Consider the following 56604-nt stretch of genomic DNA (forward strand, 5'->3'; position numbering starts at 1 on the left):
AGCCATCCTTCCGGGACTGGGTCTCTGTATGGCGGTCACCGCCGCAGCGGTCGGCTTCGAGGCCGTCGAGGCGCATCTGTTCGGTCGCGCCTGGCTCGAAGCCCTGGTGCTGGCGATCCTGCTCGGGAGCGCGATCCGCACCGCCTGGACCCCGTCGCAACGTTTCTTTCCCGGCATCGCCTTCGGGGCCAAGACCGTACTGGAGATCGCGGTCGTTCTACTCGGGGCCTCGCTCAGCCTCACGACGATCCTCGCCGCCGGTCCGGGTCTGCTTTTCGGCATCGCGGGCGTCGTCGTGGTCGCGATCCTGTCGAGTTACGGCATCGGCCGAGCGCTCGGGCTGCATCCGCGCATGGCGATCCTCGTGGCCTGCGGGAACTCGATCTGCGGCAACTCGGCGATCGCCGCCACGGCACCGGTGATCGGCGCAGACGGCGAGGACGTCGCCGCCTCCATTGCCTTCACTGCGGTGCTAGGCGTGCTGGTGGTGCTCGGCCTGCCGCTGCTGGTGCCGCTGCTCGGCCTGTCGCCGATGCAGTACGGCGTGCTCGCCGGCCTTACCGTCTACGCCGTGCCGCAGGTGCTCGCCGCCACCGCGCCGGTCGCGGCGCTCAGCGTCCAGGTCGGAACCCTGGTGAAGCTCGTCCGGGTGCTGATGCTAGGCCCGATCGTCCTGGTGCTCTCGCTCGGCGCGAGCCGGCTGCGCGAGGAGACCGACGAGGCCGCCCCCGGCGTCACCGCGGGCGACCGCCCAGCCCGCGGCGGCCTCGCGATCCACCGCCTGGTGCCGTGGTTCATCCTCGCCTTCCTTGCGCTCGCGGGCCTTCGCTCGACGGGCCTGATCCCGCCGTTTGCGTTCGCGCCGATGTCGGAGACCGCCAACGTGCTGACCGTGGTCTCGATGGCGGCGCTCGGCCTCGGGGTCGACGTGCGCAGCGTCGCCAAGGCCGGGGCGCGGGTGACCCTCGCGGTGGTCGCCTCGCTCCTCGCCCTCGGCGCCGTCAGCCTCGGCCTGATCCGCGTGCTCGGCCTCGTCTGATCCGCGCTATGGCATCGATCCAACTCCTTGATGAAAGAACTGCCGTGACACGTTCGTCCCAATCTTCGTCCGAGGCGGTCGCGCAGGGGACGGGATGGTTGATGGGGCCGGGTCGCGAAGCGGCGGACGCGGCAGCCCTTCTCGACGGGTTCAGTGCGTGCCTCTCGGGGCTTGGCCTGCCACTGGCCCGCGCCACCACCCACGCGCCGACCCTGCATCCGTCGTTCCGCTGGGTAATGCGCGTCTGGCATCCAGGAGCGTCGAGCCTAGCCTTGCGTCGCCGCCACGGCATCGAGAGTACGCCGACGTTCCACGGCAACACCGTCGAGCGCGTAGTCGAGACCCGTACCCCGTTCCGATGCCGTCTCGACGGGGATGGGCCGCTGCCGTTTCCCGTGCTCGGCGAGCTTCGCACCGAGGGTCTAACCGACTACCTCATCGTGCCGCTGCGCGCCGCGCGTGGACGCATGGGCGCCGCCTCCTGGGCCACGGCGAGACCGGGCGGCTTCACGCCGATCGAGATCTGCACGTTGCTGGCGCTGGTCGAGCCGTTCTCGCTGCTGTTCGAGATCAAGGCGCTCGACGACATGCTAGGCGCGGTGCTGAGCGCCTATGTCGGACGCGACCCGGCGCGGCAAATCCTGACCGGCACGGTGCGGCGCGGCGACGTACGCTTGATGCGGGCCGCGATGATGCTGACCGACCTGCGCGGGTTCGGCGAACTGTCCGACCGGCAAAGCCCCGACCGTGTCGTGGCCGCCCTCAACCGGATGTTCGATGCCATCGTGCCGGCCGTCGAGGCGGAAGGCGGCGAGGTGCTGAAGTACATCGGCGACGGGCTACTGGCCGTGTTCGATGCCGATCGCGACGAGGCCGAGGCGCGCAGTGCCGCCTTGCGTGCCGCCGAGGCCGCGCTTGATGCGCTTGCGACCCTGCGCAACGGTGACAGGGCTGCCTTCGAGGTCGGCGTCGCACTTCATGTCGGGGAGGTCGCCTACGGCAATATCGGCGGCGGCGACCGGGTCGATTTCACGGCGATCGGCCGCGATCTCAACGTGCTCGCCCGCGTCGAGCGCCTGTGCAAGACCTACAACACGCCGCTGATCGCCACCGACACCTTCATCGACGGGTTGGCACATGCCCTTGAACCGCTCGGCACCGTCGCCTTGCGCGGTTTTTCCGAGCGTCACGCCCTGTTCGGGTGTCGCAGGACCGCGCCCGTCGGCGCGCCGGCGGCGTGACGCCGAGACGGCGTCCTTGATCGTCCCATTGGAGATCGAAACTTCTCAAATCATCGCGTTTGGAGATCATTCGTATCGCGAAAGACCGTTGGTGGGAATAAATCGTATCCCGTAGCATCTCCCTGGTCGCGAGGAATCGCCACGGGTCCGATGCCTTCGAACGCATCGACGCCGACATCCTTCAAGGGGAGAGACCATGCACGGACTGGACAGACCGATGAACCGCCGCCTCGTCCTGGGTGGCCTAGGGCTCGGAAGCCTCGGCGCCGCCATACCGGCCTGGGCGGCGGGCTCGGTGAAGCTTCCGCTGCCCGGCGGCCCGGACGAGCGGGCGCTGACCACGGCCTTTCCGGGCAAGGCCGAGATGATCCTCCAGCGCACTCATCCGCCGCTACTGGAGACGCCGTTCTCGGTGTTCGACGAGGGTGTATTCACCCCCAACGACCGCTTCTACGTCCGCTGGCACTGGGCCTCGATCCCGACCGAAGTCGATGCCGGCACCTTCCGGCTCAAGGTCCACGGCCATGTCGAGAAGGAGCTCTCGCTCTCGCTCGACGCCATCGCCGGCCTGCCGCGCTTCGAGATCGCCGCAGTGAACCAGTGCTCGGGCAATTCGCGCGGGTTGTTCGAGCCGCGGGTGACCGGCGCGCAATGGGCAAACGGTTCGATGGGCAACGCCCGCTGGACCGGCGTGCGCCTCAGGGACGTGCTCGAAAAGGCCGGGGTGAAGGCCGGTGCCGTGCAGGTGCGCTTCAACGGCCTCGACGAGCCGGTGGTCGACGACGCGCCCGACTTCAAGAAGTCGCTCGATCTCAAGCACGCCAACAATGGTGAGGTGATGATCGCCTACGCGATGAACGGCGAGCAATTGCCGCTGCTCAATGGTTTCCCGCTCCGGCTCGTGGTGCCGGGCTGGTACTCGACCTACTGGGTCAAGATGCTGTCCGACATCGAAGTGCTGGACAAGCCCGACGACGGGTACTGGATGAAGACCGCTTACCGCATTCCTGACGTGCCGGGCGCTAACATCAAGCCCGGTCAGACCGGCTTCAAGACGGTGCCGATCAACAGGATGGTGCCGCGCTCGTTCGTCACCAACCTGACCGATGGCGCCAAGGTGGCGGCCGGAACGCCGGTGGCGTTGCGCGGCATCGCCTTCGGCGGCGATTGCGGGGTGAAGGCGGTGGACTTCTCAGGCGACGGCGGCGCGACGTGGTTCCCGGCGCAGCTCGGCGCGGACGAAGGCCCCTACAGCTTCCGCCGCTTCGACGGCAGCTTGCCGGCATTGGCTGCCGGCAGCCACACGGTCAGGGTCCGCTGCACCAACACCAACGGCGTCGCGCAGCCCCTGGACCGGGTCTGGAACGGGGCCGGCTTCATGCAGAACGGCATCGAGGCCGTGTCCTTCCAGGCCGCTTGAGGAGAACAGCCATGAACCCGATCCGCCCTGCGGCCCTCATCGCCGCCCTCATACTGTCTCCCCTGGTGGCGTTCGCCGCTTCGGCTCCCGAGCCGATGCGCTTCACCTCGCAATCGATCGAATTCCCGACTTCCGACCGGATCTTCCCGGACGGGCCGGGGGCCGAGGCGGTCAACAACAACTGCCTCGCCTGCCACTCGGCCGGGATGGTGCTGACCCAGCCCAAGCTCACGAAGGCGCAGTGGACCGAGACCGTGAACAAGATGGTTCACGTCTACAAGGCGCCGGTCGATCCGGCCGACGTGCAGACCATCGTCGACTACCTCACGGCGTTGAAGCCGACGCCCTGAACCCCCGAATCCCGAGGCCGCCGCGTTTTTTTCGCCGGCCTCGGGGAATAGACCGCGCCCTCCGGCATCTCCCCAGGGCGATGCACGGCCAAACCGGTCTCGCATCACGCAATCCGAATTAGAACCAGCCCTCACGGCAGGCCCCGGCCGCCGAACGAGCGCGCATGCCAGAGAGACACGCTTCATGACCCACGTCCGCACCAGCCTCCGCGCCCTCCTCGCCGGAGCCGCCTTGCTCCTCGCCCAGGGCCAGCCCGGGTCCGCCGCTGGCTTCGACGGCGCGATCAAGAACAACGCCCTGGCGCTGAACGCCGCTGGGACCGTCGCCGCTGTGTCGAACAGCGAGGAGAGCGCCGTCATCGTCTACGACGTCGCCAAGGGCACGGTGCTGCGCCGCCTCGACGGCTTCGTCACGCCGCGCAACATCGTTTTCGCGCCGGACGGCGCCCGCTTCTACGTCTCCGACAGTGGCACCGGCCGGATCACGGTCTATGAGACCGCCACCGGCAAGGAAGCCGGCGTTCTCGCCGCCGGCCCCGGCGCGTTCGGCACGGTGCTCTCGGCCGACGGGGCCAAGCTCTACGTCAACAACGAGGCCGCGAGCACGCTGACCGTGTTCGACACCAGGACCATGCTCGCCGAGGCCGTGATCCCCGGCTTCGCGCAGCCGCGCCAGGGCGTGAAGCTGTCGCCTGACGGCAAGACCGTGTTCGTCACGAACTTCCTTGGCGACAAGATCACGTTGGTCGATACCGCCACCAACAAGATCACCGGTGAGATCGCCGGGTTCGACAAGCTGCGCGCCATCTCGATCACCAAGGACGGCAAGACGCTTTTTGCCGCCAACAGCGGCCGTAATACCATCGGCGTGGTCGATGTCGCCGCCCATAAGGTCACCTCCGAAGTGGAAGTGGGCAAGGACCCCTACGGCGCCGCACTGACCCCGGACGGGCGCTTCGTCTATTCGGGCAACCTGAAGGACAACTCGCTCTCGGTGATCGACACCGGCACCCTCAAGGTCGTCGCCACGGTGACCGGCCTGAACGAGCCGCGCCAGGCGATCGCGTTCTCGGCCGACAACGCCCATGCCTACGTCCTCAACCGCGACCTCAGCGTCGCCGTAGTGGACCGGGCGAAGAACGCGGTGGTCTCGACGATGAAGCCCTGAGGCGACGCGCGCCGGGGGCCTTATCGCCCCCGGCGCGTTCTCGTCGTCGATACGTCACGAACGCAGGACAAAAACCCCATGCTCGGCCTGTTCCAGCGCAAGGACCGCCTCATCGTGCACGGCGAGGCGCCCTACAATGCCGAGCCGCCGCTCGATCGCCTGCGGGCGGCCTTCCTCACCGACCAGGCCGACTTCTACGTCCGCAGCCACGGCGACATCCCGGACCTCGACGCCGACGGCTACCGCCTGACTGTCGACGGGATGATCGCGACGCCCCTCGAATTGTCCGTCGCCGATCTGAAGGCACGCTTCGCGCACGTCACCGTCACGGCGGTGATGCAATGCGCCGGCAACCGCCGGGCCGACATGCTGGCGGTGGCCCCGGTCGCCGGCGACCCGTGGGCGGCCGGCGCCATCGGCAACGCGGAATGGACTGGGGTGCGGCTCGCCGACGTCCTGCACGCCGCCGGGATCGATGCGGGCAGTCCGCGCCACGTCGCCTTCGAGAGCCACGACCGTATCGCGGGGTCGGACATACGCTTCGGCGCCTCGATCCCGCTCGCCAAGGCGCTGGCGCCCGAGACGCTGCTCGCCTTCGCGATGAACGGCGAGCCTCTCGCCCCCGAGCACGGCTATCCGTTGCGCGTGGTGGTGCCGGGATTTGCCGGCATCCGCAGCCCGAAATGGCTCGCCCGCATCACGGTGCAGGACCACCCCTCCGACAACCCGATGCAGGCCGACGACTACAAGCTGTTTCCGCCCGACGTGACCGCCGAGACCGCGGACCCCGCCCACGGCATCACCATCGAGGCGATGCCGCTCAACAGCGCGATCTGCGAGCCCGCCCGCGGCGCAGCGTTGAAGCCCGGCCGGCACGCGATCCGCGGCTACGCCATCGCCAGCGATCGCGCGGTCGCCCGCGTCGACGTCTCGACGGATGGCGGCCGCAGCTGGGCGCAGGCCCGGATCGACCGCGATGCCGACGCGCCCTACGCCTGGACGTTCTGGGAGATCGACCGCGAGCTGACCGCGGGCGAGCACGAACTCGCGGTGCGGGCCTGGGACTCCGCCGGCCAGACCCAGCCGGCCGCGCCCGACGACACCTGGAACTACAAGGGCTACCTCAGCGCCGCCTGGCACCGGGTACGGGTCACTGTGGCCTGACCGTCACGCCCAGAGCAGGGCGGTGGCCGCAAGGCCCGAGATCGCGATCAGCAAGGCCACGATCCCGACGGTGAGGATGCGCGGCATCATCGGGATCTCGGCATCGGCGAGACGCGCCCGGATCGCCCGGTCCCGCCATGCGGCGCCGGCGAACGAGGCAAGCGCGCAGGCGATCAACGTGAGCGACAGCACCTTCAGCGGCCAGACCGCCAGCACCTCCCGCAGGAAGCGCTGCGCGGCCAGGCCGACGCCGAGGAAGGCGAGCCCGGTGCGAAGCCACGCCACGAACGTACGCTCGGCTGCCAGAACCGTCCGGTCCTCGGCGAGCCTCACCCGGGGATCGTCGGGGTGCACGGGTTTCGCAGGATCGCTCATCCGGCATCCGCCGTCGCGATCAGGTCGAGCAACGCGTCGGCGGCCCGGCTGCGGTAGCGCTCCTTGTGGCGCAGCACCCGGAACGGCCGGCTCGGCAGGGCGAACGCCGCCCGCACCAGGGTTCCGGTCCGAAGCGCGGCGGCGACCACGGTCTCGGACAGGACGGCGGCCCCGCCCCCGGCCTCGACGGCGGCGCGCACCGCCTCGTTAGAGGGCAGTTCGAGCGTGACCCGAAGCTGGGCGGCTGCGAGGCCGGCCGCACCCAGGGCCGCCTCGAAGGCCGAGCGGGTTCCCGATCCCGCCTCGCGCAGCACCCAGTCGGCCCCGGCGAGATTTTCGGGTTCGAGGTCGGTCGCCCCGGCGAAGGCATGGCCAGGGGCGACCACGAGGACCAGTTGGTCCTGCGCGATGGTGGTGCTCGCAAGCGTCGGGTCGTCGAGCGCCCCCTCGACGAAGCCGAGTTCGGCCTGCCCGGCGCGCACCGCGTCGGCGGCGTCGGTGGTGTTGCCCACCGCCAACCGGATAGCGATCTCAGGGTAGGCCCGGCGGAAGGCGACGAGGTGGCGAGGCAGCCAGTCGCTGGCGATGGTCTGGCTGGCGTAGAGCGCCAGCGTCCCGCGCCGCAGGCCGCTGAGGTCGGCGAGCACCAGTTCGGCGGCCTCGGCCCGGGCGAGCACGGCGCGGGCCTCGACGAGAAATATGCGCCCCGCCTCAGTCAGCTCGATCCCGCGGCCGACCCGGTGAAAGAGCTTGGTGGCGTGTCGCCCCTCGATGTTGGCGATCGCCGTGCTGACCGCCGACTGGACGAGGTTCAGCGCTTCGGCGGCCCGCGTCACGTGCTGTCGCTCGGCCACCGCCACAAAGATGCGGAGTTGGTCGAGGGTCATGGTTGCCGCTGCGGAACCGGCAGTCCACGGACTTGCGCGTCGACCGACTGCGCGACGATCAACAGCCGCGCCTCGTCGGTGCGACCCGTGACGACGTAGGACATGCCGCCATCGACCCAGGAGAAGGCGGCGATGTCGCCCTCGCGGGCGAAGCGGAACACCGTGCGGCCATCCGCATCGCCTACGCGGCTGTAGAGTGTCAGCCGGGTGCCGTGGTCGTCATCGTACATCAGCATCGCGGCGGATTCGGAACCCGCCGGCAGCAGCCGGCCGCCCATCAGGCGGAAGCCGTACGCCGTAAGGTCGGGGGTGGTCACCGCCCGGCCGAGGCGCTTCGAGAGCCACGTAACAAGGTGCGGCTTCTCGTCGGCGCGCACCTCCACCGGATGCACCGCCTCGACCACGTAGGTGCGGAAGGCCGCCACCGCGTCGTCGGTCGCTGGCTCGGTTCGCGCGAGCGTGACCGTGGGTACCTGCCGCGCGGCATGGCCGAACCAGCCGGCGGCGCCGCCGACCGCGAGGCAGAGCACGGCCGCAGCCGCGACCGGAAGCCAGCGGTAGGTTATCGGGCGATGTCGCGAGCGGATGTTGGCCACCCGGAGCCGCGCCGGAATCGCCTCCTCGGCGATCGGCGCGAGGCGGGCACGCAAGCGCTCGCGTAGGGCGCGATCCGCCGAGACCTCCGCCGCCCGCGCGGGGTTTCCCCTGAGCCATGCCTCGACCAGCGCCTGCCGCTCCGGTTCGAGACGACCGTCGATCAGGCCGTGGAGGTCGTCCTCGCCGACCGGGCGCGGATCCCCGCTCATTTCACCCTCCTCAAGAGTCCGGTCCGGCCAGTTTCCAGAAAACCGCGCATCCGCGTCCGGGCCCGGCTCAACCGCGACATCACCGTGCCGAGCGGTACCCCGAGCACCTGGGCCGCCTCGGCATAAGACAGATCCTCGACCGCGACGAGGAGCAGCACCGAGCGCTGCTCCTCGGGCAGGGTGTCGAGCCCGGTGAGCACGTCGCGTGCCCCCATAGCGGCCTCGGGGTCGGCACCCGGATCGGGCACCTGCTCCAAAGCCTCAGCGCCGACATCGATGCCGCGCCGGCCCCGGCGTCGAACAGTGCCAAGGAACAGGTTGCGCTCGATCGTGAACAGCCAGGCTCGCAGGTCGCCGTCGCGGCGACGTCCGGACCAGGCGGACAACGCCCGCTCCAAAGTGTCCTGGACGAGGTCGTCCGCCGCTTCGCGGTCCCGCAACAGTGCGACTGCGTAGCGCCGCAACGCTGGGATCTGCGGTTCGATGAGGGCGGCGATCTCGTCCACGAGGCTTTACCGATTAGGGCTTGGCGATGTGCCATGCACCGTTGAGGAATCCGTCGCCGGTGATGTCGCCGGGCTTCGTATCCTTGGCGAAGGTGTAGAGCGGCTTGCCCTTGTGGGCCCACTGCATCGTGCCGTCGTCCCGCGTCACCATCGTCCAGTCGCCACTAGCAGCCGAGCCGGAGGCGGCCATCAGTGCCGGCCAGTTGGCGGCGCAGGGGCCGTTGCACATCGACTTGCCGCCCATGTCCTTGTCGAAGGTGTAGAGGGTCATGCTCTTGGAATCGACGAGCGCCGGCCCCTTGGCAGTCTCGGCCGTTATCGCAGGCGCAGCGGCCTGGGCGGCGACGGCGGAGAAGGCGAAGGCCGCAAAGGCGGCGCGGATCAGCATGGTGCGCATGAGTGAGGTCTCCGGCGGTCTACCATGACCGCATCGGGAGAGATGCCGAACGGGCGCGTCTATTCCACTGACATTTGGAAAAGATCGATCACATCGGCAGGGCCACCAATTCGTCCCCGGCCAGGGAATAAAGCCGTTTCTCCGGCATCTCTCCCATCGACAACGAACGAGGAGGACGGCCCATGCGCGGAGCACTGGGATTTGCGCTCACGGCCGCCGTGATGGCCGGCGGCCTCGTCGGCGGCCGGATGATGATGCCCCCGACGCTGGCCGCCGCCGAGCCGCCGGCCATCGTCTCCGCGTCCTTCGACGCGATGATGGCGCAGTCGATGACGCGGATGCATGCCGACATGATGGTCCCGCCCTCGGGCGATCCGGACCGCGACTTCGCTGCGATGATGATCCCGCACCACGCGGGCGCGATCGCGATGGCCCAGGCAGAGCTGCTCTACGGCAAGGATCCGGTCCTGCGCCGCCTCGCGCAGGGGATCATCGTCGAACAGGGCCAGGAGATCGCGGTGATGCGCCGGGCGCTCGCCGATCTCCCTCCCGCGCCGGATTCGTCTGCCGCAGCCACCCACCTTCACCACCATGGCACGGCCCCTGCCGCCGAGATGCCTTCGGAGATCTGCCGATGAAGACCGCCCTCACCCTCCTCGCGCTCGCGATGCTCTCCGGCTCGGCTCTCGCCGGGCAGGCCCCGGGTGCAGCCTTTGCACCGGACGTGCCGGTCAGCGGCAGGGACCGGTTCTATACGTCGGACCAGTTCTCCAACACGGTCTCGGTGGTCGATCCCGCCGCCAACGTCCTGCTCGGCGTGATCCGGCTCGGCGACCCGACGCCGATGAACCTGAGCCCGCTCTATCGCGGCCAGCTCCTCGTCCACGGCATGGGCTTCTCGCCCGACCACAGGACGCTGCTCGCGGTCTCGATCGGCTCGAACTCCGTGAGCTTCATCGACACGGCGACCAACACGGTCCGCCACACCGCCTATGTCGGCCGCGCGCCGCACGAGGCCTTCTTCACGCCGGACGGCCGAGAGGTCTGGGTGAGCGTGCGCGGCGAGGACTACATCGCCGTGCTCGATGCCGCGACCGCCAAGGAGACGCGCCGAATCACCGTGCCGAACGGGCCCGGCATGACGATCTTCTCGCCGGACGGCGCCTACGGCTATGTCTGCTCCAGCTTCAGCCCCGAGACGGTGGTGATCGACACGAAGACCCACTCCATCGTCGGGCGCGTGAAGCAGGAGAGCCCGTTCTGCCCCGACATCGCCGCAACACCGGACGGCAAGCAGGTGTGGTTCACCCTCAAGGATGTCGGCCGGACCCAGGTGTTCTCTGCGACGCCGCCATTCGCGCCGCTGAAGACGATCGAGACCGGGCCGATCACCAACCACGTCAACATCGTCTCGACCAAGGCCGGCCAGTTCGCCTACGTGACGATCGGCGGCCTGAACCAGGTCAAGGTGTTTCGCACCGACGACTTCACCCAGGTCGCCACCATTCCGACCGGCGCCCTACCGCACGGGCTCTGGCCCTCGGGCGACGGCAGCCGCGTCTATGTCGGCCTGGAGAACGCCGACAAGGCGGCGGTGATCGACACCGCGTCGAACACGGTGATCGCCGAGGTGCCGATCGGGCAGGGTCCGCAGGGCGTCGCCTACGTCCCGAACGCCGTGCCGGAGGGCGACGGAATGCAAAACCTCCAAGCGCTGGGCGCAGCCGGCAAGACCAGCGCGCTGACGCTCGCGGGTACCGATGGCAAGCCGGCGACGCAGGTCACCCTGTTCGACCAGGGCGTGTTGCAGACGCTGCAGGCCGCGGTAACGGGACTGCCCTCGAAGATGCCGTTCGTGCTGGCGCTGGCCGCCGATCCGAAGGGGGCCGCAGGCCTGGAGCCGCTCGCCGCCTTCATGACCAACCCGGCCGGCGCGGCCATCGTCAACGCGATCGGCCCGATCCGCCAGATCACCCGCACGGATGCCGGCGCGAGCCGGCGCTACCTCGTGGTGGTCTCGGGCAAGCCCGGTGAACTCGGCGGCGTCGTCCAGATGCAGACTGTGGATTGAACGGGCGGCCTCACGAGCGCGGGAAGTGGGAATCCGAGAGCATGCGTTCGCAGCGCGCGTCCAGCTGCAACGTCTGCTTTCAAGGCCTCCATTGGCTTGCTTCTATGACCGAGTAGGGTCGGATGCGGAACGTCCGCTTACGGACGCAAGGCCGCAGTTCGCTTGCCACCCTCAGCCGAAGTTGCCGGACGGCCGACGAATGGCCGCTTTCAGGAAGAACGCCGGGCAATCCATGCGGCTGGGTTGGGTCGGGTGCAGTCGGTACCGAGCGTTAAATCCTAACCGCTACTCGACAACTTGGGGCAACTTAGCGCGACCAAAGGCACGTGCTCGCGCTGCTGCGGGCGGTCTTGGCTTCGATGGAACGGTATCACAGGACGGATACGGCATTCTTCGCCAGTGCTATCATGCGGCATGTTCGAGCACGCCCATCGTCACGCGCACCTCTGGCCCGGAGTGCCGTTGGCACTGGCATCCGCCGTCCTGTTCGGCGCATCGGCCCCCTTCGCCAAGCTGCTGTTGGGATCGGTCGACCCGCAGGCGCTGGCTGGCCTCCTGTATCTCGGTGCGGGCGTCGGCCTCGCCGCCGTCCACGGCAGCCGGTCCGCCCTCCGGATCGAGGCGCCGGAGGCCCCCCTACGCAGGTCGGACGCACCGTGGCTGCTCGCGGTGGTGCTGTTCGGGGGCGTGGCGGGTCCCCTGTTGCTGATGCTGGGGCTGGCACGGACGTCAGCGGCCTCGGGCTCGCTCCTGCTCAACCTCGAAGGGCTGGCGACCATGGGCATCGCCTGGGTGGTGTTCCGCGAGAACGTGGACCGCCGCCTCCTGCTCGGCGCGGCGGCCATCCTCGCCGGCGCCGTCGCGCTGTCGTGGCAAGGCCAGGGCGTCCATTTCGACGCGGGCGGTGGCCTGATCGCGCTGGCCTGCCTCGCCTGGGGCGTCGACAACAACCTGACCCGCAAGCTGTCCTCCGCCGATCCGGTCGTGATCGCGTTGACCAAGGGGCTCGTCGCCGGGGGCGCCAACCTCGCCATTGCCCTCGCACGCGGTGCCAGCCTGCCGCCGCCCGGCATGATCGGCTTCGCGGCCGTCGTCGGGTTCCTCGGGGTCGGCGTCAGCCTGGTGCTGTTCGTGTTCGCGCTGCGCCATCTCGGCAGCGCGCGGACGGGGGCCTATTTCTCGCTCGCACCGTTCATCGGGGCCGTCGTCGCCTTGGTCCTGTTGCCGGAACCCGTGACCCCGCAACTCGTCGTCGCCGCGCTCCTGATGGGGGTCGGCCTCTGGCTGCACCTCGCGGAACGGCACGACCACGAGCATTCGCACGAGGCGATGGGCCATGAGCATGGGCACGTGCACGATGAACATCACCACCACGACCACGATGGTCCCGTGACCGAGCCCCACTCCCACTGGCATCGCCACCAGCCGATGCGGCACAAGCACGTGCACTACCCCGACCTTCACCATCGCCACGGACATGGTTGAGCCGGCGCGGGGGCAATCGGCGCCGCATTCGAGACTTGTCACCGCGGGACGTAGAACCAGCAGTACAGCGCGCACACGACGGCGATGGCCATCGCCGACATCAGGAATGACCGTCGCGCCGCCCTCAGGACATGCGGCCTGACCTTGCGTCGGCGCCTGCTTCCGCCGCCGAATTCCCCGATCTGCCGGGCGAGCTTCTTGCCGGTCATCGCCCCCTGATCCCCCGCCGATGGGTTCCATGGGTCGAGGAGGGGCGCTGCAGGCCGTGACGGATCGGCACGATCACGGGACCATCCCGCCGATCAGGTCCGACATGTGGGCACCGGCAGGGTGGCCCGTGGCGGTGCGGTGGCTCTCCGAGCAGGCCGCGTAATCCGGGCCGGACACGGACATCACCAACCCGCGGGTGCCGTCCGGCAACGTGCGCGTCGCCAGGACAGCCCGGCCCGAGAGCCATGCCAGCGACCCCGAGGCGAGGCCCGGGCGCGGTTCGCCGTAGCGGCGCACCCCCTCGCGCCGGATGGCCTCGCGTGCGGTGACATGAGCCGGTCCGTCGAGCGGCCGACCGACCCAGACGACCTGCTGGAGGCCCTGCTCCCTGCACACCACCAGGACCACCTCGACGGTGTCGGGTCCTGAGGCGAGCGGACGGTCGTGGAAATAGTACAGCCCGGTCAGGTTCGCCTCGCGGTCGACCATTGAGGGTGCATCGACACGGTCCACGGGACCCCAAGCCAATCCGAACGGCGCCTCGCCCGCCGTCGGTTCCGCCGCCATGGCCGCGCCTGTCCACGCCACCATCGCCAGTGCGAGCGCGGGGCGGCGAGACATCGTCCTACTCCGCGGCCTGGGGCAGGACGGGGCGTGCATGGGGACCCTCCTTCTCGACGGTAGCCTTCCTCGGGGCGACGGCACCGGCGAAGCGCGCGTAGAGCGCCGGCAGGACGACGAGGGTCAGCAGGGTCGCCGAGATGAGCCCGCCGATGACCACGGTCGCCAACGGACGCTGGACCTCGGCCCCCGTCTCGGTCGCCAGGGCCATCGGCACGAACCCCAGGGACGCCACGAGCGCCGTCATCGCCACCGGGCGCAGGCGGGTCATCGCGCCTTCGAGGATCGCCTCTCGACGGGGCTTTCCCTCCGCGATGAGCTGCTTGATGTAGCTCAGCATCACCAGGCCGTTGAGCACCGCCACCCCGGACAGGGCGATGAACCCGACCGCCGCCGGGACCGAGAACGGCATGCCCCGCAGCCACAGGGCCGCGATACCGCCGGTCAGTGCCAGCGGGACCGCGCTGAACACCAGGAGGGCGTCCCGCGCCGAGTTCAGGGCCGAGAACAGCAGCAGGAAGATCAGGAAGAAGCACACCGGCACCACGACCATGAGGCGCTGGCGGGCGGAGGCTAGGTTCTCGAACTGCCCGCCCCAGGTCACGTAGTAGCCAGACGGCAGCTGCACACCGGACGCGACCTTGGCCTGGGCCTCAGCCACCAGCGAGCCGATGTCGCGGCCGCGCACGTTGGCGGTGACCACGACCCGGCGGCGGCCGTTCTCGCGCGAGATCTGGTTCGGTCCCTCGGTGACTGAGAAGCTCGCGACCTGCTTCAGGAGCACCGAGGAGGCCCGCCCGTTGACGCCCGGGGGCAGCGGCACCGGGATGTTCTCCAGGGCCTCGCGGTCCTCGCGCACCTTGTCGTTCAGGCGCACGACGATGGGGAAGCGACGGTCGCCCTCGAACACCATGCCGGCCTCCCGTCCGCCGATGGCCGCCCCGATGACGTCCTGGATCGAGGACGTGCTCAGGCCGAGGCGGGCCGCCTCAGTCTTGTTGATCTTGATCTCCAGGAACGGCAGGCCCGCCGTCTGCTCGACCTTGACGTCGTCGGCGCCCTCGGTCCCGCGCAGGATCGCGGCGACCTGGTTGGCGGCCTTCAGCATCGGCTCGAACTCCTCGCCGAACACCTTCACGGCGAGGTCGCCGCGGGTGCCGGCCAGGAGCTCGTTGAAGCGGAGCTGGATCGGCTGGGAGAACTCGTAGACGTTGCCCGCGAGCGTCCCGACAGCCTTCTCGACCTGCTCCTGCAACTCGGCCTTGGACAGGTCCGGATCGGGCCATTCCTCCTGCGGCTTCAGGATGACGAAGGTGTCGGACGAGCTCGGCGGCATCGGGTCGGAGGCGACCTCCGCGGTACCGGTCTTCGAAAAGACGTAGGCCACCTGGGGGAAGCGGCTGATCGCCTGCTCGACCTTCAGCTGCATCGCCTGCGACTGCGTGAGGGAGGTCGAGGGGATGCGCTGGGCGTTCAGCGCGATGCTCTTCTCGTCGAGCTGCGGGATGAACTCCTGGCCCAGCCCCCTGAACAGGAAGCCGGCGCCGACGAGCAGCACCAGGGCGACCGCGACGAACGTCATCGGGACCCGCAGGGCGGCGCCGAGGACAGGTCGGTAGGCCGCCTTGATCCCGCGGATGATGACGTTGTCCTTCTCCGTGACCTTGCCGGTGATGACGATGGCGATCATCGCCGGCACGAAGGTCAGCGACAGCACGAACGCCGAGACCAGGGCGATGATGACGGTGAGCGCCATCGGTTCGAACATCTTGCCCTCGACCCCGGTGAAGGTGAGGAGCGGGACGTAGACGAGGATGATGATCGCCTGCCCGTAGAGGGACGGCTTGATCATCTCCTCGGCCGAGGCGCGCACGGTGACGAGGCGCTCCTCCAGGTCGAGCTTGCGCCCGAGTTCCCCCTGTCTCTCGGCGAGGTGGCGTAGGGCGTTCTCGGTGATGATGACGGCGCCGTCGACGATGAGGCCGAAGTCGAGGGCCCCGAGGCTCATCAGGTTGGCGCTGATGCGGCCCTGGACCATGCCGGTCATGGTCATCAGCATCGCCACCGGGATGACCAGCGCCGTGACGATGGCCGCGCGGATATTGCCGAGCAGCAGGAACAGGATGACGATGACGAGGGCGGCGCCCTCGGCCAAGTTCTTGGCGACCGTCCGGATCGTGGCCTCGACCAGCAGGGTCCGGTTCAGGACGGTCTGGACCTCGACACCGGGCGGGAGCGTGCGTCGGATCACCGTCATCCTCGCGTCGACGGCGGCCGAGACCGTCCGGCTGTTCTCGCCGATCAGCATCAGGGCTGTGCCGATGACGACCTCGCGTCCGTCCTCGCTGCCCGACCCGGTGCGCAGGTCGCGCCCGATCCGGACCTCGGCGATGTCCGAGATGCGGACCGGCACGCCGCCGCGCGTGGTCACGACCACGGAGCCGATGTCCTCCATGGTCTCCAGGCGGCCGGCGGCGCGCACGACGTAGCCCTCGCCGTTGTCCTCCAGGTAGCGGGCGCCCTGATTGGCGTTGTTGGCCTCCAGCGCCCGGCCGATGTCGGCGAAGGACAGGTCGAGGGCGGTGAGCTTCATCGGGTCCGGCTGGACGTGGTACTGCTTGTCGAAGCCGCCGATGCTGTCGACCCCGGCGACCCCCGGCACGGTCTTCACCTGGGGGCGGATGATCCAGTCCTGGACCGTGCGCAGGTAGGCCGTGCGTTCGAGCTCCGTCGCGAGCCGCTGGCCCTCGGGGGTCAGGTAGCTGCCATCCGATTGCCAGCCGGGCTTGCCGTCGGGCGAGACCTTACGATCCCCGGCCTTCGCGTAGTGGATCGACCACATGTAGATCTCGCCCAGGCCCGTGGAGATCGGGCCCATGTGGGGCTCGGCCCCCGGCGGCAGGGTCGACTTCGCCTCGCCGATGCGCTCGGCGACCTGCTGCCGTGCGAAGTAGATGTCGAGCTTCTCGGAGAAGACGGCGGTGACCTGCGAGAACCCGTTCCGCGAGAGCGAGCGGGTGTATTCGAGGCCCTTGATCCCGGCGAGCGCGGTCTCGACCGGGTAGGTCACCTGCTTCTCGATATCGACCGGGGAGAGCGACGGCGCCGTCGTGTTGATCTGCACCTGGTTGTTGGTGATGTCCGGCACCGCGTCGATGGGCAGCTTCGTCAGCGAGAACACGCCGAAGCAGGCCGCCAGCAGCGACAGCAGCACCACGAGCCAACGCTGGTGGACGGAGAAGTCTAGGATCTTCGAGATCATGGCCGGTCCCCGCTCAGTGGTCGTGGTCGGCTTCGGCCTTGCCGAGCTCGGCCTTCAGGACGAAGGAGTTGGCCACCGCGACCTCGTCGCCGGGCTTGAGGCCGGTCAGGATCTCGAAGGCGTCGTCGTCGGCCTTGCCGATGGTCACGTCCCGGCGCTCGAAGCCCTCCTGGGTGCGGACGAACACGACCTTCTCGCCGCCGATGGTCTGGATCGCGGACTTCGGCAGCCGCACCCTCACCGGGTCGCGGGCGATCTCGACCTCGGTTGTCACGAAGGTGCCCGGCCGCCAGGCCATGTCCTTGTTCGGCAGGGCGACGATGACCCGGGCCGAGCGCGTCTCGGGGTTGAGGATCGGGCTGACGAAGACGACCTTGCCCACGCCGCGGGAGGCGTCGTCGCCCCCGACGATGGTGACCTTGGCGCCCTCGCGGACCTTCGAGAGCTCCGTGGTCGGGATGGCGAGCTCGATCCACACGGAGGAGAGGTCTGCGACGGTGTAGACGTCGGCCGGGTCGCCCTCCTTGCCGACGGCGGTGCCGACATCGACCTTGCGCTCGACCACACGCCCGGCGAGCGGGGACTTCAGCTCGTAGCGGCGCAGCGACGACAGGTTCGGGGTGGTCTCGTCCTTCTTGGCTGAGGTGGCGACCTCGGCCGCGTTCAGCCCCAGGGCCGATAGCTTCTGGCGTGCCAGGTCGACCCGAAGCGTCGCCTCGGAGTAGGCGGCCTTGGCGTTCAGGAACGCTGATTCGGCCGAGATGCGCTTGTCCCAGAGGGCCTGCTGGCGGTCGAAGTTGGTCTTCTCCAGGTCGGCCTTGACCGTCGCGGTGAGGAAGTCGCTCTTGGCCTCGGCGACCTCACGGCTGTCGAGGATGGCCACGACCTCGCCCTTGGCGACCTCTTCGCCGAGGCGCTTGCGCATCTCGGCCACGGTTCCGACCACCCGCACGGGGACGCGGGCGATCCGGTCGGCGTCCTGGGCGATGGTGCCGGGCACCAGGAGATGTCGTGAGAGGATGCCACCCTCGACCGTGGCGAGCTTGATGTCCTGCTCGGCGGCCTGCTCGGCCGTCATCTTGATCTTGCCCTCGCCCTCCTCGTCGTGGCCGTGCGCCTCGCCCTCGGCGTGCTTGTGCTCGCCGGCAGGCTTGGGCTCGGCGTCGGCATGCTCGTGGCCATGCTCGCCATGACCGTGGCCATCGTCGGCTGCGGGTGTCGCCGGCTTAGTCATGGCTGCGTTGGTCGGCGGCGCTGCCCGGGCGTTCGTCAGGCCGGCGGCGGCGAGCGCGCCCTGCACGACCTCGGACACACGGGGGAAGGCACCGCCGACGGCGACGCCGATGGCCAGGAAGGCCACGGAGAGGAGTGCACGCATGGAGGAAGGCCATTCGCCTGGGATCCGGCGAGCCGCTCAAGCGGCTTCCTGGATCCGGTTCGGATCACGCTCGATGAGGAAGCCGGCATCCGCAAGGATGGACGGCAGGCAAGCGCCACGGTCGTGGCGATGCGGCCTCAGGCGCGAGGCGGCCTCGGTAAACGGTCCGGTGAGACGGACCCGATGGCGGTGGTCACGGTCGCGTACAGAGCACGCCCGGTCGCCGGGGACGGCAACGCAGGTGCTTCGTCGACCCCAAGAGCCTGATGGCAACCGCAGTTGGCGTGACAGGCCGGGCAGGCATCGCCGTGGCCGATGCCGGCCGCCTCGGTCGGGGCGGACACCGACAGTCCATGGCTGGCCGGGCGATGGGCCTCGGAGGAATGGACCGTGCCGGGGACGACGAGTGACAGGACCAGGACGAGCGACAGCACGCGGACGGTGGTCGCCCACCAGCCGCGCATCGTCTCGTAGGCCCTGATCCGGGGTCCCGTGGTCATGGTCGCCTTATGAACGATTCAGGGTCACCCGTACATGCCGGGTGAGCCACGACGAGGACGGAACCTCAATAGTCGTCGTGATGATGGTGGTCTCTGCGCTCGCCGTAGAACCGGCGCTCGCCATAGTACGCCCGGTCGCCGTAATCCCGGTGCGGTCGGTGGATGACGACGTCGTCATGGTCGCCATGGTGGTAGCGATCGACATGGACGTCGCCGCGCCGGTCGAAGTCGCCGCCGTAGTATTGGGCGGACGCCGCGGCCGGGGCGAGGATCAGGCTGACGGCGACCAAGGCCGGAATGCGGACACGCATGGCTCGTTCCTCAAGGGATGATGCCGTCAGGATCGGCTTCGACGGTTGAACGAGGCCTGAAACCGCCGTTCATCCATCGGTGGCCGGAAGCACCGAACCGATGTCTCGCGACACGGATACAGGGCTCCTTCGGTCGCACGGGTTGAAGGCATTCCCTTACGGTCGGGCATGTTTCCGATGGCTCACACGACGTGGGCGGGGGCGAGGGTGCAGGCGGTGTCGGCGCTCGTCTCGACCTGCAGGGTGGTGTGGCCGATGCCGAACCGTTCCCTGATCCCGGCGGCGGCGTCCATCAGGAAGGCGTCGTCTGGTCGGCCGCCGGGCATCAGGAGATGGGCGGTGAGGCAGGTCTCGGTAGTGCTCATCGCCCAGACGTGCAGGTCGTGCAGGGCGGCGACCCCGGGCAGTCCTTCGAGATGGCTTCGGACCGCGTCCGGATCGATGCCCGGCGGGACGGCGGCGAGGGACAGCGTGAGGCTGTCGCGCAGGAGGCCCCAGGTGCTCCAGACGATGACCGCCACGATGGCGAGGCTGACGACGGGATCGAGCCAGGTCCACCCGGTGTAGAGGATCACGAGGCCGGCGATGACCACGCCGGCCGAGACGGCGGCGTCGGCGGCCATGTGCAGGAAGGCGCCCTTGATGTTGATGTCGCCCTTGGCCCCCGAGGCGAATAGCCAGGCGGTGATGCCGTTCACGAGGATGCCGACCGCGGCCACGATCATCACGGTCTTGCCGGCGACCGGCGCGGGCTCTCCGAAGCGCTGGATCGCCTCCCAGGCGATGGCGCCGACGGCGACCAGCAGGAACACCGCGTTGAACAGCGCCGCCAGGATCGACGACCCCTTCATCCCGTAGGTGTAGCGGGCGCTCGGGGCGCGCTTGGCCAGCACCATGGCGACCCAGGCCACCACGAGGCCGAGCACGTCCGAGAGGTTGTGGCCGGCATCGGCCAACAGGGCCATCGAGTTCCCCAGCACCCCGTAGGTGGCCTCGACGACGACGAAGCCGACGTTGAGGGCGATGCCGATGGCGAACGCCTTCCCGAAGCTTGCCGGTGCGTGGCTGTGCCCGGGGCCGTGGGCGTGCCCGGCGTGGTCATGGGCGTGGTCGTGGTGTTCCGTCATCTCGGCTTCCGGTTTGGCGCGGCGATCGCGGCTCGGTAACTCCTCTAGCGGCTGGAGGAGCAAGCGTTCGTTCCGGATCCGGTCAATGGCGGTCGCTCAGGCACTCGCCGTGGTCGGCCAGTACCTCGATGATGCGGCATTCACGGACGTCGCCGCCCGAGCATTGCTCGACCATCGCCTTCATTTCCTGCCTGAGGCCTGTCAGCCGTGCGATCCTGTCGTCGATGTCGGCGAGGTGCTTGCGCGCGATGGCGTCGGCCTCCCCGCACGGACGCTCGGGGTGCCCGGCGAGGTCGAGCAGGGCGCGGATGTCCTCGATCTCGAAGCCGAGCTCGCGGGCGTGCCGGATGAACCGAAGCGTCCGGACATCCGCCTCGCCGTAGGTTCGGCGGTTGCCCTCGGTGCGCTCCGGCGTCGGCAGGAGCCCACGTTCCTCGTAGAACCGGATCGTGGGGACCTTCACCGCGGCGCGTCGCGACAACTCCCCGATGGCGATGGGCTTCATGCCGCTTGCTCCTCTAGTCGCTGGAGGAAGTAGGGTCTTCCGGAGAGATGCGGAAGGGACCCGCCATGAGCGATGCGACGACCCTGGACCGGACCCTGAGCCCCTCGACGCGCCTGCGCGTGACCGGGATGGATTGCGCCTCGTGCGCCGCCAAGGTCGAGAACGCGGTGCGGCGCCTGCCCGGAATCGAGGAGATACAGGTCTCGGTGGCGACCGAGACCCTGACGGTGCGGCACGGTCCCGACACCGACGCCCTCGCCATCGCGGCGACGGTCCGCAGCCTGGGCTACGGCGCCGAGGACCCCGCCGCCGCCGTGGCGTCGGATGCCGGGCGGCCCGAGCAGGCCTGGTGGCGTACCCCGAAGGCGTTGCTGGCGTTCGCCTGCGGGACGGCCCTGGTGCTGGCTTACGCCATCGGACAGGCCGCGCCGGCGGCCGAGCGCTGGGCATTCCTCGCCGCCATGATGATCGGGCTGGTGCCGATCGCCCGCCGCGCGATCTCCGCGGCCCGGCATGGGACGCCGTTCTCCATCGAGACGCTGATGTCCGTGGCCGCCATCGGCGCGACCCTGATCGGGGCGACCGAGGAGGCGGCGACGGTCGTGTTCCTGTTCCTGGTCGGCGAGGTGCTGGAGGGCGTGGCCGCCGGCCGGGCCCGGGCGAGCATCCGCGGCCTCACCGGGCTGGTCCCGGACACCGCCCTGCTGGAGGCCGGGGGGACGACCGAGCGCGTGCCCGCGGCGAGCCTGCGGGTCGGCGCGACCGTGCTGGTCCGGCCCGGGGACCGCATCCCGGCCGACGGGACCGTCCTCGCCGGCGAGAGCGCGGTGGACGAGGCGCCGGTCACCGGCGAGAGCGTGCCGAGGCGCAAGGCGCCGGCCGATGCTGTGTTCGCCGGAACCGTGAACGGCGAGGGCGCGCTGCGGGTGCGGGTGACCGCGGCGGCGCGCGACAACACCATCGCGCGGGTCGTCCGGCTGGTCGAGGAGGCCCAGGAAGCGAAGGCTCCGACCGAGCGCCTGATCGACCGGGTCGCCAGGGTGTACACCCCGGCGGTGGTCGCGGTGGCGGCGCTCGTCGCCGTGCTGCCACCCCTCGTCGTCGGCGCCTCCTGGGCCGAGTGGGTCTACAAGGGGCTGGCCATCCTGCTGATCGGCTGCCCGTGCGCGCTGGTCATCTCGACCCCGGCGGCCATCGCGGCCGGGCTCTCGGCCGGAGCCCGCCACGGGCTGCTCATCAAGGGCGGCGCCGTCCTGGAGCGGCTGGCCGCGGTGACTATGGTCGCCTTCGACAAGACCGGCACACTGACCGAGGGCAGCCCCGTCGTGACTGACGTCGCGGCGTTCGGCCGGTCGGAGCGGGACGTGCTCTCGCTCGCCGCCGCGTTGGAGGCCGGCTCCTCGCACCCGCTCGCCAAGGCGGTCCTGGCGAAGGCGGCGGAGGTCGGGGCGCCGGTGCCGCCGGCGTTCGGGGCGACGGCGCTCGGGGGCAAGGGCGTGACAGGCAAGGTCGGCGGCCTCGATCTCTTCCTCGGCTCGCCGCGGGAGGCGGCGGCGCGCTCGGCCTTCACACCCGAGCAGTCGGCGCAGGTCTCCACCCTGAACGACGCGGGCAAGACGGTATCCGCCCTCGTCGTGAACGGGTCGTTGGCCGGCCTGATCGCCATGCGCGATGAGCCGCGGCCGGACGCGAAGGCGGGAATCGATCGACTGGCGGCAACCGCCATAACGGCGGTCATGCTCACCGGCGACAATGCCCGCACCGCCGGAGCGGTGGCCGGGGCGCTCGGCATCGAGGCGCGGGCCGAGCTCCTGCCGGAGGACAAGCAGCGGATCGTGAGCGAACTCCAGGCTGGCGGTGCGGTGGTGGCGAAGGTCGGGGACGGCATCAACGACGCCCCGGCGCTCGCGGCCGCGGACGTCGGCATCGCGATGGGCGGGGGCACCGACGTCGCGTTGGAGGCGGCCGATGCCGCGGTGCTGCACGGGCGCGTCGCCGACGTGGCGCGGATGATCGAGCTCTCCCGCAGGACGCTGGCCAACATCCGCGCGAACATCGCCATCGCGCTGGGGCTGAAGCTCGTGTTCCTCGCCACCACCGTCGCCGGCATCACCGGGCTGTGGCCGGCCATCCTGGCCGACACCGGTGCCACGGTGCTCGTCACGGGCAACGCGCTGCGGTTGCTTGGCATGCGGCTTCGTTAGGCATGGTCCGGTGTTTGGCCCTGCCGCTGGGAACGACGGAGAAATCCTCGCGGACAGGTCGCCGACGGCTGCCGTGTTGCGCCCCGACAGGGCATCGTCGGCGATGCGTCGCGCGAAGGCGTCGATGTCGGCCATACCGCGGCGATGCGGCCCGTTCCGGACGCTCGGGCCACCCGTGGCCCGTCCGATCTCGACGGGGCCTTCCGGCTCAGGCGAACCGGACGCGCGTCCCGGCCGGATAGGTCCCGCGCCGGCGTCCCTCCCGGCAGGCCTCCACCTGGATCGCGGCCGGGACCCGCGCCTCCATCCCCTTCAGGATCCCCTTGTAGTGGGTCTCCCGGAAAGCGGTCTCCTCGACCACGAAGCGTTCGATCTCGTCAACGTCGGCCGTCGCCCCTGAGAACCGGCGCGCGAGAATGCCTTCAAGCTGCGTGAGATCGCTGCCGTCGAACAGCACCTGCTGGCCCGGATCGGTCGCATCGGAGAAAGCCATCCCACCCCGCTGGTCGACCGACCACATGGCCTCCTTCATCTTCTTCAGGCCCTTCTGGTTCTTCGTTGCGAAGAACAGGTAGTAGTCGGTCCGCTCCCGCCCGTTGCGCATCTCGAAATGCCGGACGAAGCGGGCCCCGGCCATCGATACGAGCTGGGCGGCATAGAGGTCGCGGATGCCGGCCTTGCGCTGCGCCGGTGGCAAGGCGGTGACCTTGCGCCAGTCCGGGCAGCCGAACAGCGCGTCGAAGTTGTCCGGCTGGTCGCGGTGCGTGAGGAAGCGGTTGATCTCCTCGAACATGAAGTTGACCAGGACCTCGCCGCTGGCGCGGTTCATCAGGTCGCGCATGGCGGTCATCGGCATGCCGTTCCATCCGAACGGATCGACAAGCGCGAAGACCGGCGCGTTCCGGGGGTGGTCGCGCAGCGCCTCCGCGTAGACCTGCTCGAAGCCCTCACCGGAATGAACGCGCACGTGGAGGTTGCGCGGCTTGGCCCGGGCCGCGAACAGCGTGCCGATGCAGCCGTGCAGGCGGTCCGCACGGGCCTCGTCCTTCTCGATGAAGTGGAAGTGGCACTCGGCGCGGATCGGTGTGGCTTGGTCGAGGAACGCCTTCAGCGCGATCAGCGGGGAGCCGTCGCTGCCGTCGTCGTAGATGCCCGGGCCCGCGAAGCCGTCGATGAACACCATGCGCGGGAAGCCTCCCAGCGCCAGGATCGGGAACCAGGCCTGCAGGTAGCGCCGCAGGATCTCGTGCTTGGCCCTGGTGTGGTCCTCAAGCGCCCACGTCACCCGCTGCGGCTTCATCCATCGCCCCTACAAGGCGGCGGACACAGCCGCGCGCGCGTTCCTCGGCCAGCCGTTGTGCTCGCGCCCGTCTAGCAGCCGACCGCCCGTCTTCGGCGACCGCCCGCCCCACTGCTTGAAGAAGAACGGCACGTCGGCCCGCGCGCACTGCCGCAGCAGGTCCACGACCCACGCCTTCTCCATGGGCCTGGCGCCGGGACCGCTCTCGCCCCCGACGATGACCCAATGCAAGCCGATGAGATCTAAAGTCCCGATCGGCCCGATCAAGGGCTCCACGGACAGGAACCGCACCGCGGCATTGGTATCCCTCAGGTGCGCGACCCTGGACTTCTTGGTTCCGTCCTCGACCGACACGCCGAGCCAGATGTGGGCCGGCACGGGACGCGAGACGTAGCGGGCGTTGACGTAATCCCGCATCAGCGAGCTGCGCTTTGTCAGTATCTGGAACTCGTGCCAGTCCGCCCGCTCCATCGTGTCGAAGACGCGGTCGACGAAGGACGTCGGAACGTCCTTGTGGAACAGGTCGCTCATCGAGTTCACGAAGATCATCCGCGGGCGCCGCCATGCCAACGGCTGCTCAAGCCGCGCCGGACGCAGCGTCAGGTCGAAGCCGCTCTCGAACGGGTGGTTCGGAACGCCGCGGAAGCGCTCGGAAAACCGCGCCGCGTAACAGTTGTCGCAGCCGGAGCTGATCTTGGTGCATCCCGTCACCGGGTTCCAAGTCGCCTCCGTCCACTCTATCGCCGAGCTCTGAGCCATAGGAACAAAATTAGAACACTTCGCGGTGGGTCGCAACGGACAGCTTGGCCGAACGCGACGCGTCGCACCAGCCGGAACGAGCCGCTTTCTGCGATCGGTGCGGCTCTCGATCCGTCTCAGGCACACCGTGCGCCGGAACCGTTGCGACGGATCGAGGCTTGCCGTACCCCGACCCACCCCGCCGACGAGGTTTCCCATGACCAGCGATATCGAACGGCACCAGCAGCTGCTGAGCTCACTCAAGCAGGCCCAGGGCAAGGGCGACGGCTCCTTCGAGCAGGCCGTCACCGACGCCTTCGAGCACGTCTTCGAGCACCTGGGGCGCCTCAACGCGATCAGCGATCCGGACGCCGAGGACCGTCCCTTGAAGCCAGGGGAAACAGCGACGCTGCGGTAGGCGCATCGGGCTGTAGCCGATCTCAGACGAGCTTCTCGTCGAACCATTCGACGAGAAGCGTGATGCCGTAATCGATACCCCCCCGGCATGCTCCGGCCAACTTGACCCGCTCGGCGCCAAGTTGGGAGGACTTCATGGCCGCCATGCCGAAGTGCGGATACGAGGGTTTCGTCGGACGCTTAAGGGCTCACGAAGCGGTCTTGGTTTGCGATCGTCCCGACGGATCCGAGACGGACGACGAGGATCCCGATACCGGACCCGGGGCATGAGGCGGCGCCCCCGGGGGGAACGCCGAATTCCCGGTTCGGTCCCGGAGGGATCGCTTCCGCTTCCGATCGGGTCGATGTCCTACCCTTCGGATATCCGGGCTATGCACCGTCGGTCACCCGTACGACGCTGCGCCCGTTGCCCCGGCGCTCGACGCGGACCTGCACCGCGATGCGATCGATCATCGCCGCGACGTGGGTGATGACGCCGACCCGGCGACCCTGGCCCTGGAGGCTTTCCAGGGCGTCGATGGCGACGTCGAGGGTCTCGGCATCGAGCGACCCGAAGCCCTCGTCGATGAACAGGGTGTCGACGAAGGCCGCTCGCCCCTCCAGGCCCGAGAGCGCCAGCGCCAGGGCGAGAGCCACCAGGAAGCGCTCGCCGCCCGATAGGCTGCGCGTTCCGCGAAGCTCGTCGCCCATGTCGCGGTCGAGGACGTGCAGCGCGAGGTCCGTGCCCTGGCTGCGCACGAGGGCGTAACGCGGGCTCAGGGTGCGGAGTTGTTCGTTCGCGAGATGCGCCAGGTGCTCCAGCGTCACGCCTTGGGCGAAGCGCCGGAACCTGTCGCCGTTCGCGGAGCCGACGGCGGCGTCGACCATCTCCCACGCGTCGAGGCCCTCGCGCACGGCCTCGATCTCCCCCGAGAGGTTCGCGGCCTGGCCCAGGGCATCGTCGTCGCGGGCAAGCTCGGCGTCGAGTGCGCCCCGACGCCGTTGATGGGTCGCGATGGCCTCGGCGACCGCGGCGGCGGCGGCCTCGGTGCCCGGAACGTCGACGGGCGGGAGGCCGCGCAGCGCGTCGACGTCCGTGCGACGGGCGGCCAATCCCGCCTCGGCCGCCTCGTACGCCCGCAGCAGCCGGTCCCGCGCCTCGCGCAGGGCCGTGACGGCCTCCAGGGGCACCGCCAGGAGGGCAAGCACGGCATCGGGGCCACGGGTGCCGCACGACGCCAGGAACCGCCCCTGCGCCTCTCCCATGACGTTTCGGGCGCGTCGGCGTTGTGCATCCGCATGCTCCGCGGCGCCGTTGGCCGTCGCATGGAGCGCGGCGGCGATGCCGGCCGCCTCAAGCGCCATGCGGTGGTTCTCGCGGGCCGTGTCGCGGTCGGCCGTGACGCGATCGCGGTGGCCGTCGGTCGGTTCGCCACCGAGAAGCCCGGCACGATCCCGCCGCACGTCCACGAGCGCCGTCGCCCGGTCATCGGCGGATCGCACCGCCGTTTCGCGAAGGATTGCGGCGGTGGCCTCGGCCTCGGTCGCCACGGCCCTGCGCGGCACGAGGTCGTTCAATGCCGAGACGATGCCGTGATGGTTCTCCCGCGCCTCGCGGTAGGCGGTCCCGAGCCCGGCGATGCGACGGGCCGTGCCATCGGGGTCGCAGGCAAGCTGCGCCTCGTCGAGGCCCGCCGGGGCGAGGATCGGGCCGAGCTTGCGGACGATGGAGGCGATCCGGTCGGTCGACGCCGTGGCCTGGGTCCGGGCGCGTTCGGCGGCGAGGGCCGCGTCCTGGCGCGGGGCGGCCTCCGCCATGATCAGCCGATCCGCGGCGGCGATCACGCCGTCGGCGACCGCGATGGCCTTCTCCGCGACGCGGATCTCGCCGGACAGGGCACGTGCCCTTTCGAGCCTCGCGGCAAGCGAGGCACGCACGGCTCCGGCGGCCTCGGCGATCGATCCGAGCCGATCGACGGATCCCGGCCCCAGCGTGTGTGGTGGCTCCTGCACCCCGGCCGAAAGGCAGGCCGACGCGAGGCCGGGCAGGTGTCCGGCGTAGGCCTCGGCACAATCCGTGAGGGTCGAGCCTGCCTGCGCCCCATCCCGTGCGGCGGCGTCGAACCTTGCGGACGCGTCCGACCGCGCGGCTACGGCTTCGGCGAAGGCGGCATCGGCGCGGGCCAGTTCGGCGTCGATCTCGGATCGCCGGCCGCGCATGGTCTCGGCCAGCCGGGTCAACGCGTCGCCGCCGTGGCCATCGTCGACGGGATGGCTCGTCGAGCCGCAGACCGGGCAGGGGCGGCCGTCGACGAGGACGCTGCGCAGGGCCGCGGCCTCGGCCGATGCTCCGCGCTCGGCGAGGTCCGCCATCGCCGCGATCTCCATCCGGGCACGTGTTGCCTGGCCTCGTGCGGTTTCCGCCTCAATGCGCAGCGCCTCGGTCGCCTCGCGGAGCGCACCGGCATCGGCCTGGCCCGCGCGTGCACGGGCCAGTTCGGCCCCGGCCCGGTCATGGCGTCGCGCCAGGTCGGAGACGGCCGCCAGACGCTCCATGAGGGTTCGGAGATGGGCATGGCCCGCCTCGGCGCCCTCGACATCGAGGCCGCGATGTTCCTCCTCCCGGTTGGCCCGGTCGACGATGTGCCGGTCGCGGGCCTCGCGGGCCGAGGCCGCCTGCTCGGCTGCCGAGGCGGTCGCGGCGTCGGCCTCGCCGATCCGGGTCTCCGCGTCCGCGAGGGCCACCAGGGCGGCGTCGCGTTCGAGGGCCAGGGCCGTCCGCTTCTCGAACAGCCCGGCGATCTCCGCCGCCCCGTCGGCGAGCGGCGCCATGGCCGCGTCCGCCACGATCCGCCGGGCCGTCTCATCACGCGATGCCGACAACGCGTCGTAGGCCTTGTCGAGATCGCATCTCCGGGCCCTGGCCCCGTCGAGGTTCGCCGTCGCGTCCTTGGCCCCGGCGGTGGCCGCATCCGCCTCGCGGGCGAGTTCCACGATGCGGGCGTCCAGAACGCCGGCCGCGCCCCAGGTCGGCGTGAAACCCCGGTAATCCGCTTCGCCCGCCTCGTCGGCCGCGCGTGCCGTCGCCAATCCCGTCCGGACCTCCGCAAGGGCCGCCCCGGTGGCGTCGACGTCAGCCACGGCGGTTTCCAGGACGCCCTCTGCCGCAGCGAGTTCGGCCTCGGCCGCCGTCATGGCATCCGCCGGGCGCCTTGAGGGTTCGACGGCCTCGATCTCGGCGAGCCTCACGGCGTCGTCGCGGCCGTCCCGGACGGCGGAGGCGGCCTGCTCGACCAGTACGGCCGCCTCGGCGAACCGCGCCTCGGCCGCCGCCGACCGGCGGGCATGGTCGAGGGCGGTGAGATGGGATCCATGCTCGGTCGCGAGAGCCGGCATCGCCGCGTCGATCACGTCGCGTTCGGCCGTCCTCTCCCGTCGTTCCGCCACGTCGAGGAGACCGATGGCGTCGTGTCGCGCGACGAGGATGGCAAACGCCGCCCGACGTTCGTCGGCGCCGGCGCGGACCCGCTTCGAGATCTCCGTGTAGACCTGCGTCCCGGTGATCTTCTCCAGCAGGTCGGCGCGATCCCCCTCGCCGGCAAGGAGGAAGGCGTCGAATTCGCCCTGGGCCAGGACGACCGTGCGCCGGAACTGGTCGAAGGTCAGGTCGGTTCGGGCGACGACGGCCTCGTTGACCGCGGTCTTGCCGGTGGCGACCGCGGCGCCGTCCTCGATCCGGGACAGGATCCGGGTCTCGGCCTGAAGGCGTCCGTTGGCCCGGTTCCGGGCCCGGTAGACCGTCCACCGGGCGCGGTAGGCGACACCGTCCCGGCCGAGGAAGTCGACCTCGGCGAAGCCCTCGCCGGCACCGCGCCGGAGGATGGCGCGCGGATCGCCGGAGTTGATGGCCTGGCCACCCGGATCGGGTACGTCCTCGTTGCGTCCGGCGCTCACGCGGGGAAACCGGCCGTAGAGGGCGAGACACAGCGCGTCGAGGATGGTCGACTTGCCGGCGCCGGTCTCCCCGGTGATCGCGAAGATGCCGGTGGCGCCGAGCGGGCCGCCGTCGAGGTCGATGTCGAACGGCGCGGCGAGGCTCGCGAGGTTCGCGCCGCGGATCGCGAGGATGCGCATCGGTCAAGCCCGGGCTTGCGGACGGTTCATGCGCCTGCCCTGGCGCGATGGAACACGTCGAGGTGCGGGGCGGCCGGCTCGACCCCATGGGTCTGGAGGAAGGCCATGCGGAACAGGTCTTCCGGGTCCCGCTCGGCGAGGCGGACCATGGGACCGCCCACCGGCGCGAGGTCGGGCGACGGGGCATCGACGCTCGCGACCCGGACGTCGACGACCCTCACCGGGAACCGCTCGGCGATCCGATCGACCTCGGCCCGGTAGCCGGCCGGCAATCCGGCGCGGGCGAGCCGGATCTGGAGGAAGGGCCGGGCCTCGACCGGCAGGCCGGGATCGAGGTCGAGGGCCGCCAGCCGGTCCCCGAGTTCGCCCAACGCCATGTCGCCCGCTTCCGGCAGCCGCAGGAAGAGGACGGGCCGGTCGATGACGACGTGTTCCGTCCGTGCCGGGCCATCGCCGATGGTGACGAGGCTGACCCCGTGGCGGTAGGCCAGTTCCGTGGCTGATAGCGGGATGAGGGAGCCGGAGTAGCGTACGATGGGTCGGCCGACTTCCTGTGCGCGATGAAGGTGCCCCAGGGCGACGTAGTCGGCATCCTCCGGGAATACGTCGGGCGGGACCGCGTGCTCGCCGCCCACCAAAATCCGGCGTTCAGCTCCCTCCGATTCCAGCCCACCGGCGACGTGAAGGTGCCCGGTGACGATGTATGGCAGCCCCGCCAGTTCGGGGCGGGCCGCCTCGTGCAGCGCGGCGTAGAGGTCGCGCACCGCCCGAACGATGGGCGACCCGGCCTCGTCGCGGACGCGGCCGGCGGTGAGGCCGGGCAGGCAGGCGGCAGTGGGGTAGGAGACGCCGAGCACGTGGCCCGCCACCGCGCCGTCCTTGCGGATCGGCACGAGGTGGCGCGAGAGGTCGATGGCGCCGCCCGGCCGCCGCACGTTGCCGACGACATGGACGCCGATCGCATCGAGGAGGGCGCGCGGCGCCTCCAGCCGGCCGGCCGCGTCGTGGTTGCCGGCGGTGACCACGATCGTCATCGCGGGCCGGGCCTGATGCAGGCGCACCAGTGTCTCGTAGAACAGGCGCTGGGCCTCGCCGGACGGGTTCTGGCTGTCGAAGACGTCGCCGGCCATCACCAAGGCGTCCGGCTCCCGTTCCTCGACGAGGGCGACGAGCGCGTCGAACACCCGCGCATGTTCATGCTCGCGCAAAAAACCCCGCAGGGTCTGCCCGATGTGCCAGTCGCCGGTGTGCAGGACGCGGATCATGTCATCACTTCCGTCGATCGTTCGTCGTGCCCGCGGCCTTGGTCGTGGCTCGAAGCCGGTACACGCGAGAGGGCGTCGGCGTTCTCGGCGAGGCGCACGCGGATCTCTTCGAGGGTGACGGGGCGGTAATCGAAGCAGTCGACGCCGACGTCGGTGCTGGCGGCGGTGCCGGGCAGGCTGCCGTGGGAGTGTCCGAAAAGGTGGATGTCGCCACGGTGCATCCGCGGCCAGACCCGGTGGGCGTAGTGGCTCAGGAACAGCCCCTGGGGGGTGCCGTCGCGGTTCTGGACGACGACGCGGGCCACGTCGACGACGGGTCCGGCCCACTGCAGCCTGGCGCCGATGCGGTCGTGGTTGCCGCGAACCAGGAAGATACGACCCCTCAGCCGCGAAAGGATCGTGCGCGCGTGGGCCTCGGGGCAGCGGTAGCAGAAGTCGCCGAGGTGCCAGACCGTGTCCTCGGGGCGCACGGCGGCGTTCCACCGGGCGACGAGGGTCTCGTCGTGTTCCTCGATGGTCTCGAACGGTCGGTTCAGCGCCATCCTGGGGCTGAGGATCTGGCGATGTCCGACGTGATGGTCGGCCGTGAACAGGGTTCGGGGCGGCATTTCGAGCTCCTCGCAAGTGCGCGGAGGCTCGACGCATGGGTCGTCTGCACTCCGGAATTCAGGGGGGCGAAGGACGGCCTATGCGTTTCATGGAAAGCTCCTGTCGTGGTGAGTGCTTATTTACCGATCGCGTTCGGATCGCAAGATTGCTGTCTAGTAGGGCGTGGGCAATCGTTCGCTGGATCGGCGGTCCCGACCACTCGATCCACAGGAACCTTAACCATGCCCCGCCGCTCCGCGGGGGAACCGGACGTACCGTGTGCGGTCGAAGCCGGACTTCCACGTGGTCCGGTGGCGGAGGCTGACGATTGCATGCGTGCCGTCCGCCGACCTGGGCGGGAGGCGGTTCAGACGTCCTCGTAGTCGATGGACAGGCGTGCCGCGAGGACGCGGACGTCGTCATGGCACGCAGGGTCGGCCACGGGGCGGGTGGATGCCGGCGTCAATGCCCCGGCGGGTAGCCTGTCCCCGAACAGGACGACGGCGAAGTGCGGGCTCCATTGCACGGAGCTGTAGTACAGCCCGTGGGCTCCGGGGCATCCTGTATGCACGTGCTCGGCCCAGCCGCGGGTCCTCGGGTAGGTGCTCGTCGGACCCGTCACGAGGGCGTTCCTGTCGATCCCGACCTGCCGCTGTCCGGCCCCGGTGAGATCGACGAGATGCAGGTCGACCGTCGTCCGCACGACGCTGTGGCTATGCCCGGAGAAATCCCTGGGAAAGACGATTTGCAGGCGTGCGGGACCCGCGGTGGGCGCGACGGGCGGCACGTCGGGGCAGCGGAGGATGATCTCGCAGGCCGCGCACTCGAAGCTTTCGGCGCCATAGATCGTCGGGATGATGACGCCGGCCGTATCCCGTATCGGGGAGAAGCGTGCGTTGCCCCTGGCGGTGTCGTTGAACTGTTCGGGTAGGAATGCGGTCGGGTGGATGCGATGGAGTTCGGTCCCCGTGCGCAGGTCGACGTAGGCCTCCTTCCCCACCCGCATCGTCGACGGGTCGGGTATCGCGAGGTCGAACCTCATCAGCCATGCACCGGGGGGTCGATCTCGCGCTCGAACGCCGCGAGGACGCCTTGCGCGTCGGTCCCGAGCGCCTCGGCCGGGGTTCCGTCCATGTCGAGATGAGGCCGGGTCAACCAGTGGAGGAGGCGGAAATCGCTCCACCCCTTCGGCTTCCTCGCGATCAGCTGCGCCATGGCCGGGTGCAGCCGGCGGCCCTCCACGTCGAACTGGAAGAGCGGGTAGACGGCCCGGCCATCGGTCGTGAACCGCAGGACCTCGTGACCGTCCTCCTTCCGCTTCATCGTGGCCGACGGATTGGCCGTCGACAACCCGAGCAGCGTGCACGCCTCCGCCTGCTCGACCATCGACGTATCGGCCAGGATGCGCTCCTGGAGCCGTGCGCGGTTGAGCGCCGCCTTGAGCGCCGGGTCCTCCCCCTTGACGAGGCTCTCTCGCAACATGACGCGATAGGCGTCGACGACCTTCCTGAACTCGTTCGCGAAGGCGCGCCCCAGGAAGTCGGCCGCGGCGCTCCTGAGAGCCGAATGCACGGCCTTCGTCGTCGCCTTGGTCGCGTTGGTCCCCGAGGGCTTGAGTGATGCCACAACGACCCTGTGGAGCGGGCCGATGTCGGCAAGTCCTCCGTGGACGGAGACATCGACGGTGACATGGGTCGCGTCCTCGGCGATCGCGTCGAGTGTCGCGGAGGCATGGAGACCCTGTCGGACACGACCGTGCACGCCCTCACGGACCCCACCCTTGCCGATCGGCGTCGCCACCATCGCAGAAATCCTACTTTCGATATCTATGACTGGTCATATAGCGATTATAGGCCGAAAAGGCGAGGAGGGAACCACGGTATCGCCGCCACCCCCGGCATGGGGATGTGTACGCATGCCATTGGCCGTGGTTGCACCGGGGGCGGTTCATGAGGCGGGCTGGGCCCGATCGATCTGGTCATGCCGCCCGGGGATCGAGCGGTCGGCCAAGGCTTCCACGGGGCCGTGCCGGCAGGGCGTGAACTAATCCCTGCCTTGGCGATGCCCGCGGGTGCGTCGGGGGAGGCTCAGGCGCCTTCCCCGGGATCATACGGGCCGATCGATCGTTGCGGCGCCGACGTCCGTCATGAACAAACGCCCGTCGGCATAACTGGCCACCCCCGCCCGGACGAGGACGTCGCGCACGATGGTTGTCTTGATGTTGGTGAAGGCCGAGCGGTTCAGCAACGTGCGGACTTCCGGCGTGCCAATGCCTTCTTGGCCGGCCTTCGCCAGGGCGGCGATGACGACGGCGAGGGCCCGCGCATCGACCATCGGAATGAGGCCGGCGGTGTTCGCATTGATCTCCTGGATGAAGTGCTGGCAGTTATCGAGCTTCTTCAGGATTGCGGCTGCGGCGCCCTCCGGCCAGACGTCCTTGGATTGGGTGAGCGGAGCCGTCATGGCGTCATCGGACTTCGTCGCCCCCGGTGGCCGCGACTTGAGATATTCCGTGGCCGCTTCTTCGTAGACGGTGCTGATCTTGAGCCTCCGCTCGGCCGCCGCCACGGCCATGAGGCGCCTCGTGGCGGGCGCCAGGTAAACCATCACCTTTTCGTTGCGCGATCTTGGTCTCGCTTTCGGCATGCGATGTTCGATCCCGGACTGATGCGCCGTGCTGTCATGACAGCACGGCGTTGAGATCCCGTTGACGGATCGCTTCGGGGTGGGATGAAATGACTGCATGCTGTCACGACAGCATGCAGTCATTATTCTGACCTGAATGCGCCATTCCGGCGTGATGACGACAGCAAGCTGTCGCCGGGAGGCTTTGTGGGGGCGGGGTACGGCCGGCCCCTGAGGATCGGCCATTCGATGGGCGATGAGACGTTGGTGTTCGGGACCCGCTGGAGCGTGTCGGGTCGAGCGCCTGGCCCCTGTGCGACATCGATCCGGACGTGCCGTCAGGCCCCACCACGAGACCATTCCAGTTGGGCGATCGCACTTGGAGACGGGGGGACCGTCACGACGGTCGCGATCGATGCGTGTGATGGCTTTCAAGACCATCCAACGTTTGCGTCGTCGGGCCCGGAAAGCGGATGCAGACGACGTGGAATGCTTTGAGGGTCAGGTGGTCGATCACGAGCCACGAGTCCCGCAAAAATCACGCAGCCATTCTATATTGCGCTAAGATATTCAAATTACTGGTGAATTCTTGAACCACATAATGGATTGCTCCATGTTGGGTTTTAATCGCTCTTCGATCGATAATTATCGATCCACCAGTCCGGTGCTCCGAACGAGGTGGAAAAGACCAATTGGATGAGGCGCTTAGCCAGAATTTTGGCCGCAGGTTCCATGGGTAACACCCTGGTTGCCCACCGTGTGACGCGGGTCCGGCATCGCGTTTAAAAGCATGGAACGGCACCGAAAAGCACCTGGGGTCACGCAAAAGTCACGCAATCCCAACGCACGATCCGGGCCTCCGACGACCGCCGCGGGGCACGTAAAAGGATGCCGAATGGAAAAGCATTCACACCGTCGCTTGCCCGGGCGATGTTGCGAACGATCCGGCGACTGCCGCCGCCGAACGCGGTTCCACCCTGCATCGTCGGCGTCGATGACTGGGCGCTGCGCAATGGCCCGACCTATGGCACCAACGTAGTCGATATCGAACGTCCACAGCCCATCGACCTGCTGCCCGATCGCTCGGCCGAGACCTCGGCGGCCTGGCTCCGCCGCGAGCCCCGGGGGGCCGGCTTGTGGAGCGCGACCGCTCGACCGAGTACGCCCGCCGCACCACGCTGGGCGCGCCTGAAGCCGTGCAGGTCGTCGATCGGTGGCACCTCCTGTTCGACGCACGGCAGATGGTCGGGCGCTGGTTTGACCGCGTCCATCCCCGTCGGGAGCAGCTGCCGCCAATCTAGACCCCGTTTCCCTCGACCCGCCGGATCAAAGCCTACTCGCTGGCCCACACGCAGGCGCTCGCCCGTGCCGCGGCGGCCGAGCGGTGGGAGAGGCTCTACGACGTCTGCCGCCGCCGGGCGGCCGGACAGTCGCTGCGATAGATCAACCGCGAGACCGGCCCGCGGCACGGTGCGCAGGTGCGCGTTCGCCGAACGCTTCCCGCGCCACGGCCGGCCCGGACCGGGGCGCGGCCACCTTGACCCCCGTCTCGATCATTCCCACGCCGGCCTCGCTGAAGGCTGCGAGAGCGCCGTGCGGCTCCGGCGCAAGCTCCGGGAGCCCGGCTTCCACGGCACCGTGAAGCAGATCCAGCACCGGCCGAGCGAGGGACGTACGCGTCCGGTCAGGACCACGGCCGGGCGTTACCGGACGCTGCCCCATGCCCGGACGGCCGCTCCGGCGTCGCCCCCGCCGCTGTCCCCCACCGAAGCAGCTATCCCGGCACCTCTTTCGCGATCCGGGCGAACTCTACCAAGAGGCTGCAGCGGCGGTCGCCACGGCGGCGCGTGGGTGGAGCCCGGCACAATCCCCGCCTTCGGCGCGTGGTCGGGCGAGGCCCTCACGGGCGGCGAGCGGGTGGTCGAGGGCTTCGCCACCAGTCGCGGGCAGGATGGGGCCGCCGACCGCGCCGGCCTCTACATGTGCTGTTGCTGTGGGCAAGCCGAAGGCCAGGCCGATCGCCTCAAGCTGCTGAATCGCTCCATGTACGGCCGCGCCAAGCTCGACCTCCTGCGCCGTCGCCTCCTGCTCGCAGCCTGATCCATCAAACTCGGCGATGAACCACTTCAATGGGGGGGCGGGCCAATGGACCGTCCGGTCCCCTCGGTGGTGAGGCACGGACGGAGAGGGGGGTGGTCAGATCATGGATCGGGCTGCGTTGCGAATGGCAAAACGCCCGGCGAGAGAACTCGCCGGGCGTTTTGCGTTTCATCGTCGTTCCTTGACGGTCTCTCAGCCCGGGTGCGGCTCCGAACCATCGTTCGGTCCGGGCGTCCACGCGTCCCTGAGCCTGCGGGTTTCCGCAGCCGTCTGGGCCAGACGCCGACGGATATCGTCGGTGGTGATGTACGCGTAGTGCCTTGCCGTCGTCGAGATGTCGGAGTGGTTCAGCACCTTCGAGGCCGCCTTGAGGTCCCCCGTCGTCCTGACGATCCGCGCGCCCGTGGTCTTGCGGATGTCATGGATGCGAAGGTCGGTCACACCGGCGCGATCACAGATGTTACGCCAGATCTCGGTGATGCTGTTGTAAGACAGCGGGACACATTCCCCCTCGATGCGCATTTGCTTGGTGACGGGATGCCTGCCGTCCCGCGTCATCCGGAAGGTGAACACGTGGGTCGGATGCTTGTGCCATTCGGCCTTGAGGATCTCCGCGACCTCGGGGGTGATTTCCACCTGCTGGAACTTGCCACCCTTCCCGACGACATGGATCACGCCCTGCCGCCAGTGCACCTGCTTCTTCTCGATCAGCGACGCCCTCTTTCGAAGGCCGGTCTCCAGGACGAACCTGACGTACGGCCATACATCGGGACGGATGCCTTCGAGGATCATCTCCTCGTCGATCACCATCTCGCGTTCGCGCGGCGCCACGCTCAGGAGGTGGTCCTTGTAGTGGGGCTCCCTTCGCAGCGACACCCCTCTGACCTTGGCGTGCCGCAGCACCTTCTGGATCATGTGCGTCACGCTGTTGTTCACGGCGGCGTTCGAGATCCTGCCGAGGTTGGGACGGTCGAACCGCCGCTTCTTCCGTCGCTCGGCGATGAGCTCGGCGAGCTTGGCGTTGTCGATCGCCCGTACGGACAGGTCGCCGATCCTGACCTTGAGCCATGCGAAATACGGTCTCTCGCCGACGTAGGAGGGGTAGTCGCCGGCGTTGTCGCGGTACGACGCCACCGCCTCCTCCCAGGTCATGTCGATGTCGTCGGGATCGGGAGCGGGAGCCACGCGCCGGGCCGCCTCCTCGTCGAGGAGCCTGTTGCGGAGGGCCCTGGCGACCCTCTCCGCACCCGCGATGTCATCCTTCTTCCGCTTGGTCGATCCGCAGTGGCGGAACCCGCCGACCTTGAAGTCGTAGTGCCGGTAGGGGCTGCCCTTGCGCTCGCGGGTGAGCTCGGGCTCCGGCTGCTGCTTCCTCGTCGCCATGGCTCAGATCCCTCCGTTTCGGTTGCGGACGGCGATGCGCCGGGGCGCGCGGGCGGACAGCCTCGGGGGGATGCCCCGGGGGGCCACCTTCCGGCTGCGGGCGAAGTCCTCGATGGCCTCCTCCATCACCCGGAGATCGCGCCGCACGATCCCGCGGCCGACGTTCACGGCCACCAGCGTGCCGTCTGTGACGTGGCCCTGGACCTGGCGCAGGCTGATCCCGAGCGTCTCGGCCACTTCCGGCAGCTTGAACGCCTTGCCGATCTCGAAGACGATCTCGACGCCGGCGTGCCATCCGCCGGGCATGGCTCCCCGATCGCACTCCCGCTCGGGGGCGCGGCTTTCACTCGCGTACATGTTCGGTCTTCCTTGCTTGCCCCTGCGGGGCTGTTTCACCGGACCCGCCGCACACGTCGCTTCGTCGTGGCGCGCGGCGGGCCTTCACCGGATCGTCCCCGGCCCCGTCTGAACGAGGCCTGGCGATCCCCACGGGAGGGCGACCGGCATGGGTCGTCCGCCCGCAGCCGGGATTGACCCGGATTCGGTGACCCTCTAAAGAGGGTGCGCAGTCCTGTTCGGTCAGCCTGCCCTCGATCACGGCGGTCGCTTCGTAACCGTGCGCCGTGATCGACTGCTCTGCAGACGAAAGCCCCGTTGGTCCGCCGGCGGGGCTTTCGCTCGCCTGGGATCGGGCCTTGGGTTCGATGGTTCGTCCTACATCCTCGTTCTCCCCTTGCGCCGTATGCGCCGGCCGGGAGCCCCGTGCCGCCAGGCCCTGCTACAGGGCCTTGACAGGAATGCAAGGGCCTCGACCAGGCGTCGAATCGGCGATCATAGTATCGCGTAAACCTTTGTTATTGAAGGTCTTTTCCGAAATCGAAGGATAGACAACTTTATCCTTAGTTCGGGCATTCCCGCCGCTCAAACCGAGGTCCGAGGCCGTCCGATTCCCTGGCCCTAAGCCCTTGAATCCATTGAGACGGGATTTTCTGCGCCGATCCTTCGATCCATGGATCGCGGCGGACACCGGAAAACCGGGCAAACCGCGACTGCTTTTTTAGCTCCGAGGCGCCTTATTTGCATTGCGAGGCCGCCGATCGCCACTCCGGACGGTCGGTGGCCTCGCCCGGCCAGGAACATCGGCTCCGAACACCGGGCGCGGCGGTGTCGTCGGGACGGCTGTCATCGACCCTGATTTTGCATCGCGTCGCGACGCCGTGGGCTCCGAGGTTACCCCTGCCGTCGCGGTCGGGATCAACGGGCGGCATGGTGGCCTCCCCGGCGTCGGCGGCCCCTTGCGGTGGACCCGGCCTCGATGATCGTGCGGATCTCATCGCCCGAGAGCACCCGGGCCTCGACGAGCCGGTTCGCCAGGACCTCGATCACCCCCCTGTTCTCCCGGACGAGATCGGTCGCCTGTGCGTAGAGCCGAAGCAGGTCGGCCTCGACCGTGCGGCGCAGTGCCGGGTCCGTGCGCATGGCGTCCTCGGCGTTGCCGCCGCGGTAGGCGAGGTGGTCGCCGAGGCCGAACTCCGTGTGCAGCGACACCACGATCCCCGTCGCGCGGTCCAGGTCGGAGCCGCGACCGCCGCCCGCCCCGGTGTGGGGCGCCCCGACGAGGGCGTCCATCGCGCGGCCGGCGAGGGCTACCACGGCGACGTTCTCAAGTTGCGTCTTCGTGAGGAACGCCCTCGGGGTCATGATCCCCCGCGCGGCCCCCTCGCTCGACCTGCGGTCCGCGATCGTGACCGAGGTCATCGACGCGACGTGGAGCCTCGCCGCGCAGACGCAATGCGCCGCCTCGTGGGTGGCGATGGCCCGGACCTCCGCGGGGGTGCGCGTCTCGGCCGGGGCCACCTGCGCGATGAGGTCGCCAAGGACCATGCGACGGCCTTCGGCGCGGGCGAGCGAGCGCGCGGTCTTGATCCAAGCGGTCACCTCGGCACCGGTAGACCCGGCACCGAGTTGGGCGACGCCGGAGAGGTCGGCCTCCTGGAGGTCGATCCCAAGGTGCTGTCGCATGATCCCCACGAGGGCATCCTTGTCCGGCCGGTCGATCCGGATCACCGGATGAAGCCGGCCCGGACGGATCAGGGCCGCGTCAAGCATATTGATGTGGTTTGTCGCCCCGATTACAATAACCTTCGAGGTTATATCGGATGTCGTTGAGTCAATACTTGCAAGCACTGAGTTAACGAATGGACTCCACCAATCTCTAGCACGATTATCCATGGTTGCTCTGTTAGGAATACTGTCTATTTCGTCTAGGAACAGAATACTAGGTGCTATAGCGGCGGCTTGCGCGACCTTCGCCTCCCACGCCTTGAGCACGCCGTCCAGATGACCGGAAGACGAGGTGAAGAGTTCGGCTACGCTCGCCGAGACAAGCGGGACCCGAGCCGCCTTTGCGAGACTGCGGATGAGGCTGGACTTACCAAGGCCAGGTTCCGAGTACAGCGTGCAGTTCTTGGAGATCTGGGAGAATTCCAGACGTCCGGCTCGCCATTCGTCGAGGTCGCGCACGAGCGCGAGGGCGAACGACATCGCAGCTCCGTAGCCGTAGAGAGAGGCAAGGTCAGGGACGTCCTCGCCGAGCGCGTCGCCGCCCGAGAGGGCGCGGGCGGAAGCCTGGAGCCGTGCGATGCAGGTCGCCGGCGAGGTGCCCATCCTGATCGACGCGGTGATGTCGTCGAACGAGAGGCCGGCGGCGACGGCGGGCGGCAGCCGGCGTGCCCGCTTGCCGGTCACCGCCTTGATCACGTCGGCGACGACCCGATTCGACGGCGGCCCGATGCGGACGACCAGGTCGGCGGCCTGGACGAGGGTGGCCGGTAGGTAACGGGCCGGAGCGTGGCAGACGCCTGCGATACTGGCACCCCGCGACAGCGCGGATGCGACCGTCCCGTTGCCCTCGGTCGGGCGGTCCTGCCTGGCGCCGGTCCTGACGATGACCTGTGCGAAGGCAGCTAGGTCGCCGAGCGCCATCTGGATCTTCGTCGACCAATCGGGACCCGGCACCTCGACGACGACGGCGAGGCCCTCCTCCTCCCGGATGCGCCGCAGGCCCGCCGGGCCGAGGGCGTCGAGCAGGGCCGCAACAGGCAGTGCTTCCCGGGCGTCCCGGCAACCGGCGAGACCGGCCCGGACGTAGACGGTATCGGCGTCGTCCGCGGGGTGGTGTTCCTCGTTGAAATCGAGGGCGGCCTGGGCGGCGACGCGCTTGGCATGGGCGATGAGGGAATTCGACATGGCTGCCTCCGGGGCGAGGCAGCCGGCCGCGATCGCGGCGCCGGTCAGGCCTCGTGGGGAATGGGGGTCGTGCGGGGAGGGCGCGGCCGGGCGGCGATGCCGACGGACCGGGCCGGCCTGGGGACAGGCCGGGGCGCGCGTTTCGGCGCGTGGGGGCGAAGGGTCATGGTGTGCCTCTGGGGGCGGGTCCGCCCGAGCATCAGCTCCGAGGGCGGGATGGGCTCCGGCCGACGGCGGGAGCGTAGGTCGCCTGATCGGCGATAGGTAGATACTACGAGATCGAAGTAATCCGCGTCAAGACGAAAGTGCAGAGACGGGTAGTTTTAAGAACTTCGGTGGATAACGGGGACGAAGCCAAGTCGAGGCGGATCGGAAGACCTTACGCGACCGCCCGACTGCTGAGTGGGTCCGGGCCCGTCATGGCGGCCGGGTGGAAGGATCCGTCTGGGCCCGACCGTCGTTTGGACCCGTCCGTATCGGGCGTGTCCCCCTGGCGTCGGACCGCCCGCGACGTCCTGCCGAACGGCACCACGACGCCGCTCGGGGCCCTGGCACGGGCGGAGGTTCCGGCCATGCGCTCCGCCTCCGCGATCACGGTGTCGCCGAGGGCGACGAGGGCCTGGTGCATGGCCTTGCGGTAAGCCGCGATGCCCAGCTCGTCGCGAAGGACTGCGGCCCTGTTGATGAATTCCACCGCGAGATGGAGGTCGTCGTGGACGCTGATCATCGGTCGGATCCTTCCTTTTCGGTCGAGGGCGTGAGGGATGCCGCATCGTGCCGCGGTCGGGGGACCTCGACGACGAGGTCGGAAATGAAGCCCGCCTCCTCGTCGGTATGGCCCCGGGCGTTGCAGACGATGCGGGTATCGAACAGCTCGTAATCGGCGTGCCGGTGGACATGCCCATGGATCCAGAGGGTCGGGCGGGACGCCTCGATGACGTCTTCGAGGTCGCTGGCGTAGCACCACGCCAGGTCCGGCTGCGGGGGCAGGCTCCGTCGGCTCGGCGCATGGTGCGAGACGACGACGGTGCGCTCCGGCGCCGGCCGGATCGCACCTTGGACGAAGGGCCGGCTCGCGCGGTGCAGGCGCAGCACGTCCTCGGGCTGGATGCGGTGCCGGGAGGTCGGCCCGGTGCGGATCCGGCGATAATCGTTCATGCCCTCGCGCCCGCCGGCCGACCGCAGGCCGTGGAGCAGGCCGAAGGCGCCGAGGCGGAAATCGGTCCACAGGGTCGACCCGACGAAGTGGATGTCGCCGATCGTGACGGCGGCATCCATCAGCGGGTGGACACCGAGGCGATCGGCGGCCGCCCGCCCGCGCGAGACCTGGTCGGAAAGGGTGTATCGGTCCTCGCCACGGTCCCACCAGAAGTCGTGGTTGCCCGGCACGTACACGACCGGGACCCCGAGGAAACGTTCGGCGATCCATTCGAGCGAGCGCACGAGCGGGACGTGCACGTCGCCGGCGATGACGACCACGTCGAAGCCCCCGGCCGGCGCGTGCGCCGCCGGGTCCCAGGCGTTGGTCGCGCGTTCCTGGTGTAGGTCGGAAAGGGTCCAGAGGCGCATGTCGCGGCCCTCCGATGCCCACGGTTTTCGAGGCCGTGGTGATGACGATGCCCGGGGTTTTCACCCTCGGTCGGCCCATCGGGCCTGGTGCGCGCGCCGTCGGGCGCAGGCCGTTATGCGGCCTGCGGGGCTTTCATTCGGGTGCGGGCAAACGCGTTCGTCATGGGAGCCCAGGTGGGCGGGGGAGGGCCTGGGGTCAAGCCGGCCGCTCGGAACATGGTTGACCGTTGGTTAACGGGAATCCCCCGGCGGTGCGTGGACGGCGACTCCGTGGGGAACGGGAACGAGGAACGTTCCCCGTTCCCGTTCCCCGGATTTTCAGGGGGTGCTTAACCAAGGTCCGTCCAATCTATCCTTCGGTTCGGAGGGGTTCGCGATGACGCCGCGGGAGAGGGTCTGGAAGGTCTGCGACCGGCTCGGCTCGAAGGGCAGGGACGACGTGAGCGTCCAGGCGGTCATCGACGACATGACGGGCAAGCCCCCCTTTCGAGCCATGGCCCGTGGGGCGGTCATGCTGCACGTGCGGGATTGGAAGGCGGCGAACGCGTACAAGCCGCGGCTCGACCTCAAGCTGTTGCCGGAGGCGATGCAGGCGGGGCTGATCGAGTTCGCCGAGAGGGTCTGGGCGTCGGCGATGGTCGAGGCGACGGCCCGGCTCGCCGATCGGCACAGGCTGGCGGAGGCTGAGCGGGTCGCCACCGACGGGCTGCTGCGGGAGGCGGGCGCCAGGTTGGAAAGGAACGAGGCGACCGGTAGGCTCCGGGAGGAGGAGGTCGTCCGGCTACGCGACGAGAACGCGAAGCTCGTGGCGGAGGTCGAGCGCGTGCGCAGGCGCCTCGACCACATCCGGGCGGAGGAGTTCTGGGACCGCGTGATGCGCGAGGTCTTCGCGCTCATCCCCCCGCGCGGGGTCATGACGGTCGAGGAGATCCTTCCGAGGCTGCGGCAATCGACGCGCCGGGGGGCGCGGCTCCATCGCGAACCTCTCGACGTGGAAACGCTACGCAAGAAGATGGACGTGCGTGTGCATCACGGGAAGTTCTTCGTCCGGAACTACGACCTGACCTATCAGCGCGAGGCTCGCGGTCTCGCAGCGATCGGCCACGGCGAGACCTAGGCTCGGGCATGGCCATCCAGCGCTCCCGTCGAGAGGGAAATCCCGACTGCCTGGCGCTCTCGCAAGGCTGCCGTAACGCGTGTGTCGGAATGCGCTTCCCCATCGCGGGCCGCCCGAAGTGGAGACGCGTTGCGAGAAGCTGAACGTGCTTGGCGAGCACGGGAGATGCTTAGGTGAAGCCTGTCGGCGCGAACCCCGCCATCTCGGCGGGATCGCCCGCGGGGAAACCTAGGGATGATGCTTGCCGCCTCGTTCGGACGGAGCCGGCATGCGGATGCTTCGGTCGGTCCTGCCGCCCTCATCGAGCGACCGCCTTGCCCGCCCCTGCGCGTTTCATGGTCAACAGGTCGTTTGTCGCCGTCCACCTCGGGACATGTACGTTCGTCGAGGAAGCGTATATCGGCGATGGGCTCCGAACGTATGGTTGCATCGAGCGCCTTCGGTGCCGGTCGAATTCGGTGGCGGCGAGGCGGGTCAAGATGGTCGATGGTGTCGTTGTCGCTCGCCCGGCCGCGGCCGCGAAGCTCGGGCACGCCGGTGAGACCAGTCAGGAAGTCCTGAGACGGTCGCGGGGAAACGAGCTGTTCATCGCCGTGGTCGGGCCCGTCGGGGCCGGGGCCGGACGGGCGGCGAAGATCATCAAGCAGTTCCTGGAGGAGGCGGGCGCCTCCCGCCACGAGGTCCATGTCGTGAAGGCGAGCTCGGCCATAAAGGCGTGGGGGCGCGCCGAGGGGCGTGCGATCGCCGGCGACGGGGCGCGCAAGACCCTCGAAGGCATCGTCGACATGCAGGACCACGGCGATGCCATGCGCCTGGCCACGCGTGACAACGCGGCCGTGGCAAGGGCCGTGGTCGGCGAGATCAGGGCGGTCCGCGCCAAGGCGAGCGGCCAGCCGGAGGGCGAGCTCGACGGCAGGCCCCGAGCCTACATCATCGACTCCCTGCGGCACCCGGCGGAAGCGCACCTCCTCCGCCGTCTCTATCAGGACGCGTTCACGCTCGTCGGCGTCGTGTGCGACCCGGAGAAGCGAAGCCGGAGGCTGCGGACGGAGCTCTACAGCCTCGACGATCGCCAGACGCAGGCCACGAAGGCGGCGATCTCCGCCTTCATGGACCGCGATGCCGACGCCCCCGAGAAGCACGGCCAGCACGTCGTGGACACGTTCCACGAGGCGGATTTCTTCGTCGACAATTCCAAGGACGCCGAGGACGACCCGAACAACACGGCCATGAACGAGCCGCTCCGACGCCTGGTCCGGCTCCTGACCCTGAGCGAGGTCATCCGGCCGAACGTCGCCGAGACGGCGATGCATCAGGCCCATTCGGCGCAGCTCAAGAGCGCGTGCCTCTCGCGCCAGGTCGGCGCGGCCCTGGTCGACGCGCAGGGCAACGTCGTCGCGACCGGGACGAACGAGGTGCCGAAGGCCGGGGGAGGGGTCTACGGCGAGGCCTTCGAGCCCGGGGACGACGAGCGATGCGCCTTCAGGCCGGACCGGTACTGCAGCAGCAACCGGGAACAGAACGCCATCATCGACGCGTTGCTCGTGGCGTACCCCATGCTGCTCGCGGGCCGGGAGAGGTCCGTGGTCGTCGCCGAGCTCCGGCGCACGCGGCTCGGCGGCCTGATCGAGTTCAGCCGTGCCGTCCACGCCGAGATGGATGCGATCCTCTCCGCCGCCCGGACGGGCGTCTCGCCGCGCGGCACGCGGCTCTTCGTCAGCGCGTTCCCCTGCCATTACTGCGCCCGGCATATCGTCTCGGCGGGGATCGACGAGGTCCAGTACATCGAGCCCTACCCGAAGAGCCGGGCGCTCGACCTGCATTGCGACGCGATCACCACCGTGTCGGAGGATTGGGAACCTCCGTCCCGTTTCCGGCATGAATCCCCGCGCGAGCGAGCGGCGCCGCGCGAGGCCGCGAAGCCCCGGCCGAAGGTTCTCTTCAGGCCCTTCGTCGGCGTCGCGCCCCGGATGTACGCGAGGGTGTTCCTCAAGGACCGTGACTACAAGGACAAGGTGACCGGGAATTTCGCCATGGGCGAACCGGACTGGGGTGGCCCGTCCGACCTCTTCAAGCTACGCTATACCGACCTCGAACGGGACCTCGGGATTCGCCCAGCATGAGCCATCCGCACCTTCGTCTCGTGGCCGGGACGGCCCGTGACGAGGCCCCCGCCGTCGCGTCGCGGGCGCATCAGGAGCAGCTGTCCCTCTTCGATTTCCGCCCCGTCCAGCGCGTGATCTGCTTTCCGATGGCGGACCTGCACGGGGAGGTTTTCGCCCGCGTCTTCAGTCAGGCCAAGCCGGCCGTCGTGCTCGATGCGCGGGCCTATCCCTACTTCGACCTGAACGCCCTCAGCCGCCAGAGGGCGTTCAGCCTGTTCGAGAACACGTGCTCCCACTACGTCCACAGGCACATCGACCTGAGGCCCCCGAGCGACCAGGGCGGACGCTGGCGGGTGCGTGGCATGGCGATGGACGTCCTGACGACGTTCGCGCGGCCGTCGGACCGGAACGCGACCTGTCTCGCCGTGCTCCTTCACGGGCGCACGGACGTGGAGGTCCTCGACGAGGCCCTGCGCCACTCGGAGGCCGGCCGACCGGTCCACTGGCGTGTCGAGACCCTGGAAGGGGTCCCCGGCCTTTCCAGCTGATCCCCAAGGCCGCGGCGGCCTTCCCCGACACGCTGCGGTCCGGCGAGGCGGCACGGCCCACGGTCCCGTCTTGGGACCATGGGCCGCCCGCGACCTCCCGGGTGGCCGGACCCGTCAGGGATCCTCATAGGCGGCCACGGCCGCTTCCAGCCATGCCCGCCGACGTGCCTCCACCTTCTTCGAGACCTTGCGCGAGAAACCGAACAGGCCGGGGCCGGAAGGGTGCCACCTGCCTTCGTGCAGCCAGTACCCGTCCCGGAACCGGTGCATCGATCCGTCGATGGCCACGATGTCGACGTGCCCGTCCTGCCGGCATCGCATCGACGTCACGGTGTCGCGCAGCATCTGCCGGACGCGGATGCGCGCAGCGTAGCGTTCCTCGTCGGGCGCGTTCGCGCGGTCGAGGTCCAGCATGAGGGCGATGGCGGGCTCCCTGCCGTCCGAACCGCCGGCCTCCCTCAGCGTGAGCAGCGTCGCGGACGTCTCCGAGATCCCCTTCTCGATGGTGGCGACCTCGCCGCGGATCCTGTCGATCGCGGGCTCGGCGAACCGGTCGCCGCGACCGAAGGCCCGCATCAGGGTCTCGGCCTCGGCCTGGAGGCCGTCCCGGCGGGCGATGGCATCCCGCAACGATTGCTCCAGGCGCTGCATCTCGCCGGCGTCGGCCTTGGAAAGGTCGACCTGCACGAACCAGGTCAGCACGGCGTCCTCGGTCTCCAGGTAGGGGATGCGGACGTCGTTCGCACAGGTGCCCGCCCGGCTCGTCGAGCAGATGAGCACGATCGTCGACCGGGGTCCCCGGTCGCGGTAGTTCATCGGTTTGCCGCACATCGCGCACTCGGCCACCATCCCGAAGAGGTTCGAGATGCGCGTGCCCTGCCGGCCGCCGGCGTTCGGCGTGGTGCCCAGCCGACGCGCGTCGGCCACGCGCCGGGCCCGGTCCCACAGCTCCTCGTCGATCACCGCCGGATAGTAGTCCGGGATCACGTCGCCGGCGGGGATGCGCTTGCCGACCTTGATGCCGTTCCTGATGCTGAACTCCAACCTGTGGGGCCGGAACTCGCCGAGGACGGCCCGGGTGTCGGTGATCTTCTGGATCACGCCCCCGTGCCATGCGCGGCCCTTGCCCCAGGTCGGCTCCCCGTCCCTGTTGAGCCCCCGGGCGATCGCATCGCGCCCCTGCCCGTCGGCGAGCTCGGAGAAGATCCGCTCGACGATCCGCTTCCGATGCCCATGCGGCCTGAAGCCGTCGCCGTCGACCTCAAGCCACGACGGGATCCTCGCGGTGAGCTTGCGCTTGCCGATGTTCGCCCGTTTCCGGACCCAGGTCTCCCTCAGCCGCGCGGCCTTCATCAACGACTCGTCGTGAGCCCGCATCAGGTAGACGATCGAGATGATGAACTGCATCGGGTCGGACCGGGCGTGGTAGGTCTGCCTGTCGATGATCGACCTGACGATGATCCCGTTGTTGACCAGCCGCAGGAGGAGTTCCTGCGCGATGTTGATCTCGGCCCGCGAGACGCGATCGAGGGACTCCACGAGGAGATAGCTCCCCGCGGCGATCCTGCCGGCCTCGACCTCGTTGACGAACAGCCTGAGCTTGCCCGTGCCGCCCTCGGCGATGTTCGCGCGGGTGTAGGCCGAGACCCCGATGTCATGCAGGTTGAAGCGGGTGTCGAGCGTGAGATGCGGGTTCTCGGCGAGGTACGCGTCGCGCAGCTCGATCTGCCTTTGGAAGCCGTCGCGGTAACGTTCGCCGTCGCCCTTGCTGACCTGGCGTTTCGAGCTCAGGCGCAGGTAGGAATAGGCGATCGCCGGTGGGGGTGCGGCGGGAAGGCCGGAGGGTAGACCCATCGAAGTCCAGGCTTTCTGACGTGATGGCCCCCCATAACACGTTGCCGGCCAACCCTGCCAATCGTCGTTTCTATCTCTGGACTCCACATGGTGCTGGCCGCCGGCGTCGTGTTCTGGCTCGTGCGGGCCGGGCTCGCGCTGGTGCCGTTCCTCGCGCTGGCCTGGCCGATCAAGAAGATCGCCGCGGCGCTGGCGATGGTCGGCGTCACCGCCTACTGCGTCTTCTCCGGCTGGGACATCGCCGCCGAGCGCTCCCTCGTCATGACCCTGATCATGCTCGGCGCGATCCTGGTCGACCGCCCGGCGTTGAGCATGCGCAACCTCGCCCTCGCCGCGCTCATCGCGCTGGCGCACGAGCCGGAGGGGCTGCTCGGCCCGAGCTTCCAGATGTCGTTTGGGGCGGTGGCCGGCCTCATCGCCTGCGCCCGGCTGATCGACGGGCGCCTGTTCCGCCGCGATGGCGCCGGGCGGATCGGCCGGCTGATCGCCCTGGGGCTGACGACGGTCGTCGGCACGCTCGGCACGACGCTGGTGGCCCAGGTCGCCACCGCACCCTTCGCGACCTACCACTTCCAGACGGTGCAGCCTTTCGGGCTGATCGGTAACGCGCTCACGCTGCCGCTGGTCTCGCTCGCGGTGATGCCGGCGGCGGTGCTCGGCATCGTCGCCTACCCGTTCGCCCTCGATCAGCCGGTCTGGTGGCTGATGGGCCTGGCAGTGCGGGGGATGCTGACGATCTCCGGCTGGATCGAGGGGCTCGGTCGCGCCAACGTGGTGGTGCCGGCTTTCGGCACCGGCGCGCTCGGGTGCCTCGCCGCGGCGCTTCTGCTCGCGACGCTGCCGGTCTCGCGCCTGCGCTGGCTTGCCTTGCCGCCCGCCTTGCTCGGGCTAGGCCTCGCGACGGCGCCGGCCCGCTTCGACATCTACGTCGATCGCCAGGGCAGCGGTGCCGCGGTGCGCCGGATCGACGGCAGCCTCGTCGCCCTCGGCAAGCCGTCGAACTTCGTGCTGGAGCAATGGCTGAAGGCCGACGGCGACGGCCGGACCGGCGCGCAGGCGACCGGTGGTCCCACCTGCGACCGGATTGGGTGCGTCCTGCGGCTCGCCGACGGCCGCGCGGTGGCCCTTCTGAAGGACCGCCGCGGCTTCGCCCAGGATTGCGCCAACGCCGCGGTGTTGATCACGCCGCTCTCCGCGCCGCCCAGCTGCGCCGCAGCCCTCGTCATCGATCGCGCCTACCTCGCCGCCCACGGCGCGGTTGCGATCCGCCTGCAGCCGGACGGCTTCACGGTGAGTCGGACCCGCGAGCCGGGGCGGACGCTGCCGTGGCGACCGGCCCAAGCCCGCGTGCCGGCCAAGCCAGCCGACCAGCCGGTGCCACAATCGCCTTTACCCGGCGAGATCAAGCCGAAGTACGTACCTTTCCAGGGCATGGCGCCGCCGAATCCGCGGACCGAACCGGCGCCCGACGACCCGGCCGCGGACGGCACCGACGCCGAGATGCCGGCGGAGACGCTTCAGTAACGGCGGACGAGGCTGACCAACCGCCCCTGGATCTGGACGCGATCCGGCCCGAGCACGCGGGTTTCGTAGGCGGGGTTGGCCGCTTCCAGTGCGATCGACGAGCCGCGCCGGCGCAGGCGCTTCAGCGTCGCCTCCTCATCGTCGATCAGCGCGACGATGATGTCGCCGGTGTTGGCGGTGTCCTGCTTGCGGATCACCACGAGGTCGCCGTCGAGGATGCCGGCCTCGACCATCGAATCGCCGCGGACCTCCAGTGCGTAGTGCTCGCCGCCGGCGAGGAAGTCCGGCGACATGGTGATCGCGTGGCTCTGGTTCTGGATCGCAGAGATCGGAGTTCCGGCGGCGATCCGGCCCATCACCGGGATCGACACGGAGCGACCGCTGTCATCGACCATCTGCGTCGTCGGCCGAGGCGGCACCGCCTTGGCGCGCCCGCCCTCCACCACGCTCGGGGTGAAGCGGCGTGGCGCGGGCGCCGCCACCGGAGCGGGCGCCGCCATGCGGCCGGAGCCGTCGGGCATCCGCAGGACCTCGATCGCCCGGGCGCGGTTGGGAAGCCGGCGCAGGAAGCCGCGCTCCTCGAGGGCGGTGATCAGCCGATGGATGCCCGATTTCGACTTGAGGTCGAGGGCGTCCTTCATCTCGTCGAACGAGGGCGGGACGCCGTCCTCGCGCATCCGCTCATCAATGAATCGCAGGAGATCCAGCTGTTTACGGGTCAGCATTGGCGAGCTCGCGAGAAAGTGCGGCCGCACGAAGGTGAAGCCGCAGAAACAAAACACGAACACGTTAAACGTTCGTCAAGTGTTCCGCAAGGGTTCTTGTCGCGACGCGCTGCGCGGACAGACGAATTCGTTACGCGACGGTGCCAGCGCGGCAAGGCGAGGTTCAGCCCTCCAGGCTTCGCCGCACGGCGCGGGCCGTGACGGCGGAGACGCGCACGTTCGATTCCTGCGTCACGCCCGCGATGTGCGGCGTCAGGATCAGGTTCGGCACGTCGGCGAACAGTGCCCCGCCCATAGCATCCAGCGGCTCCTCCGCGAACACGTCCAGCGCCGCCCCGCCGAGATGGCCCGACCGGAGCGCGTCGACGACTGCGCGCTCGTCCACCACGCCCCCGCGGGCGGCGTTGATCAGGATCGCGCCCGGCGGCATCCGGGTGATCGCGTCGGAGCCGATCATCCCCCGCGTCGCCTCGGTGAGCGGCACGTGCAGGGAGAGCACGTCGCTCGATGCGATCAGCGCGTCGAGCTCGGCACGCGTCACCGAGCCGTGGGCCGGGCGCCACGCGGTGTCCTCGGGCGTCAGGTACGGGTCGAAGGCCGAGACCGCCATGTCGAGCGCCGCGGCGCGCCGGGCGGTCTCGCGGGCGATGGCACCGAAGCCGACGAGGCCGAGGCGCTTGCCGGCGATCTCGCGCCCCATCGACGCGTTGCGCGGCCACGCCCCCGCCGCCACCTGCGCGCTGGCACCGTAGGCGCCGCGCAGCAGCAGCAGGGCCGTGCCGATCACGTACTCGGCCACCGCGCCGTCGTTGGCGCCGGTCGCGGGATGGACCGCGATCCCGCGGGCGGCGCAGGCCGGCAGGTCGATGTTGTCGAGGCCGACGCCGAGGCGGCCCACCACCTTGAGGTCGGGAGCCGCTGCCAGCAGGTCGCCGCGCACCTGCGTGCGGTTGCGGACGATCAGCCCCGCCGCCTCTTGGAGCGCCGCGCGCAGGGCGTCGGGCCGGTCGACGAGGGTCGGATCGTAGAGCGTCTCGAACCCGGCGAGCTCCGCCCGGATCGCGGCCTCGTCCATGAACTCGCTGATGACGACCTTGAGCATCGCGTGCCGATCCTGTTTCGCGCGGCGGCCGAGCCTCCCCCGCGGGCGTTCCCGTCGGGCGCCGTGCCCGCCTGCGGGGCCGTCATCCTGCGTTGGGACGCATCGGTAAAGGCCGCGCCGGCTCATCGCGAGGGAACGGGCGGGGCGACGCGGTGCCGTTTGGGCTCGGACGGCATTCGTGTCCCGCACATCAGTATTCGGGCGTCGCCGCCCCGGGCGGCGCTGGACCGGCGCGTGATTAACCGCTTCGCAAGGCAAACCGGCTTAGGTTTGGACCCATGAGGTGCGGCCGGCGGCGGCGCCTTTCGACAATGCGTGACCGACGCCGACCCGAGCCGGCGATTCGGAGACACCGGAGCAGTTTCACCATGGCCCTCGACCTCAGCATGCCGATCCTGGTCGTCGACGACTACCAGACGATGGTCCGCATCATCCGCAACCTCCTGAAGCAGCTCGGCTTCGAGGAGGTCGACGACGCCTCCGATGGCACGGCCGCCCTGGCGCGCCTCAAGGGCCGCAAGTACGGCCTGGTCATCTCCGACTGGAACATGGAGCCGATGACCGGCTACGAGCTGCTTCGCCACGTCCGCGCCGACGAGGGCCTGCGCACCACGCCGTTCATCATGGTCACCGCGGAATCGAAGACAGAGAACGTCATCGCCGCCAAGAAGGCCGGCGTGAACAACTACATCGTCAAGCCGTTCAACGCCGCCACCTTGAAGAGCAAGATCGAAGCGGTCTGCGGCGCCTGAGCGGCCACTCGGGGCCGACACGCGGAGGAGTGCTGACGATGGGTGTGCAAAGACCGCTCGGCGCGACGATCAACCCGGCGACGATGGTCACCGAGTTGATGGAGATCGCGGACTACATCGCCCACGTGCGCGACGAGATCGCGGCCTTGCGCGCCAACGAGCTGACGCACGACCGCATCCCGATGGCGCACGAGGAGCTCGGCAACGTCCTGGCCGCGACTGCCGGCGCCACCAACTCCATCATGGAGGCGGCCGAGTCGATGCTGGCGTTGCCGGACGGACCCGGCTACCGCGACGCAGTCGAAAGCGGCATCGGCACGATCTTCGAGGCCTGCGCCTTCCAGGACATCACCGGCCAGCGGATCGGCAAGGTCGTCGCCGCCCTGCAGCAGTTCGAGGTGCGGCTCGCGCGCTTCTCCAGCGCCGTGCGGGCACGGGACGCGGCCGGCCAGGATCCGGCCGAGGCCGAGCGCAACGAGCGCGCCCAGCGCCTGCTCCTGAACGGCCCGCAGCCGAACGGCCCTGCCACCGCCCAGCACGACATCGACGCCCTGTTCGCCTGACCCTCGACGGGCCGGCGCCGCCCCCGCTAAAGCATTTTCCAGCGAGGTGGATGCCGGCTCGCGTGAAGAAAATGCTCTAAAGCGTATGGCTTAAGCGGACGCATCGAGGCAAAGCATGGCGGCACGGCTCTGGTCCGACCTGACCACGCGGGATGTCTCCGCGCGGGACATGGGCCGCACGGTCGCGGTGCTGCCGGTGGCGGCGATCGAGCAGCACGGCCCGCATCTGCCGCTCTGCACCGACGTCGCGATCATGGATGGCTACCTCGCGCGCGCCTGCGCCCTGGTGCCGGCCGACCTCGACGTGCTGGTCCTGCCGGTGCAGTCGGTCGGCAAGTCCGACGAGCACGACGCCTTTCCTGGAACGCTCTCCCTCACTACCGCGACCGCGCTCGCCGCCTGGGGCGAAATTGGCGCCGGCGTGCACCGCGCCGGCTGCAGCCGGCTGGTGATCGTCACCTCGCACGGCGGCAACAGCGCGCTGATCGACCTCGTGGCCGGGGATTTGCGCGCCCGCTTCGGCATGGTGGCGGTGACGACCGCCTGGGCGCGCTTCGGCTACCCGGACGGATGCTTCCCGGAGGACGAGATCGTCCACGGCATCCATGCCGGCGGGGTCGAGACCGCGCTGATTCTGGCCCTGCGCCCCGATCTCGTGCGGCGCGAGGCCGTCGCCGACTTCCCCTCGCGCACCCGCGCCATGGTCGGCGACTTCACGCACCTGCGCGCCGGGCGCCCGGCCGCCTTTGCCTGGAAGGCCGGCGACCTCCATCCGTCGGGCGCGATCGGCGACGCCAGGCTCGGCACCGCCGAGGCCGGGGAGGCTGCCCTCGACCACGGCGCGCGGGCCTTCGTGGCGCTGCTGCACGACGTGGCGCGGTTCGACCTTTTGGGCAGGTAGCGCGCCGCAGCCCGCGGTGCGACGGCCCCGCGGCGCGTCCTCAGGCGCCGGCCGGCTGCGGCTGCCGAACGCTCGCCCCGGAGGCCTCGCGCAGCGCCGCGACGGCCTGCTGCCCGGAATCTTCGGCCGCCGCCGCCGCGAGGCGTTCGCCGGTCGGGCGGGGCAGCCGCACCAGGACTATGGTGCCGACCGTCTCCTCGGAGCGGATGCGCAGGGAGCCGCCGTGCAGCTCGGCCATGGAGCGGGCGATGGCGAGGCCGAGGCCCGAGCCCTTGTGGCTGCGGGTCAGGTTGGTCTCGACCTGCGAGAACGGCGCACCGAGGCGCGCCAGCGCCGCCTTCGGGATACCGATCCCAGTATCCTCGATGAACAGGTGGGCGTGGTCCCCGGCGGCGCGCGCGCGCACCGCGATGCGGCCGTGCCCGGGCGTGAACTTCACAGCGTTCTGCAGCAGGTTGACGAGGATCTGCTGCAGGGCGCGCTCGTCGGCGAGCAGCGCGAGGCCGGGCTGCAAGTCTATGGCGATGTGGAGGTTCTTCTGCCGCGCCGGCTCCGACACCAGCTTCAGCGCCCCGGCGACCGCGGCCTCGACGGCGACCTCGCGGCGCGCGAGGCGCACGCGGTCGGACTCGATCCGCGACATGTGGAGGATGTCGTCGATCATCGAGAGCAGGTAGTCGCCGCTGCCGCGGATGTCAGCGCAGTATTCGGCGTAGCGCGGCGAGCCGAGCGGCCCGTAGAGCTCGCTCGACATCAGCTCGGCGAAGCCGATGATCGCGTTCAGCGGCGTGCGCAGCTCGTGGCTCATGTTGGCCAGGAACTCGGACTTGGCCTGGTTGGCGGACTCGGCCGCCGCCTTCTGGTCGAGGTAGCGCTCGGCGAGGTCGGCGAGTTGCTGCGTCTGCAACTCCAGCGTGCGGCGCGAGCGCTTCAGGTCCTTGACCGTCTCGATCAGCTCGCGCTCCGAGGCAACGAGCTGCTCCTGGTGCCGCTTCAGGTTGGTGATGTCGGTGCCGACGGAGACGTACCCGCCGTCCTTGGTGCGTCGCTCGCTGATCTGCAGCCAGCGGCCGTCGGTGAGTTCCGCCTCGAAGGTACGGGCCGTCGCGCTCGCCGCATCGGTCTCCGGCATCTCCCGCCGGATCTGCGGCAGTACCCCGCGGCCCATCACCTCGTCGTAGCGGCGGCCGACCTGCGCGTCCTCGGGGGAAAGCGCGTGCAGGTGGCGGAACTTGGAATTGCACAGCACGAGACGGTTGCTCGTGTCCCAGATGACGAACGCTTCCGAGATCGCCTCGACGGCGTCGCGCAAGCGCATGTCGTTGGTGGCGCTGGTCTCGGCGAGGTGCTGCTGCTCGGTGACGTCGACGGCGATGCCGACGAGGTGGCGGCCGCCGTCTGTCACGTCCGGCACCACCTCGGCGCGGGTGCGCAGCCAGATGTAGGCGCCGTTCGCCCCGCGCATGCGGAAGGCGTGGTCGACAGCGGTCTGGCTCGCGGCCAGGCCGCGCGCGAGGCTGTAAAGGTCGCCGTCGTCGGGGTGGACCAGGGCGTTGACGTCGCCGAAGGATAGGAACTCGCGCTCGCGGCGGTAGCCGAGCAGCGCGTACATCGAATCCGACCAGTAGATCTGCCCGCGTGGGATGTCCCAGTCCCACAAGCCGCAGGCGCCGCGGCCGAGCGCGGTGTCAAGGCGCCGGCGGATCTGCTCGCAGACCTTGTCGATCGCCTTCGCCCGGCGGCTCTGCAGCCCGTAGGCGAGGCCCACCCCGACGATGACGAGGGCGGCGGCGGCGACCAGGATCGCTTGGTGGCGGGCGCGGCCGGTCCAGCTCGCGGTCAGCGGTCCAAGCGATTGCATCACCGCGATGCGGCTTTCGCCGCCGGGGAGGCGGCGCATCGCCGCGAAGGCGGTCTCGCCGTCGGAGAGTGCTAGGCGCATCACGCCCGCCCGCTCGCCGAGCGTCGAGAGTGCCTCCGACTCGCCGAGCGCATTCTGAAGGGTCTCGGTGCCGGGCGGCAGTGGGGGCCTGGCCGCGACGATCCGGTCGCCTCGTGAGACGAGCATCACACGGCGTCCGGCCGGCAGGGTGCCCGCGGGAAATAGGTCGACGAGGCTCGCCTGGGCCGCCGCGTCGCCGAGGGCGTGGCCCGCCAGCGCTCCGGCCGAGAGGCGGGTGAAGGACTCGAGGTCGGCGCTCGCGGTGGCGAGCAGTTCCTCGCGCTGGGTCTGGAGGTGGAGGGCCGTCAGCCCCGCCAGGCAGGCGAGGAAGGTCGCGAGCAAGGCCGGCACCGCATAACGCAGCCAGGCTTCGGCCTGCACGAAACGGCTCGCCGGCGCGCGCGTCGGCCAGTGGATGCCGAGAATCGTATCCGCACGCGCGGAGAAGGAAGCGGAATCCGCCTCCGGCATGGTCGACCTCGTGCACTGGAAGCGTCCGGGCCTTGCTGCGCCGGCCCCGAATCTGAATTCAATTCATCACTTTCCCGAGTGGTTTTGTCCACGGATTTTTTACAGCGCGGCTTGACTCCAAGCCCCGACTACCGACTCGGAATCAGCAGAGAATCGCCAATGTTAAGCGATGGTTAACCGGCTTCGAGCGTCCGGGCGGCGATGTCGGCCACGTCCCGGGAAAGGGCGGGGATCGCCTTGATCCGGTTGAGGATTTCGGCGGCCTTTTCCCGTCGCGAATTTTCCCACCGCCGCCAGGAAGAAAACGCGGTGAGGAGCCGCGCGGCGAGCTGCGGGTTGATCCGGTCGAGGGCCTCGATCCGCTCGGCGACGAGGGCGAAGCCGGCTCCGTCGGCCCTCGCGAACTGGGTCGGGTTGCCCATTGCGAAGTTGGCGATCAGCGCCCGCACCCGGTTCGGGTTGGTCATGGCGAAGGCCGGGTGCCGGCTCAGCGCCGCGATCCGCGCCGGCGTGCCGTCCTCGGCGATCGTCGCCTGGACGGCGAACCACTTATCGAGGACCAGCGGCTCGTCGGCATAGGTGGCGCCGAAAGCCGAGAGCGCCGCCTCGCGGGCCTCCCCTGGGAT

General features: G+C 69.5%; 49 protein-coding genes and 2 pseudogenes (1 of these 51 only partly in view). 19 read left to right on the forward strand and 32 right to left on the reverse strand.

Annotated elements, in window-relative coordinates:
* The 6 genes from MFF13_RS00745 to MFF13_RS00770 all read left to right on the forward strand — a co-directional run.
* A partial coding sequence (locus MFF13_RS00745) for a YeiH family protein (protein WP_238270164.1) occupies positions 1-1039 on the forward strand: 1039 nt, incomplete at its 5' end.
* A gap of 101 nt (positions 1040-1140) precedes the next feature.
* The gene (locus MFF13_RS00750; protein WP_056217688.1) at positions 1141-2280 is read left to right on the forward strand and encodes an adenylate/guanylate cyclase domain-containing protein; all 1140 of its coding nucleotides are present in this window, start codon (positions 1141-1143) and stop codon (positions 2278-2280) included.
* A gap of 196 nt (positions 2281-2476) precedes the next feature.
* A complete protein-coding gene (locus tag MFF13_RS00755; RefSeq protein WP_056217685.1) occupies positions 2477-3700 on the forward strand; it encodes a molybdopterin-dependent oxidoreductase in 1224 nt (407 codons plus the stop codon).
* Between the two features lie 11 nt (positions 3701-3711).
* Positions 3712-4050, forward strand: a complete 339-nt coding sequence (locus MFF13_RS00760) for a c-type cytochrome (protein WP_056160265.1) — start codon at positions 3712-3714, stop codon at positions 4048-4050.
* A 184-nt stretch (positions 4051-4234) separates the two neighbouring features.
* Positions 4235-5218 carry a beta-propeller fold lactonase family protein gene (locus MFF13_RS00765; protein ID WP_056160267.1) on the forward strand — a complete coding sequence of 328 codons (984 nt, stop codon included), beginning with the start codon at positions 4235-4237 and terminating at the stop codon, positions 5216-5218.
* Between the two features lie 78 nt (positions 5219-5296).
* Positions 5297-6382, forward strand: coding sequence for a sulfite oxidase (locus MFF13_RS00770; protein WP_056160270.1), 1086 nt, complete (start codon positions 5297-5299; stop codon positions 6380-6382).
* Between the two features lie 3 nt (positions 6383-6385).
* On the opposite strand, the gene MFF13_RS00775 is transcribed toward MFF13_RS00770, so the two are convergent.
* The 5 genes from MFF13_RS00775 to MFF13_RS00795 are packed head-to-tail and all read right to left on the reverse strand — an operon-like array spanning position 6386 to position 9353.
* The gene (locus MFF13_RS00775) at positions 6386-6757 is read right to left on the reverse strand and encodes a YidH family protein (protein WP_056160273.1); all 372 of its coding nucleotides are present in this window, start codon (positions 6755-6757) and stop codon (positions 6386-6388) included.
* Positions 6754-7644: a LysR family transcriptional regulator gene (locus MFF13_RS00780; protein ID WP_056217684.1), complete on the reverse strand. Its 891-nt coding sequence runs from the start codon at positions 7642-7644 to the stop codon at positions 6754-6756. The genes MFF13_RS00775 and MFF13_RS00780 overlap by 4 nt, the downstream gene beginning before the upstream one ends.
* On the reverse strand, positions 7641-8450 hold the full coding sequence (locus MFF13_RS00785; RefSeq protein ID WP_056160280.1) for an anti-sigma factor family protein: 810 nt from the start codon (positions 8448-8450) through the stop codon (positions 7641-7643). Before MFF13_RS00785 ends, MFF13_RS00780 begins: the two co-directional genes overlap by 4 nt.
* Positions 8447-8956, reverse strand: coding sequence for an RNA polymerase sigma factor (locus tag MFF13_RS00790; RefSeq protein ID WP_056217681.1), 510 nt, complete (start codon positions 8954-8956; stop codon positions 8447-8449). Before MFF13_RS00790 ends, MFF13_RS00785 begins: the two co-directional genes overlap by 4 nt.
* Positions 8957-8969: 13 nt before the next feature.
* The gene (locus MFF13_RS00795) at positions 8970-9353 is read right to left on the reverse strand and encodes a COG4315 family predicted lipoprotein (RefSeq protein ID WP_056160287.1); all 384 of its coding nucleotides are present in this window, start codon (positions 9351-9353) and stop codon (positions 8970-8972) included.
* 182 nt (positions 9354-9535) lie between these two features.
* Between MFF13_RS00795 and copM the strand changes: the two genes are divergently transcribed.
* The 3 genes from copM to MFF13_RS00810 all read left to right on the forward strand — a co-directional run bounded on the left by copM (position 9536) and on the right by MFF13_RS00810 (position 12909).
* Positions 9536-9991 carry a CopM family metallochaperone gene (gene copM / locus MFF13_RS00800; protein WP_056160290.1) on the forward strand — a complete coding sequence of 152 codons (456 nt, stop codon included), beginning with the start codon at positions 9536-9538 and terminating at the stop codon, positions 9989-9991.
* Positions 9988-11424: a YncE family protein gene (locus MFF13_RS00805; protein ID WP_056217678.1), complete on the forward strand. Its 1437-nt coding sequence runs from the start codon at positions 9988-9990 to the stop codon at positions 11422-11424. The genes copM and MFF13_RS00805 overlap by 4 nt, the downstream gene beginning before the upstream one ends.
* Positions 11425-11838: 414 nt before the next feature.
* Entirely contained in the window at positions 11839-12909 is a 1071-nt protein-coding gene (locus MFF13_RS00810) for a DMT family transporter (RefSeq protein ID WP_147708281.1), read from the forward strand.
* 38 nt (positions 12910-12947) lie between these two features.
* On the opposite strand, the gene MFF13_RS00815 is transcribed toward MFF13_RS00810, so the two are convergent.
* From MFF13_RS00815 to MFF13_RS00850, 8 genes are all read right to left on the reverse strand, one after another.
* Entirely contained in the window at positions 12948-13118 is a 171-nt protein-coding gene (locus MFF13_RS00815) for a hypothetical protein (RefSeq protein ID WP_187272914.1), read from the reverse strand.
* Positions 13119-13191: 73 nt separating this feature from the next.
* Positions 13192-13740, reverse strand: coding sequence for a threonyl-trna synthetase (locus MFF13_RS00820; RefSeq protein ID WP_147708282.1), 549 nt, complete (start codon positions 13738-13740; stop codon positions 13192-13194).
* A gap of 4 nt (positions 13741-13744) precedes the next feature.
* Positions 13745-17002, reverse strand: coding sequence for an efflux RND transporter permease subunit (locus MFF13_RS00825; protein ID WP_147708283.1), 3258 nt, complete (start codon positions 17000-17002; stop codon positions 13745-13747).
* Positions 17003-17015: 13 nt separating this feature from the next.
* Positions 17016-18380, reverse strand: coding sequence for an efflux RND transporter periplasmic adaptor subunit (locus MFF13_RS00830; protein ID WP_147708284.1), 1365 nt, complete (start codon positions 18378-18380; stop codon positions 17016-17018).
* A 137-nt stretch (positions 18381-18517) separates the two neighbouring features.
* Complete coding sequence (locus MFF13_RS00835; RefSeq protein WP_238270166.1) at positions 18518-18880, reverse strand: hypothetical protein; 363 nt, start codon at positions 18878-18880, stop codon at positions 18518-18520.
* 65 nt (positions 18881-18945) lie between these two features.
* Positions 18946-19191 (reverse strand): hypothetical protein, encoded by a 246-nt coding sequence (locus MFF13_RS00840; protein ID WP_187272915.1) that lies wholly within the window; start codon positions 19189-19191, stop codon positions 18946-18948.
* Between the two features lie 182 nt (positions 19192-19373).
* Entirely contained in the window at positions 19374-20318 is a 945-nt protein-coding gene (locus MFF13_RS00845) for a cation diffusion facilitator family transporter (RefSeq protein WP_147708285.1), read from the reverse strand.
* Between the two features lie 82 nt (positions 20319-20400).
* A complete protein-coding gene (locus MFF13_RS00850; protein WP_147708286.1) occupies positions 20401-20823 on the reverse strand; it encodes a MerR family transcriptional regulator in 423 nt (140 codons plus the stop codon).
* 65 nt (positions 20824-20888) lie between these two features.
* Between MFF13_RS00850 and MFF13_RS00855 the strand changes: the two genes are divergently transcribed.
* On the forward strand, positions 20889-23027 hold the full coding sequence (locus MFF13_RS00855) for a heavy metal translocating P-type ATPase (RefSeq protein ID WP_147708287.1): 2139 nt from the start codon (positions 20889-20891) through the stop codon (positions 23025-23027).
* Between the two features lie 208 nt (positions 23028-23235).
* Here the strand turns inward: MFF13_RS00855 and MFF13_RS00860 are convergent, their stop codons facing one another.
* Both MFF13_RS00860 and MFF13_RS00865 read right to left on the reverse strand, forming a co-directional pair.
* Positions 23236-24327, reverse strand: coding sequence for a three-Cys-motif partner protein TcmP (locus tag MFF13_RS00860; protein ID WP_147833497.1), 1092 nt, complete (start codon positions 24325-24327; stop codon positions 23236-23238).
* A 9-nt stretch (positions 24328-24336) separates the two neighbouring features.
* Positions 24337-25086 carry a DUF5131 family protein gene (locus MFF13_RS00865; RefSeq protein ID WP_147708289.1) on the reverse strand — a complete coding sequence of 250 codons (750 nt, stop codon included), beginning with the start codon at positions 25084-25086 and terminating at the stop codon, positions 24337-24339.
* A 196-nt stretch (positions 25087-25282) separates the two neighbouring features.
* On the opposite strand from MFF13_RS00865, the gene MFF13_RS00870 reads away from it, so the two are divergent.
* On the forward strand, positions 25283-25483 hold the full coding sequence (locus tag MFF13_RS00870; protein ID WP_147708290.1) for a hypothetical protein: 201 nt from the start codon (positions 25283-25285) through the stop codon (positions 25481-25483).
* A gap of 22 nt (positions 25484-25505) precedes the next feature.
* Here the strand turns inward: MFF13_RS00870 and MFF13_RS26325 are convergent, their stop codons facing one another.
* From MFF13_RS26325 to MFF13_RS00900, 7 genes are all read right to left on the reverse strand, one after another.
* On the reverse strand, positions 25506-25628 hold the full coding sequence (locus MFF13_RS26325; protein ID WP_283205803.1) for a hypothetical protein: 123 nt from the start codon (positions 25626-25628) through the stop codon (positions 25506-25508).
* A 223-nt stretch (positions 25629-25851) separates the two neighbouring features.
* On the reverse strand, positions 25852-29595 hold the full coding sequence (locus tag MFF13_RS00875; RefSeq protein WP_147708291.1) for an AAA family ATPase: 3744 nt from the start codon (positions 29593-29595) through the stop codon (positions 25852-25854).
* A gap of 26 nt (positions 29596-29621) precedes the next feature.
* Entirely contained in the window at positions 29622-30860 is a 1239-nt protein-coding gene (locus MFF13_RS00880; protein ID WP_147708292.1) for an exonuclease SbcCD subunit D, read from the reverse strand.
* The gene (locus tag MFF13_RS00885; RefSeq protein WP_147708293.1) at positions 30857-31468 is read right to left on the reverse strand and encodes a metallophosphoesterase; all 612 of its coding nucleotides are present in this window, start codon (positions 31466-31468) and stop codon (positions 30857-30859) included. The genes MFF13_RS00880 and MFF13_RS00885 overlap by 4 nt, the downstream gene beginning before the upstream one ends.
* A 347-nt stretch (positions 31469-31815) precedes the next feature.
* Positions 31816-32490 (reverse strand): RES family NAD+ phosphorylase, encoded by a 675-nt coding sequence (locus MFF13_RS00890; RefSeq protein ID WP_147708294.1) that lies wholly within the window; start codon positions 32488-32490, stop codon positions 31816-31818.
* Complete coding sequence (locus MFF13_RS00895; RefSeq protein ID WP_187272916.1) at positions 32490-33251, reverse strand: hypothetical protein; 762 nt, start codon at positions 33249-33251, stop codon at positions 32490-32492. The genes MFF13_RS00890 and MFF13_RS00895 overlap by 1 nt, the downstream gene beginning before the upstream one ends.
* 303 nt (positions 33252-33554) lie before the next feature.
* Positions 33555-34055 (reverse strand): hypothetical protein, encoded by a 501-nt coding sequence (locus MFF13_RS00900; protein ID WP_238270168.1) that lies wholly within the window; start codon positions 34053-34055, stop codon positions 33555-33557.
* A 930-nt stretch (positions 34056-34985) separates the two neighbouring features.
* Here MFF13_RS00900 and MFF13_RS26520 point away from each other — a divergent pair.
* Positions 34986-36173, forward strand: a pseudogene (locus MFF13_RS26520) (transposase); the annotation flags it as partial.
* A gap of 192 nt (positions 36174-36365) precedes the next feature.
* Here MFF13_RS26520 and MFF13_RS00910 read toward each other — a convergent pair.
* The 5 genes from MFF13_RS00910 to MFF13_RS00930 form a co-directional block, all read right to left on the reverse strand.
* Positions 36366-37556 carry a tyrosine-type recombinase/integrase gene (locus MFF13_RS00910; protein WP_147708297.1) on the reverse strand — a complete coding sequence of 397 codons (1191 nt, stop codon included), beginning with the start codon at positions 37554-37556 and terminating at the stop codon, positions 36366-36368.
* A gap of 3 nt (positions 37557-37559) precedes the next feature.
* A complete protein-coding gene (locus MFF13_RS00915; protein ID WP_147833089.1) occupies positions 37560-37913 on the reverse strand; it encodes a helix-turn-helix domain-containing protein in 354 nt (117 codons plus the stop codon).
* Positions 37914-38810: 897 nt separating this feature from the next.
* Positions 38811-40541 carry an AAA family ATPase gene (locus tag MFF13_RS00920; protein WP_238270170.1) on the reverse strand — a complete coding sequence of 577 codons (1731 nt, stop codon included), beginning with the start codon at positions 40539-40541 and terminating at the stop codon, positions 38811-38813.
* 643 nt (positions 40542-41184) lie between these two features.
* Complete coding sequence (locus MFF13_RS00925; RefSeq protein WP_147708300.1) at positions 41185-41532, reverse strand: hypothetical protein; 348 nt, start codon at positions 41530-41532, stop codon at positions 41185-41187.
* The gene (locus MFF13_RS00930; RefSeq protein WP_238270172.1) at positions 41529-42374 is read right to left on the reverse strand and encodes a metallophosphoesterase; all 846 of its coding nucleotides are present in this window, start codon (positions 42372-42374) and stop codon (positions 41529-41531) included. The genes MFF13_RS00925 and MFF13_RS00930 overlap by 4 nt, the downstream gene beginning before the upstream one ends.
* A gap of 376 nt (positions 42375-42750) precedes the next feature.
* Between MFF13_RS00930 and MFF13_RS00935 the strand changes: the two genes are divergently transcribed.
* The 3 genes from MFF13_RS00935 (at position 42751) to MFF13_RS00945 (ending at position 46144) form a co-directional block, all read left to right on the forward strand.
* On the forward strand, positions 42751-43491 hold the full coding sequence (locus MFF13_RS00935) for a DNA-binding protein (protein ID WP_147708302.1): 741 nt from the start codon (positions 42751-42753) through the stop codon (positions 43489-43491).
* 458 nt (positions 43492-43949) lie between these two features.
* Entirely contained in the window at positions 43950-45614 is a 1665-nt protein-coding gene (locus tag MFF13_RS00940; protein WP_238270174.1) for an anti-phage dCTP deaminase, read from the forward strand.
* The gene (locus MFF13_RS00945) at positions 45611-46144 is read left to right on the forward strand and encodes a hypothetical protein (RefSeq protein WP_147708304.1); all 534 of its coding nucleotides are present in this window, start codon (positions 45611-45613) and stop codon (positions 46142-46144) included. Before MFF13_RS00940 ends, MFF13_RS00945 begins: the two co-directional genes overlap by 4 nt.
* A 114-nt stretch (positions 46145-46258) precedes the next feature.
* On the opposite strand, the gene MFF13_RS00950 is transcribed toward MFF13_RS00945, so the two are convergent.
* Positions 46259-47998: a recombinase family protein gene (locus tag MFF13_RS00950; RefSeq protein WP_147708305.1), complete on the reverse strand. Its 1740-nt coding sequence runs from the start codon at positions 47996-47998 to the stop codon at positions 46259-46261.
* Positions 47999-48061: 63 nt separating this feature from the next.
* Between MFF13_RS00950 and MFF13_RS00955 the strand changes: the two are divergent.
* Positions 48062-49522, forward strand: a pseudogene (locus tag MFF13_RS00955) (ComEC/Rec2 family competence protein); the annotation flags it as partial.
* Here the strand turns inward: MFF13_RS00955 and lexA are convergent.
* Together lexA and MFF13_RS00965 are read right to left on the reverse strand one after the other, a co-directional pair.
* Entirely contained in the window at positions 49516-50247 is a 732-nt protein-coding gene (gene lexA / locus MFF13_RS00960) for a transcriptional repressor LexA (protein WP_238270176.1), read from the reverse strand. The pseudogene MFF13_RS00955 and the gene lexA overlap by 7 nt on opposite strands.
* 163 nt (positions 50248-50410) lie before the next feature.
* Positions 50411-51349, reverse strand: a complete 939-nt coding sequence (locus MFF13_RS00965) for a hydroxyacid dehydrogenase (RefSeq protein WP_147827866.1) — start codon at positions 51347-51349, stop codon at positions 50411-50413.
* A 368-nt stretch (positions 51350-51717) separates the two neighbouring features.
* Between MFF13_RS00965 and MFF13_RS00970 the strand changes: the two genes are divergently transcribed.
* The 3 genes from MFF13_RS00970 (at position 51718) to MFF13_RS00980 (ending at position 53565) form a co-directional block, all read left to right on the forward strand.
* Entirely contained in the window at positions 51718-52101 is a 384-nt protein-coding gene (locus MFF13_RS00970; protein ID WP_147729619.1) for a response regulator, read from the forward strand.
* A 38-nt stretch (positions 52102-52139) separates the two neighbouring features.
* Positions 52140-52664: a protein phosphatase CheZ gene (locus MFF13_RS00975; RefSeq protein ID WP_238270178.1), complete on the forward strand. Its 525-nt coding sequence runs from the start codon at positions 52140-52142 to the stop codon at positions 52662-52664.
* A 115-nt stretch (positions 52665-52779) separates the two neighbouring features.
* A complete protein-coding gene (locus MFF13_RS00980; protein WP_238270180.1) occupies positions 52780-53565 on the forward strand; it encodes a creatininase family protein in 786 nt (261 codons plus the stop codon).
* A 40-nt stretch (positions 53566-53605) separates the two neighbouring features.
* On the opposite strand, the gene MFF13_RS00985 is transcribed toward MFF13_RS00980, so the two are convergent.
* Together MFF13_RS00985 and pepN are read right to left on the reverse strand one after the other, a co-directional pair.
* Positions 53606-55978, reverse strand: a complete 2373-nt coding sequence (locus MFF13_RS00985) for a PAS domain-containing sensor histidine kinase (protein ID WP_147827868.1) — start codon at positions 55976-55978, stop codon at positions 53606-53608.
* 173 nt (positions 55979-56151) lie between these two features.
* Positions 56152-56604, reverse strand: partial view of an aminopeptidase N gene (gene pepN / locus MFF13_RS00990; protein WP_238270182.1) — the 3' end only. The gene runs 2163 nt beyond the window's last position; only the last 453 of its 2616 coding nucleotides appear in the window; its start codon lies beyond the right edge, outside the window; the stop codon is at positions 56152-56154.

The sequence above is a fragment of the Methylobacterium cerastii genome (genome assembly GCF_022179125.1).
In the GTDB taxonomy this organism is placed as follows: Bacteria; Pseudomonadota; Alphaproteobacteria; order Rhizobiales; family Beijerinckiaceae; genus Methylobacterium; species Methylobacterium cerastii.

Excerpts from the sequence above, each read along its gene's own strand:
- MFF13_RS00750 (WP_056217688.1), top strand. The coding sequence starts at position 1,141 with ATGGGGCCGGGTCGCGAAGCGGCGGACGCGGCAGCCCTTCTCGACGGG.
- MFF13_RS00755 (WP_056217685.1), top strand. The coding sequence starts at position 2,477 with ATGCACGGACTGGACAGACCGATGAACCGCCGCCTCGTCCTGGGTGGC.
- MFF13_RS00760 (WP_056160265.1), top strand. The coding sequence starts at position 3,712 with ATGAACCCGATCCGCCCTGCGGCCCTCATCGCCGCCCTCATACTGTCT.
- MFF13_RS00765 (WP_056160267.1), top strand. The coding sequence starts at position 4,235 with ATGACCCACGTCCGCACCAGCCTCCGCGCCCTCCTCGCCGGAGCCGCC.
- MFF13_RS00770 (WP_056160270.1), top strand. The coding sequence starts at position 5,297 with ATGCTCGGCCTGTTCCAGCGCAAGGACCGCCTCATCGTGCACGGCGAG.
- MFF13_RS00775 (WP_056160273.1), bottom strand. The coding sequence starts at position 6,757 with ATGAGCGATCCTGCGAAACCCGTGCACCCCGACGATCCCCGGGTGAGG.
- MFF13_RS00780 (WP_056217684.1), bottom strand. The coding sequence starts at position 7,644 with ATGACCCTCGACCAACTCCGCATCTTTGTGGCGGTGGCCGAGCGACAG.
- MFF13_RS00785 (WP_056160280.1), bottom strand. The coding sequence starts at position 8,450 with ATGAGCGGGGATCCGCGCCCGGTCGGCGAGGACGACCTCCACGGCCTG.
- MFF13_RS00795 (WP_056160287.1), bottom strand. The coding sequence starts at position 9,353 with ATGCGCACCATGCTGATCCGCGCCGCCTTTGCGGCCTTCGCCTTCTCC.
- copM (WP_056160290.1), top strand. The coding sequence starts at position 9,536 with ATGCGCGGAGCACTGGGATTTGCGCTCACGGCCGCCGTGATGGCCGGC.
- MFF13_RS00805 (WP_056217678.1), top strand. The coding sequence starts at position 9,988 with ATGAAGACCGCCCTCACCCTCCTCGCGCTCGCGATGCTCTCCGGCTCG.
- MFF13_RS00810 (WP_147708281.1), top strand. The coding sequence starts at position 11,839 with ATGTTCGAGCACGCCCATCGTCACGCGCACCTCTGGCCCGGAGTGCCG.
- MFF13_RS00815 (WP_187272914.1), bottom strand. The coding sequence starts at position 13,118 with ATGACCGGCAAGAAGCTCGCCCGGCAGATCGGGGAATTCGGCGGCGGA.
- MFF13_RS00820 (WP_147708282.1), bottom strand. The coding sequence starts at position 13,740 with ATGTCTCGCCGCCCCGCGCTCGCACTGGCGATGGTGGCGTGGACAGGC.
- MFF13_RS00825 (WP_147708283.1), bottom strand. The coding sequence starts at position 17,002 with ATGATCTCGAAGATCCTAGACTTCTCCGTCCACCAGCGTTGGCTCGTG.
- MFF13_RS00830 (WP_147708284.1), bottom strand. The coding sequence starts at position 18,380 with ATGCGTGCACTCCTCTCCGTGGCCTTCCTGGCCATCGGCGTCGCCGTC.
- MFF13_RS00835 (WP_238270166.1), bottom strand. The coding sequence starts at position 18,880 with ATGACCACGGGACCCCGGATCAGGGCCTACGAGACGATGCGCGGCTGG.
- MFF13_RS00840 (WP_187272915.1), bottom strand. The coding sequence starts at position 19,191 with ATGCGTGTCCGCATTCCGGCCTTGGTCGCCGTCAGCCTGATCCTCGCC.
- MFF13_RS00845 (WP_147708285.1), bottom strand. The coding sequence starts at position 20,318 with ATGACGGAACACCACGACCACGCCCATGACCACGCCGGGCACGCCCAC.
- MFF13_RS00850 (WP_147708286.1), bottom strand. The coding sequence starts at position 20,823 with ATGAAGCCCATCGCCATCGGGGAGTTGTCGCGACGCGCCGCGGTGAAG.
- MFF13_RS00855 (WP_147708287.1), top strand. The coding sequence starts at position 20,889 with ATGAGCGATGCGACGACCCTGGACCGGACCCTGAGCCCCTCGACGCGC.
- MFF13_RS00860 (WP_147833497.1), bottom strand. The coding sequence starts at position 24,327 with ATGAAGCCGCAGCGGGTGACGTGGGCGCTTGAGGACCACACCAGGGCC.
- MFF13_RS00865 (WP_147708289.1), bottom strand. The coding sequence starts at position 25,086 with ATGGCTCAGAGCTCGGCGATAGAGTGGACGGAGGCGACTTGGAACCCG.
- MFF13_RS00870 (WP_147708290.1), top strand. The coding sequence starts at position 25,283 with ATGACCAGCGATATCGAACGGCACCAGCAGCTGCTGAGCTCACTCAAG.
- MFF13_RS26325 (WP_283205803.1), bottom strand. The coding sequence starts at position 25,628 with ATGGCGGCCATGAAGTCCTCCCAACTTGGCGCCGAGCGGGTCAAGTTG.
- MFF13_RS00875 (WP_147708291.1), bottom strand. The coding sequence starts at position 29,595 with ATGCGCATCCTCGCGATCCGCGGCGCGAACCTCGCGAGCCTCGCCGCG.
- MFF13_RS00880 (WP_147708292.1), bottom strand. The coding sequence starts at position 30,860 with ATGATCCGCGTCCTGCACACCGGCGACTGGCACATCGGGCAGACCCTG.
- MFF13_RS00885 (WP_147708293.1), bottom strand. The coding sequence starts at position 31,468 with ATGCCGCCCCGAACCCTGTTCACGGCCGACCATCACGTCGGACATCGC.
- MFF13_RS00890 (WP_147708294.1), bottom strand. The coding sequence starts at position 32,490 with ATGAGGTTCGACCTCGCGATACCCGACCCGTCGACGATGCGGGTGGGG.
- MFF13_RS00895 (WP_187272916.1), bottom strand. The coding sequence starts at position 33,251 with ATGGTGGCGACGCCGATCGGCAAGGGTGGGGTCCGTGAGGGCGTGCAC.
- MFF13_RS00900 (WP_238270168.1), bottom strand. The coding sequence starts at position 34,055 with ATGGTTTACCTGGCGCCCGCCACGAGGCGCCTCATGGCCGTGGCGGCG.
- MFF13_RS00910 (WP_147708297.1), bottom strand. The coding sequence starts at position 37,556 with ATGGCGACGAGGAAGCAGCAGCCGGAGCCCGAGCTCACCCGCGAGCGC.
- MFF13_RS00915 (WP_147833089.1), bottom strand. The coding sequence starts at position 37,913 with ATGTACGCGAGTGAAAGCCGCGCCCCCGAGCGGGAGTGCGATCGGGGA.
- MFF13_RS00920 (WP_238270170.1), bottom strand. The coding sequence starts at position 40,541 with ATGGCGCTCGGCGACCTAGCTGCCTTCGCACAGGTCATCGTCAGGACC.
- MFF13_RS00925 (WP_147708300.1), bottom strand. The coding sequence starts at position 41,532 with ATGATCAGCGTCCACGACGACCTCCATCTCGCGGTGGAATTCATCAAC.
- MFF13_RS00930 (WP_238270172.1), bottom strand. The coding sequence starts at position 42,374 with ATGCGCCTCTGGACCCTTTCCGACCTACACCAGGAACGCGCGACCAAC.
- MFF13_RS00935 (WP_147708302.1), top strand. The coding sequence starts at position 42,751 with ATGACGCCGCGGGAGAGGGTCTGGAAGGTCTGCGACCGGCTCGGCTCG.
- MFF13_RS00945 (WP_147708304.1), top strand. The coding sequence starts at position 45,611 with ATGAGCCATCCGCACCTTCGTCTCGTGGCCGGGACGGCCCGTGACGAG.
- MFF13_RS00950 (WP_147708305.1), bottom strand. The coding sequence starts at position 47,998 with ATGGGTCTACCCTCCGGCCTTCCCGCCGCACCCCCACCGGCGATCGCC.
- lexA (WP_238270176.1), bottom strand. The coding sequence starts at position 50,247 with ATGCTGACCCGTAAACAGCTGGATCTCCTGCGATTCATTGATGAGCGG.
- MFF13_RS00965 (WP_147827866.1), bottom strand. The coding sequence starts at position 51,349 with ATGCTCAAGGTCGTCATCAGCGAGTTCATGGACGAGGCCGCGATCCGG.
- MFF13_RS00970 (WP_147729619.1), top strand. The coding sequence starts at position 51,718 with ATGGCCCTCGACCTCAGCATGCCGATCCTGGTCGTCGACGACTACCAG.
- MFF13_RS00975 (WP_238270178.1), top strand. The coding sequence starts at position 52,140 with ATGGGTGTGCAAAGACCGCTCGGCGCGACGATCAACCCGGCGACGATG.
- MFF13_RS00980 (WP_238270180.1), top strand. The coding sequence starts at position 52,780 with ATGGCGGCACGGCTCTGGTCCGACCTGACCACGCGGGATGTCTCCGCG.
- MFF13_RS00985 (WP_147827868.1), bottom strand. The coding sequence starts at position 55,978 with ATGCCGGAGGCGGATTCCGCTTCCTTCTCCGCGCGTGCGGATACGATT.